Below are 40723 nucleotides of genomic sequence, written 5' to 3'. Positions count from 1 at the left end.
ACCACCGCGAAGCCGCGTCCGGCCTCGCCGGCGCGGGCGGCCTCGATGGTGGCGTTGAGCGCGAGCAGGTTGGTCTGGCCGGCGATCGCATTGATCAGCTCGACGACGTCGCCGATCCGCGCGGCGGCCTTGGCGAGCTCGGCGACGTTGTCGTTGGTCTTGCGCGCCTGCGCCAGCGCCTCGTTGGCGATGCGCGCGGAGTCCTGCACCTGGCGGCTGATCTCGTTGACCGATGAGCTCATCTCCTCGGCAGCCGCGGCGACCGAGTGCACGTTGGTCGAGGCTTCCTCGGACGCCTGGGTGACGACGGTGGCGAGCTCCAGCGAGCGGCCGGCGGTCGTCGTCAGCGACGAGGCCGAACGCTCCAGATCGGCCGACGCCGACGACACGATGCCGACGACCTCGCCGATCGCCATCTCGAACTCGCGCGTGAAGCGCTCGACACGCTGGCCGCGCTCGATCTTGGCCTGCGCGTCGGCCGCGGCCGCCTGCTCGGCGCGCTTCTTCTCCAGCAGCGCCTCCTTGAAGGTCTGCAGCGAGCCGGTCATCGCGGCGATCTCGTCGTCGCGATCGATCACCGGAATCGCCACGTCGTCATGGCCGGCCGCCATCTCGCCGATCAGGCCGGTCAGGGTCACGATCGGGTTGATCACGCGGCGGCGCAGCAGCAGGGTGACGAACACGAGAATGCCGGCGAGCGCCGCGACCACCGCCGTCGCCAGCGCGAGCATCAGATAGGCAGCATCGCGCGCCGCGACGGCGCGGTCGCGCGCCTCGGCGATCGCGGCGTCGCGCACGACGAAGAACTTCTGCACGGCCGGGACGACCGCCTCGGCCAGGCTGTCGGCGGTGAGTGTGTAGTTGAGATCGCCGAGCCCGGCTGCGAGGTCCTTGTCGATGATCGGAACGGCGCGCCCGAAATAGGCGTCACGGGCCTCCTTGAACGCCGCGAGCAGCCGCTCCGGATTGCCGAGCTGGTCGATGCCGGCATCCAGGCGCTCGCGGTCGGCTTCGGTGCGGCCCTGGGCGCGGTCCATTGCCGCCTTCTCGGCCGGAGCGACGGCGCGGCGGGCGCTGAGCGCCGGCGACAGCGCGGCAGCCCGGCCGCCGGCGGTCACGCGCAGGTCCTGCGCGGTGCGGGCGACGTCGAGCAGCGTCGTCAGCGACGCGTCGGCATTGGCGACGCGGTTCTGCAGCTGGTTCAGGATCGGCTCGATCGCCAGGGCGACCTGGGTGACCCCGGGGAGAAAGCTCTTAATGACGGCCGGATCGCGCGCGTTCAGCGGCGCGGTCAGCGTGGGGTCCACCTTGGCGAGGATCTCGTTCAGCTTGGACGAGGCCTGGTCCAGGCTGCGTGTGATCGCCTCGCTGTTGGAGACGTTCGCCAGCTGCGCGCGCGCCCTGGCGAAGGATGCCTCGGCCGATTGCCTGATCTTGCGCACGCCTTCGAGCTGCGCGGGCGTCGCGGGCGAATCCTGGAATATGGGCGTGATGTAGGGGGCGCGATGGCCGACCACGTCCTGCGCGTAGAGCAGCACGGCGCCGAACGCCTCGACCGTCTTGATCGCCTCGGCCTTGTTGCTGACAGCCCTGACCTGCTCGATCACGACTTGAGCAGAAGGGAGGACGGCCAAAGCCGTCACCGACAGCATGGAAATTGCGAAAAGTCGGCCGATCTTCATTATTGCCCCCGGATTGCGCGGGCTCACGCTAGGTTCCGTATGATTAAGGTTGCGCTTAATTCGACCCCCGTAGTTCCACGGAGACGTCGCGCGCCCTCGATCGGAGACACGGCACCGGACCGGACATCCCGCCCCGCTCGAAGAATGTCCTGACGCGCGGCGACGACTTGGGGTTGAGGCCAGCTCGGGAAATTTTGGACGGCCCTACAGATCGAAATTCGTCGGCAGCATCACGACGTCGCGGATGGTCATGCCGCGCGGACGGGTCAGCATGAACATGATCACCTCGGCGACCTCCGAGGGCTCCAGCAGGCTGCCGGACTCGCGCGCCTCCTTCAGCTTCTCGGCCGGCCAGTCGGCGATCAGCGCGGTGACCACCGGGCCGGGCGAGATCGCGCCGACGCGGATGCCGTGCTTGAACACCTGGCGCCGCACCGTCTGCACGAAGCAGTCGATTGCCCATTTCGACGACGCATAGACCGGCTCCCACGGCGTCGGGTAATGCGCCGCGAGCGAGCTGGTCACGATGATGTCGCCCGACCCGCGCGCGATCATGTGCGGGAGAACGTCGCGCACATTCTTCATGACGACATTGACGTTGAGGTTCAGCATGCGGTCGATCGCGTCGGTCCTGGCGTCGACGAGATCGCCGCCGAGATAGCTGCCGGCATTGGCGTGGAGGATGTCGAGCCGTCCGGCCGCATCGAGGACGCGCGGCAGAAGGGTGGCGCAATCAGCGGGATCGAGCAGGTCGATCACGACGGGGATCACGGCGTCGCCTTGGGTCTCGCGCAGCTTCGCCAGCGCCGCGGCGTCGCGATCGATCATGACGACGCGCGCGCCGGCCGCCAGCATCGCCGCGCTGCTGGCCAGGCCGATGCCCGACGCCGCGCCGGTGACCACCGCCACCTTGCCTTCGAGTTCCCTGCCCATCGTCTCCTCCTTGTCCGGCCAGACTACAGCAAACCGCGCCGCGTTGCCGCACTCCGTTGGACCCATCGCGATCCCCACGCGTTGCATCCCGGCCGCCAGCATCACCCATGAAGAGCCCGATGGAGACGATCGAAGCCTATCTCGCCCGCAAGCATCAGGAGCTGCAGCTCCTGAATTGCTGCCTGCGGAGACCGCATGCGCTGCCGGCGCCGCGCTCGGTGATGGAGGTCATCCGGCGCAAGTTTCAGCTCACGGCCGCGCTGAAGGCCGAGCACGCGCTCAGCGACTGGACCGCGACAGAGACGGCCTGGGCGGATGCGGACGATCATCGCGCCGGCCCGTTCGCCTTCAGCTACGACTATCAGCGCGCCGATCTCGACGTGCGCGGGCCGTCGTTCTACGCGGCGGGCGAGAGCCGCCATGACACCATCTACACCATCTCCGGCATGGCGGCGATCGCGGCACTGCTGCTGGCGACGCGGCCCGTTCTCGGCACGGCGGACCTCTTGATGCTGCCGGGCTCCTATGGCGAGACGCAGGAGCTGGTCGCGGCGCATGCGCGGCATCTGCGCCCGGTGACGCTGACCCGCGACCTGGCCGCCGCGCTGGCGCAGCGCTCGCCCGCGCCGCGGCTGCTGCTGATCGATTCCAGCGCGACCGCGCCGCGCTTCGAAGCCGTGCTGGGTTGCGACCGCCCGGCGATCGATCTCCTGATCTTCGACACCACCTGCTTTGCCAACGGCTCCGGCCGCATTCGCCGCGTGCTGGCCTGGACGCGGCGCTGGGACGTGCCGGTCGTGATGGTGCGCAGCCACACCAAGCTCGACTCGCTCGGCGCTGAATATGGCCGGCTCGGCTCGGTCGCTTTCGCCGATTGGAGCAAGGCCGGCGCCGCGGGCCGCATTGTGCTTCGGGCGCTGCCGGACGAGACGCGCAACGCCGTCAGGCTGCTCGGCGGCGCGGCGCTGCCGGCGCATTTCCCGCCTTACGTCGGCCTGCCGGCCTATCGCGAGCTGACCGCGCGACGCGTGGCCGCCATCCTGCGCAACAGCCGGCGGGCGCGGCGCCACTTCGCGACCACGCTGCGCGGCCTGACCGCGGAGCTCGACTTCGCGCACGGCCTCTACGTCACGCTCGCCGGTCGCGCGCCGCTCGACGAGGCCACCGCCCGGCAAGCCGCAACCGCCATGAGTGATGATCTCCGGCGCGCCGGGCTGCCGATCCGCCACGCCGGCAGCTTCGGCTTCGATTTCGCTGCGACGGAATGGTTTCACGACGCCACCACGGATCGCTACAGCGTGCGCGTCGCCGTGCCTGATCTGCCGACCGCGATCTGGGACGAGCTGACGGAGGCCATCGCCGCGTGGTGGTCCGCACATCCCGGGCGATCCGCCGCGGCGTGAGCGCTGCGCCATGGCAGGCGCGTTGCTCCCTCAACGGCAGACGATTTCGATGTCACACGCGGCACGTCGTGCTCGGCGGTCTTGGCGCCACCGCACTCAGCGCCCTGGCACCGCGCCTCGCTTTGCCGCAAGGGATTTGAAGCAAGGGATTTGGAGCGACGCCTTCGCACCGCGCGCAAGCGGCTGGACCCGCTTCGCGAGGAGGACCGACAGCCCATCCCCTCACAGCCATCCGCGCCGGCGGAACTGCCAATACAGCACGCTGCACACGGTGGCGATGAAGCCCAGTACGGCATAGTAGCCGTATTGCCATTTCAGCTCCGGCATGTGCTCGAAGTTCATGCCGTAGATGCCGGCCACCGCCGTCGGCACGGCGAGGATGGCGGCCCACGCCGCCAGCCGCCGCGCGATGTCGGTCTGTTGCGCCTGGCCGGCCATCATGCTGGCCTCGAACACGAAGGCGAGGATCTCGCGCAGGGAATCCGCATCCTCCTCGGCGCGCTTGGCGTGGTCGAGCACGTCGCGAAACAACGGCGCCATCTCGGCATCGATCGCGACGTTGTCGACATGCTCGAGCCGCTTGCAGACGTCGACCACGGGGCCGACGGCGCGGCGCAGCCGCAGCAGGTCGCGCCGCAGGCGATACAGCCGGTCGACCTCGTGGCGCGCCAGCGGCCGCTGCAGCACCACCTCCTCCAGCGTCTCGACCTCCGCCATGATGCTCTCGGTCACCGGCCGGTAGTTGTCGACGATGAAGTCGAGGATCGCATAGAGGATGTAGTCCTCGCCCTTGGCGAGCGAGCCCGGGCAGCTCTCGCAGCGCTCGCGCACCGCGCCATAGGAGGTCGAGGCGCCGTGGCGCACCGAGACCACGAAGCCGGGGCCGACGAAGATGTGGGTCTCGCCGAACACGATGTGCTCCTTGACGAGCTGCGCGGTGCGGGCGACGACGAACAGCGCATCGCCGTAGCGCTCGACCTTGGGCTGCTGATGCGCCTTCGACGCATCCTCGATCGCGAGCTCGTGCAGGCCGAACTGGTCCGCCACGCGCTGCAGGAGCGCCGCGTCGGGCTCGTGCAGCCCGATCCACACCACGTGGCCGGGCCGCTTGCTCCAGGCGCCGGCGTCCTCGATCTGAATGTCGGCGACGCGGCGGCCATTGGCATAGGCACCGGCTGCGACCACGCCCAGTTCCCGTGGCTCACCGCGGGGCTGAAGGACTGGCGCATCGGCCGGTGTCTGCACCGTGACGTGACGCATGGTTGGATCTCCGCTCTCCAGCCCGACTTTCGATGCGAGGAGTCGCCTGGTCAAGCGTCGCATCAGGTCACGCCGGTCGGGCCGTCGAGCAATTGCCTGACGCGGCGGACCAGATCGGTGCGGCGGTACGGCTTGTTGATGATCTCGAACTCGCCGATGTTGGCGTCGGCGCGCTCGACCGCGGCATCGGAATAGCCGGTCGTCAGGAGCACCTTCAATTTCGGCTGGCGCTTGCGCGCCTCGCGCGCCAGCACGGTGCCGTTCATGCCGCCGGGCATCACGAGATCGGTGAACAGCAGATCGAAGCGGACCTCCGAATCCAGCAGCTCGAGCGCGGCATGCGCATTGGCCGCGACCTCGGTGCGATAGCCGAAATCCTCCAGGATCGAGCGCGCCAGCTCGGCGACTTCATGGCGGTCCTCGACGATCAGGATGCGTTCGCTGCCGGTGCGGTCCATCGCCATCTGCGGCCGGATCGACGGCGCAGCGATCGCCTGCTCGGTCGCCGGAAACAGCAGCTGCACAGTCGTGCCCTGCCCGACCTCGCTGTAGATATAGGTGCTGCCGCCGGACTGGCGGGTGAAGCCGTAGACCATGGCGAGGCCGAGCCCGGTGCCCTTGCCCTCCTCCTTGGTGGTGAAGAACGGCTCGGCGACCCGCGCGAGAATGTGGTGCGGAATGCCGACGCCGTCGTCGGACACTTTCAGCGCGACATAGCGCCCGCCCTTGGGCACGCCGAACTGCACGATGTCCTCCTCCGCGATCTCCTTGTTCTCGGTGCGGATGGTCAACGTGCCGCCATGCGGCATCGCATCGCGTGCGTTGACGAACAGATTGAGCAGCGCGACCTCCGCCTGGGTCTGGTCGACGCGGCTGTTCCACAGGCCGGGCTGCGCCTTGACGACGATGCGCACGCTGTCACCGAGCGTGTGGCGCGCCATCTGCACCATGGTCTCGATCATGTTGTTGAGGTTGATCGGCCGGCTGTCGAGCCGCTGCTTGCGCGCGAACGACAGCAGCTGCTGGGTGAGGGTCGCGGCGCGGTTGGCGGCCGAGCGGATGTTCTCGACGGCGCGGCGGTGCCGCGGGGCAAGTTCGCTGACGGCGCCCTGCAGCGTCTCGGTGTAGCCGATGATGACCTGCAGGATGTTGTTGAAGTCGTGCGCGATGCCGCCGGTGAGCTGGCCGATCGCCTCCATCTTCTGCGACTGCACCAGCGCGCTCTCGGCATCGCGCCGGCGCGACACGTCGAGCTGCGAGCCGAAATAATACACCAGCTCGCCGTCGCGGTTGTAGACCGGGCTGACGAACAGCGCATTCCAGAACGCCGCACCGTTCTTGCGATAATTGAGGATCTCCACCGCAATGTCCTGGCGGTTGGCGATCGCGGTGCGGATCGCCGCGATGGTGTCGCGGTCGGTGTCCGGCCCCTGCAGGAAACGGCAATTGGCTCCGACGATCTCGGACAGCGCGTAGCCGGTCATCTCCAGGAACGCCCGGTTGGCGAACAGGATCGGATTGTCAGGCTGGCGCGGATCGGTGACGATCATCGGCATCCGCGTGGTCTCGACGGCCGCGAAGAAGATGTCGTGGCGCTCAGACGACAGATCGGATGCATCGCCGCTGTCGACAATCGCGCGATCGCGCTGCGGCCCGTGTTCCAACATGCTTCCTTGCTCCGCCTTCCATCGCCATGACATGCAGGGTCGCGCCGGCACCGGCGTGAGTTGTGCAACGCCTCCTTCGATATGCCGCTGGATGGGATCGGGTTCCCGCAGGCCTGCTTGCGCGCGGAATAACGGACACAGGACTCACGAAAATGCGACGCGGCGGCGCGGGAACGAATCCGGCGGATACGGAAATACCCGCGCCGAGGGGCCGCGGCCTACGTCACCGGGCAAAACAACCACGTCGACGGCGGGCTGGTGCGCAGCCGGTGAGGCGGTGCATCGCCGTCAGAACATCTCGAAATATTCGCGCTGCTCCCAGTCGGAGACCTCCGCCTGGAAGCGCTCGAGCTCGGCGTTCTTGATGAAGGTGTAGTAGTCAACGAAGGTCGAACCGAACGCCTGGCGGAAGAACGCGTCATCCTTCAGCGCATCGACGGCCTCGCGCAGCGATTTCGGCAGCAGGCTCGCCTTGGTCTCATAGGGCACATCGGCCGACGGTCCCGGCTCGAGCTTGCGGTCGATGCCGTCGAGGCCGGCTGCGATCTGCGACGCCATGTAGAGATAGGGATTGGCGGCGGGCTCGCCGATGCGGTTCTCCAGGCGCGTGGCGCGATCGCCGGGGCCGCCGAGCACGCGGATCATGACGCCTCTGTTGTCGCGGCCCCAGATGGCACGGTCCGGCGCCAGCGAATAGGCGCGGTAGCGCCGGTAGCCGTTGATCGTCGGCGTCGAAAACAGCGCCGAGGCGCGCGCATGCGCGAGCAGACCCGCCATGTAGTGGCGGCCGAGCGCGGACAGACCTTCGGCATCCTCCGTCATGAAGGCGTTGCCGCCGTCGCGCGCCACCAGCGACTGGTGCAGATGCCAGCCCGACGACATCACGTTGGGGATGCGCGGCCGGCACATGAAGGTGGCGTGATAGCCGTGGCGCTGGCAGATCTGCTTCACGGCGCTGCGGAACAGCACCATCGTATCTGCGGGCGCGAGCCCGAGCGCCGGCTGCAGCACGAATTCGCACTGGCTCGGGCCATATTCGAGCTCGATCGAGCGCAATGGCAGGCCGAGCGCGACGAGATTGGCCCTGATGATCTCGAGCGCCGGCTCCATCTGATCGAAGCGCTGCTCGGTGAGATATTGATAGCCCTGGGTCAGCAGGCTGACCGTCGGCGGCACGCCGGGCTGACCGGGCGAGCCGGCATCACCGGGCGCGAGCCTGGGATCCTCGACCTTGAAGATGTGGCACTCGACCTCGAGGCCGGCCATGAACTGATAGCCACGCTGTTCGAGCGTCGCCAATGCCGACCGGTAGAGATTGCGCGTGGCGAACGGGACCGGCGCACCGTTGGCGAAGTACAGATCACAGAGCACCCAGCCGGTGCCGGACGCCCAGGGCAGGACGCGGAACGTGGTGGGATCGGCGACCATCAGTGCATCGCTGCCGCCCTGCATCTCGGCCATGCCGAAGCCACCGCCGGCGGTGAACACCGGAAACACGGTGCGATGCGAGGTGTCCTTGGCGAGCAGGGTCGTCGTGATCGAGCAGCCGTCCTCGAGCGAGGACAACGCAGCATCGACAGTCAGCGTCTTGCCGCGCAGGATGCCGTGCTGGTCCGGGAACGAGAAGCGGATGGTGGTGAGGCCGTGCTCCTCGGCGAGGCGGCGCATGCGCACTGCGGCCTCGGCCTGCTCGGCGGTCCACAACTGATGCTTGGCGACGAAACTCAACGATGGCTCCTGATGAGGATGACTGATTGCGCAATCGAGTCCGCGGCGGTGCGGCTGGCTCGGTCCCGACCTCTCCTCGCCTGCGGCCAAGTCACCGCATGTAGAGATCGGAGTTTAGCACCCGTCTGTCTCCACGTCGTCATGGCCGGGCTTGTCCCACGGCTGTCCGGTTCAGCTTCCGCATATTGCGAGGCTCAACTGTTGTGGGTTTTTGGCAAGTTGGGGTGGCCCCGTGAGCAATTGATCGATGGGGCGGCGATGCATGAGGTTGGTGCGGACCAATCTGGCAAAGACCAAGGGGCTTTGGATTGCCTTCTGAAGGTCTTGCGCGAGGCGAAGCAAGAGGAAGGCGATCAGGGCAACGGCGATCTGGATACGAACGGCGTTCTCAGAAGTCCCGAGGAACCTGGTGATCTTGAGGGTCTGCTTGACCCAACGAAAGAACAACTCGATGGCCCAGCGGCGACGATAGAGGTCGGCGATCTCTTGAGCGCTGGCATCGAGGTCGTTCGACAGGATGCGCAGGATCTTTCCCGTTTCCAAGGTGACGCGCACTTCGCGCACCGCAGTCTGCATTGGATTGCGGCGGCTGTAGGCTTGGCGTTGTGGAAGGAAGCCGATGCGGTCGGAGAGGATGTTGCCATCCGCGATGACAGGCAACTCCTCCACGACCCGCAGCGGCGTATTGGATTTGAACCGGGTCACGATTCGACAACCGGCGGCGTCCAGTTGAGCCCACCAAGCATATTCATAATAGCCGAGATCGAAGACGTAGGTTGCTCCCGGCTCGATGGGCATCTGATGCGCTGCAGTATTGTCGTTGACGTTGGCTCCGCTGATTGCCGCATAAATCGGCCGGTCGGCGTCGGCATCATAGATCACATGCACCTTGGCACCGCAGACACCGGTAGAGAACCGTGCCCAGCCAGCGCTGGCTTCTGTCAGCCGTACGCTGGTCGAATCAATCAAATACGTCGTCTCGGCAAGCTTGCGGCGTAACCGGCGATGGGCCTGCTTCATCATGATGGCCAACAGGGCGGCAAACATCTCCGCAGGCCGATTCATATTGGCGTCCGCGAAAGTCGAGCGGCGGACAGGGCCCCCACCCAGGTGATAAAGCCGCGCGGTGTGGCTCGACAGCCCGGTGACAATCTCACGCAGACTGGAAGCCCCCGAAAGCTGACCGTACAGCAGCGCCACAAATTGGTCTTTGGTGGAAAGCCGTCGAATCCGCGCGTCCGTGCCATGCTCGTCCACAAGCGCCTCGAAGCGATGCCAGGGGACCAACTTCAGAATGTCTCGGAATACTGTATTCTGATGCGGCATGGCGGGACCTTCCTGGTGTGTCTCGAACATTTGGCGATGCTCAAGACCGCAGAAGAATCCACGCCATGCACCATGTCCAGTCTGTCTGAACCGGACAGCCGTGGGCTTGTCCCGGCCATCCACGTCGTTCGGCATCCTGAGGACGGCGTGGATGCCCGGGACGAGCCCGGGCATGACGGAGTGAATAATTGACAAGGCTGCTCGTCGCGACGGCCCCCAATCAAATGCCCGCTCACGCCAGCCATCACTCCGCAGCGCTCAGATGCGGCGCGAGACGCACGATATCGGCCGGCACCGGCGGGGCCCAGGGGGCGTTGCGGCGGCGGCGGACGTCGACTTCCATCCAGTAGGTCTCCCAGCCGCGGGTCGGGCCGATGCCGTCCATCGTCGCCGGGCCCTGCACGCTGCGGGCCCCGGCGGCATCGAGGAACAGCATCGGCGGTTCGCCGCTCGCGACCTTCTCGATCTGCTCGCGCAGCAGCCGACGATATTGGATGATCGCCTTGTCGGATTGGCCCAGATGCTCGCGGGTGCGGTCCTGGATCCGGCCCATCGACTCCACCGCCCACTGGTCGTGCACGTTGATGTCGTTGCCCATGCCGGTGTAGGTCGCGGTCGCCTGCTCCCGTGGATCGAAGCCGTAATCGTTGCTCTTGTTCTTGCGCGACCGATAGTCCGGCAGCTCATAGAGCTCGAGCCGCTGCGCCCGCATCTTCGCCCGATCCACCGGCGCGCCATAGCTGGTGAAGATCGCGTACCAGTAGCAGGTCTCGTCGTCGACCGGCACGTGCCACTGCGTGATCGTCATCTCCGTGCTCATCGGAATCACGAAGGCATGCGGGAACAGCTGATTGGTGACACGGACATGGGTGCGTTCGGCATCGATCTCACGCAGTGCGATGATGCGCAGGCCGTATTCGGTACGCTCGACATTGATGATCGGACGATCGTACTCGCGCAGCACCTTGGTCATCGGCAGCTCGCTGTCGGCGGAGGCACCGCGGAACTGCTTGCCATAAGCGGTCGACGTATCCTCGTCCTCGAAGAAGCGGTGCAGGAACGAGGCATGCGCGGGGTCGATGCCGACCTCCAGCGCCTGCAGCCAATTGCACTCGATCAGGCCCTTGAAGGCGAAGGTGTAGGCGTCGGGCGCGGTGAAGCAGTCGAGATCGGGAAACGCCGGGGCTGCACCATCGCCGAGCCAGGCCCAGAGGATGCCTCCCTTCTCGATCACGGGATAGGCGCGCTGCTTGACGTTCTTGCACAACGGCGAGCCGGCCGGTTCGGCCGGCGTCTCCCGACAATTGCCGTCAGCGTCGAACAGCCAGCCATGGAAGGCGCAACGCAACCCGCCGTTCTCCAGCCGTCCGAAGGCGAGATCTGCGCCGCGATGCGGACAATCGCGATCAAGTAGTCCGTAGCGGCCCTGCGCATCCTTGAAGAGCACGAAGTCCTGACCGAGCAGCTTCACCGCGCGCACCGGGCGCTCGCCCGCGAGCTCATCGACCAGTGCGGCCGGCTGCCAGTACATCCTCATTAGTTTACCGGCGGGCGCGCCGGGTCCGACGCGCGTGATCAGGTCGTTCTGCTCCTGGCTCATCATGATGGCCGTCTCTCCTGTTCCGTCGCAAGTCGGGCGTTGAGCGTCACGCGATCATCTAATAATGTTCGCTAGACGAACACATGTTCGCCCAGATTAGATTCGCTTTAAGTGGGGAGAAGCGCAAGTGAAAAAGCTACAACCGAAGCCGAGGGGCCAACGGACTGCAGCTTCACTGCGGCCGAAAACAACAACAGCGGATCATGTCAGGCCGATGCCGAAACTGAAGCGCACTGATGAGGAGAAGAAGCAGGCTCGGGGCGACGGTCCCGAGTTCGTGGAAGCGCTCGATCGCGGCCTGCGGGTGATACAAGCCTTCAGCCGCGAGGGCCGGCCGATGACGCTGAGCAAGGCGGCGGAACTCACCGGCCTCGCCCGCGCCACGGTGCGACGGATTCTGCTGACCCTGAAAGCCTCCGGCTTCGTCCATGGGGACGACCGGCTGTTCTCGCTGACGCCGCGCGTGCTGCTGCTGGCCTCCAGCTATCTCGCCTCCAACCAGGTCAACAGCGTGATGCAGCCGTTGATGGACAGCACGGCCGGCGAGGCCCGCGAGGTCTGCTCTCTCGCCGTCCTCGACGGCGACCAGGTCGTGTTCATCGCGCGCGCGACGCCGGCGCGCATGTTCTCCACCGGCCTCGAGATCGGCTATCGGCTGCCGGCGTTCTGCACGTCGGTCGGCCGCGTGTTGCTGAGCCGGATGCCGGACGATCAGTTGCGCCAGGCCGTCGAGCGCATGACGCTGACCGAGATGACGCCGCAGACGATCACCGACAAGGACGCGTTGATCGCGTCGGTCACGGCCGTTCGGGACGACGGCTATTCGCTCGTCGACGGCGAGGCGGAGGAGGGTTTCCGCTCGATTTCCGTGCCGATTCGCCGCTATGACGGCGGCATCATCGCCGCCGCCAACATCGGCGGCCACGTCGATCGCATCGGCGTCGACGAGATGAAGGAGCGCTTCCTGCCGCTGCTGAAGAAGCTCGCCGCCACGGCGCAGCCACTGCTCGTCTGATCCTTCGACAAGAGGCACCGGGCTCGGCTGCAGCCGTGCCGGCTCGTGCTCGCGCATTGGGCCACAGCACCTTAAGCTTCGCATCGACCTCGCTGCCGCGAGTGCCACTGTTTCATCCGGCAGCGACGTCGCCGGACGCGTCCTCGCTGCTGCCGAGCGAGCAGTCGTCTCTCGTTCCATCAACAGCGTCGGCCCGCGCTGCTCCGGCAAGAGCTAGACTTCGCGCGGATATGTTTCCTCCGGGTGCGACGATCGCTCCGATGTCATCGCCGACAGCCCGGTGCTATCAATTCATCGCCGCGACGGAACGAGAGCGCCGGGCGTCAACAGCCACGTGAAGTTACCAGCCGCTCGAACTAATCGTTGTGGTCGCAGGCCTTGCGACGCCGGGCCCCACGCCCATTACGTGATATTATCGTGACGCCCGACCTCGTTTGCCACGATTGACGATCCATCCAGGTATCATCGCGCTGCATGCGATGGTGGCATGATCCGGAGCGGAAGTAGTTAGACCCCTTCCTCGCGCGCGAATTGCGGACGACGCCACCAGATTGCCGCGAATGACGCCGTAATCACGAAAGCCAGAGGCGCCGCGGCCCAAGCAGCATCGCGTGCGCCCCGATCACAGCGATCATCCGGCTGGCCATCCACTGTCGCGAAGAGGCGCAGGATGAGCCAGGACAAGGCTGGGGACGAGGTCGTCGCCCTGGGACGCCGGGCGCGAGCCGCAGCACATCGTTGGACATTGGCCGCCTCTCGCGCGTAAATGGCATTCCGGGCGGACGACACCCGGACATGCAGGTGAACGCCGTTTCCGGGGGGAAGACCCATGACTGATGCGCTGCCGCTCGTGCTGGTGCCTGGCCTGATCTCGTCGCCCCGCATCTATGCGCCGGTGATCCCGGCGCTGTGGCGGCTCGGGCCGGTGATGGTGGCGAACCACGTCCGCGACGACAGCATGGCCGCGATCGCGCGCCGCATCCTCTCCGAGGCGCCGCCGCGCTTCGCGCTCGCGGGACATTCGATGGGCGGCTACATCGCGCTCGAGATCATGCGCCAGGCGCCGGAGCGCGTGGGTCGGCTGGCGCTGATCAACACCCAGGCGCGGCCCGACACGCCGGAGGCGAGCGCCCGCCGCCGCACCATGATCACCCGCGCCAAGGAGGGCGACTACCACGGCGTTGTCGACGAGCTGTTCTCCGGCTTCGTCCATCCGTCGCGCCAGGATGATCCGCGGCTGCGCCAGCTCGTGCACGACATGGCCGAGGAGGTCGGCGTCATCGGCTTCATCCGACAGTTGACGGCGATCATGTCGCGCCCGGATTCGCGGCCGACCTTGACCGCGATCCGCTGTCCGACCCTGGTGCTGACCAGCGACACCGACAACACCATCCCGAACAGCCTGTCGAAGGAGATGGCCGACGGCATCGACGGCAGCTGGCTGGTGGTGCTCGAGAATTGCGGCCACCTGCCGCAACCCGAGCAGCCGGAGGAGACGGCGCAGGCGCTGATGGAGTGGCTGCGGGGATAGCTTCACCAGTGGAGGCCTGCCGGCTAGCGGGCCGTCAGCTGGCCATTGAAAGCTGCGAAGATATCTCGAACTTTCGACGCGCGCTCCTGATCATCATCATCCCACAGGCCGAGGTCCAGCACCATGCGGCCATTCTGATCGGCACGCCTCACGCCCCCGCTCTTGAGCGCATCGAGTTGGATCGCCGCCGATCGGCTGTCCGGGCACACGAGAACGATAAAGGGAATCGGAAGCTCCGCGACCTTGAAGGCCGCGACCGTCTGCACCTCCGAATGTCGGAAGCTATGCCGTACGGCGTAGGGCGAGACCTTGATGCCATTCCGCTCAAAATGGTCGGCAAGCGCGACGATCTCGGCAGGGATCGGATCGATCGGTCGGATGAAGCTGCGATAGGCCCACTCACCCGAATAGGCCAGCGCGACGAGCAAAATAAGGACGATGGTGGCTCGCATCATCGGCTTCTGACGAGAGCCATCAACGTTGCACCTTCAGCCCATCCACGAACACATCCAGCAGCCGCAGCACGCTCTGCTGCCAGCCGGTCTGGTCGTGCATGTAGCACATGCCGATCAGCGCGCGCAGGACGTCGTCGGCGCTGATGTCGCCGCGAATCTCGCCGGCGTCGACGGCGCGGGCGAGCAGCGCGCCGATCGAGCGGGTGAGATGGCCGTGCGAATAGGCGGCGAGCTCGGAGTTCGCGGTCATGACGATCGCGAGCGCCGCCATCATGCCCTTCTTGGTGGCGACGAACTGCACCGTCGAGCGCAGCCAGCGCCGGAGCGCCTCGACCGCCGACGGCTCGGTCTTGAGCTCTTCCGCCAGCTCGGCGAGCTGCTCGACCTCGCGCCGGTACACCGCCTCGAACAGATCCTCGCGGGTGGGGAAATGGCGATACAGCGTGCCGATGCCGACGCCGGCCTGGCGCGCCACCGCTTCCAGGCTCGCCTCGGCGCCGCCGACGCTGAACACCGCCTTGGCCGCCTCCAGCACACGCTCGCGATTGCGCTGCGCGTCCGCGCGCGGCTTGCGATGGCGGTCTTGTGGTTTCGTCTCCATCTCACCAGCTCTTGATGACGGACCGTTCATGTCCTCTTGCTAAACGGAGGAACCCTCCGTATAAATAGACCTGCCACCCGGGACAGCCAACCTTCCTCAGCTCGTCGTCCCGCGGTCGCTGGATCTGGACGGACCACCGCCCGTAAGGCGGTGCCCGCTGCGATCCGATTAGGCCATCGCTTCGATCGGAACAACGCATGAATTGGACTGTCAGACTCACCGTCAACGGTGAGCCGCGAACCCTTGCGCTCGACGACCCCCGCGTCACGCTGCTGGACCTGCTGCGCGAGCGCCTCCATCTCACCGGCACCAAGAAAGGCTGCGACCGCGGCCAGTGCGGCGCCTGCACCGTCCTGATCGACGGGCGCCGTATCAACGCCTGCCTGACGCTCGCGCTCAGCCTCGACGGCGCCGCCGTCACCACCATCGAGGGGCTCGCCAACGGAGACCAGCTGCACCCGGTGCAGGAGGCCTTCATCGCCCACGACGCCCTGCAATGCGGCTTCTGCACGCCCGGCCAAATCATGAGCGCGGTCGGCCTCATCAACGAAGGCCAGGCCGGGAGCGATCCGGAGCGCGTGCGCGAAGGCATGAGCGGCAATCTGTGCCGCTGCAGCGCCTATGTCGGCATCGTCGAGGCCGTGCTCGACGCCCAGGCGACGCTCACCGAGGACAAGGAGCGCGCGGCATGAACCGGTTCGACTACGTGAAGCCGTCGACGGTCGCGGAGGCGATCGCAGCGGCCAGCGCGCCCGGCGCGGCCTATCTCGCTTCGGGCACCAACCTGCTCGACCTGATGAAGGGCAATGTCGTGCGGCCGGCGCGGCTGGTCGACATCTCCCAGATCAAGGAGCTGACGCGCATCGAGACGTCAGGCAATGGCGACGTCCGGATCGGCGCGCTGGTGCGCAATGCGGACCTTGCCCATGACGCAGCCTTCGCGCGCGACTTCCCGGCGGTCGCCGAGGCGCTGCTGTCGGGCGCGTCGGCGCAGCTGCGCAATGCGGCCAGCGTCGGCGGCAATCTGCTGCAGCGGACACGCTGCGCCTATTTCTACGACACGGCGTCCGCCTGCAACAAGCGCACGCCGGGCGCAGGCTGCGACGCGCGCGGCGGCGACACCCATCAGCACGCCGTGCTCGGCTGGAGCGAGGCCTGCATCGCCACCAATCCCTCGGACTTCTGCGTGCCGCTCGCCGCGCTCGATGCGATCGTCGAGATCGAAGGCGGCTCCGGCCGGCGCGAGGTCGCGCTGGAGGCGCTGCATCTGCTGCCCGGCACCACGCCGGAGCGCGAGAGCGTGCTCGCGCCGGGCGAGATGATCGTCGCGGTCCGGCTGCCCGCGACCGCGCGCGCGTTCGCCGGGCATGCACGCTATCTGAAGGTGCGCGAGCGCAATTCCTACGCCTTCGCCGTCGTCTCCGCCGCGGCCGGTCTCGTGATCGAGAACGGCACCATCACGCACGCACGTCTGGCGCTCGGCGGCGTCGCCGCCAAGCCGTGGCGCGCCCACCAGGCCGAAGCGCTGCTCACGGGCCAGCCGGCCACGCCGCACACATTCCAGCACGCTGCCGAGATCGCGCTGCGCGATGCAAAGCCATCCGGTGACAACGCCCACAAGATCCCGCTCGCGCGCAGCCTGATCATGCGCGCGCTGGCCGCCGCAGCCGAGGGCACGCCGTCGCGCGTGCCGGCGCTGCCGGCCTCTCCCTTCTCCGCCGTTCCAGGAGCACTTCATGACGCCTGAGCTCAATCCCTCCCGCGATCCCGCCCATGTCAGACACGGCTCCAACGTCGGCCAGCCGCTGTCCCGCGTCGATGGCCGCGCCAAGGTCACCGGCACCGCGCGCTACGCCGCCGACAACAATCCGCCCGGCCTGCTCTATGCCGTGCTCGCGGTCTCCAGCATCGCGCGCGGCCGTGTCGTCGCGCTCGATGTCGAAGCCGCCAAGGCGCATCCCGGCGTCGTCGAGGTGATGACCTCCGCCAACCGGCCGCCGCTGCATGCCGATCCCGACGGCAAGCCGAACCCGTTCGCGTTCCGCTTCGAGGCGCTGCAGAACGACCGTGTGCGCTACGCCAACCAGCCGATCGCGCTGGTCATTGCCGAAAGCCTGGAAGCCGCGACCGAGGGCGCCGCGCTGCTGTCGCCGCGCTACGAGGCCGAGCCGGCCCGCATCGGTCTCGATGCCGCTGACGCCTATGTGCCGCCTGTCGTCGGCATGGGGTTTCCCGCCGAGAGCCATCACGGCGATATCGAGGCCGCGCTGGCGGGCAGCGACAAGCAGATCACCGCGATCTACGAGACTCCGCCGCATTATCACAACGCGATGGAGCCGCACGCGATCGTCGCCGAGTGGCAGGGCGACAGGCTCATCATCGACACACCGACCCAGGGCCTGGTGATGATGCGCGGCCGCCTGGCCGAGCTGTTCGGCATCGCGCCGGACAACATCCTGATCCGCAGCCCCTATCTCGGCGGCGGCTTCGGCGGCAAGGGCCTGATGGCCGGCCCGCAGGTGCTCGGCATCCTCGCCGCGAAGATGGTCGGCCGGCCGGTGAAGCTGGTGGCGCGCCGCGAGCAGCTCTACGGCCCGTTCGGCCATCGCTCGCCGACCCGGCAGACGCTGCAGCTCGGCGCCAGCAACACCGGACAATTGTCGGCGATCCGTCACCACGCGAGGATCGCAACCTCGAGCTTCGAGGACTTCTATGAAGCCGCGGCGCATGTGACGCACACGCTGTACGCCGCGCCGGCGATCGCGACGACCTACGACGCGGTACGCATGGACACCGGCACGCCGCTGTTCGTGCGCGCCCCCGGCATCGCGCCGGGATCGATCGCGCTGGAGAGCGCGGTCGACGAGATGGCCGAAGCCTGCGGCCTCGATCCGCTGGCATTTCGCGTCAAGAACTACGCCGAGGTCGAGCCGGCCACCGGCAAGCCGTTCTCGTCGAAGGCGCTGCGCGAGTGCTACACGCAAGGCGCGGAGAAGTTCGGCTGGTGGGATCGGCCGCTGAAGCCGCGGATGATGCGCGACAGAGACGGCTTCCTGGTCGGCTGGGGCATGGGCACCGCGACGTTCCATGCGCTGATGTTTGCAGGCCAGGCCCGCGCGGTGATCCGGCGCGACGGCACCGGCGTGGTCGAGAGCGGCGCGCACGACATGGGCCAGGGCGCCTGGACCGCGTTCGCGCAGGTCGCGGCGGATTCTCTCGCGCTCGAGCTCGATCAGGTGACGTTCAAGGCCGGCACCTCCGACCTGCCGGATGCCGGCATCGCCGGCGGCTCGGCACATACCGCGACCGTCGGCACGGCGATCCACAATGCCGGCGCCGCCGTCATCGCCAGGCTCGCGGAGCTCGCGACCTCCGATCAGCATTCGCCGCTGTTCGGCGCCGGCAATGCCGGCGTGATCGCGCGCAACGGCCGGCTGCTCCGGCGCGACGACGAGGGCCGCGGCGAGAGCTATGCCGACATCCTCGCACGCGCCGGCCTCGACGAGGTCGAGGGCTCCGGCAGCGGCATGCCCGACCCTGCCGCCAACGAGCAATACGCGATGCATTCACATGGCGCGGTCTTCGCGGAGGTGAAGGTCGATCCCGATCTCGGCCAGGCCCGGGTGACTCGCATGGTCGGCGCATTCGCGGCAGGGCGGATCATCAACCCGAAGCTGGTGAAGAGCCAGCTCGTCGGCGGCATGATCTGGGGCATCTCGCTGGCGCTGCACGAGGAGGCGGTCACCGACCGCCGCACCGGCCGCATCATGAACGCCAATCTCGGCGAGTATCATGTGCCGGTGAGCGCCGACGTGCCGGCGATCGAGGCGTTCACGGTCGAGGAGCACGATCCGTTCGTCAATCCGCTCGGCATCAAGGGCGTCGGCGAGATCGGCATCACCGGCTCGGCCGGCGCAGTCGCCAATGCGGTGGCGCATGCGACCGGCATCCGCATCAGGCGGTTTCCGGTGCGGATCAGCGATCTGGTCTCGCGTCAATGACGTGAGCGCGGCAACGAAACCCGTTCGAAGCAATGCCTCCGTTCTCCTGACCGAGAGCGGAGGCCAGCGACCTCGCTCCGTTTACGCCGCTTGCCGCGCAAAGGTCCGCCTGAACCACGCCAGGAACGCCTCGCGGTTCTGGCCGGCGCCGAACTCGACATGCAGCGCGTCCTTGTCGCGGGCGCGGACCCGATAGGGCACGCGGCCATCGAAGCCGCTGAACTCCATGACGCCGCGATCGCCGATGCCCGGCTCGGGGTCGAACCGGAACCAGGCGCCGCCCTCGGAAATATCCACCAGATCGGCTTTCACCACGCCCTTGCGATCGTCGACGACCTTGATCGGCAGGGTCGACTTCATCCGCGGCGACTGCCGGCGGTCGGCTTCGGCGGTCGCGGTCCTCACAGCCTTCACCAGCGTGGCGCGGAGCGAGGTCAGGCCCGTCGCCACCGAGCCGATGGCGCTGCGCACCTCGGCGGCCCGATCGTTGACCATGCCGGCATCCCTGCCGACATTGCCGATCTTGGACGACACGTCGCGCGCCGCGCTGGCCGATGACTGGACCGAGCGGCTGATCTCCTGGGTCGCCGCGTGTTGCTCCTCCATCGCCGCAGCGATCGAGGCCGCGACCTCGTCGATCTCGGAAATCTGGCTGCCGATGCCTTCGACGACGTCGACGGTGGCCTGCGTGGTGGTTTGTACCTCGCCGATCAGGCGCGAGATCTCCTCGGTCGATTTGGCGGTCTGATCCGACAGCGACTTGACCTCGGCCGCAACCACGGCAAAGCCGCGGCCGGCATCGCCGGCGCGCGCGGCCTCGATGGTGGCATTGAGCGCCAAGAGGTTGGTCTGCTCGGCAATGCCGCCGATCAGGTTGGAGACCTCGGCGATCTTGTCCACGGCCGTCGACAAGGAGAGCATCGTGTTCTTGGCCTTCTCACGCCCGGTCACCGCCGATTTGGTGATCGTGCTGGCGCGCGCCACCTGGCTCGAGATCTCGCGGATCGCCGAGCTCAGTTGCTCGGCTGCCGACGAGACCGTCTGGGCATTGGAGAGCGACTGCTCCGAGGCGGCGGCCACCGATTGCGCATCGGTCGACAGCTCCTCGGCCAGTTTCGAGAGGCCTGCGGCCACGGCCTCGACCTGGCGCGATGCGCCGGCCGCGGCTTCGACGGACGTCTCGGTCTCGCGCTCGATCACGTCGGCCATGTCGAGCATGGCGCGCTTCTTGTGCTCCTCGGCGGCCGAGCGATCGCGCTCCTGCCTGTCGCGCAGGCTCGCGTTCTCGAGCGCGTTGGTCTTGAAGATGCTCAGCGCGCCCGCCATCGCGCCGATCTCGTCGCCGCGTTCGGAATAGGAGATATCGGCCGACAGATCGCCCTCGGCGATCCGCCGCATCAGGCCGGTCATGCGCGACAGAGGACGGACGACGCCGAGCACCAGACCCGACATGCCGGCGACGACCAGGGCCAGAACGATGCCTGATACGCTCCACACGATGATGGAGATGCTGCGGTCCTGGGTCGCCGCCGTCGCCTCCATGTCCGAATTGAACTTGTTCGCCTTGTCGACCAGCGTGTCGATCACCGCGCGGTGGGCGGCGTAGGCGTCGGCCAGCCGGGCATAGGCGGCATCGGCCTTCGCCATGTCGCCGGAGCGCAGCGCCGGGATCAACTCGGCTTCCAGGGCCTGCCAGAATTTCCGGACCTCGCCGTCCGATCGTTCGACCAGCAGCGATTTCAGATCAGGCTGCAGCGCCGAGCCGGTCCAGAACGTCTTGCGATCCTCATAGTCCTTCTTCAGTTGCGCCAGCTTCGTGACATGCGTGTCTAGATCTTTCGGCGTCCGGAGTGCGAGGGTCGCCTCGAGATAGGCCTCGAGCACATATTCAGGCGGCGGCAGGATGTCGGCCACCAGATCATTGCCGAGCTTGATCTTGTCGTAGAGCGGCCCGCCGACCTTGAGCTCGCGCAGCGCAAAGGCGCTGGTCAGCACGACCGCACCGAAGCCGAGTGCGAGCACGAGGCCGAAAGCCGCAATGAACGTGGAAATGGAGAGACGCATCTTCATGGCGGCGGCACATTTCGCTGGAGCGTGGACTGCACCCGCCGTCGTCCCGCCGGAGCCCTCTCCGTTCGCTTGCATGGAGATGGTCCGTCCGGAACGACCGGCATCGAGTCGTTAATTTGATCAGCGTGCACAACCTTTTCTCAGGGAAGGTAAATTTCCGCCCCCGTAGAAATGCGGTGCAGCCCGTTCGGCCGGGGATACAGGCGCTCCTCCCACTCTGACCTGGCGCAAGGCGGCGGGAGGTGGATCTGCGAACATTCAAGCGTCGTTGCTGCAGGAGCCACCAGGAGCCACCATGTCGAAACCCATCCCGGACAAGGCCGAGATCGCGCTCGAATATCCCGACAAGTTCTATGCCGGCACGTTCGAGCATTCCTCGCGGTTCGAAGCCCATCTCGAATCATCCGGCCTGGCATTGACCCTGGAGCGGCCCGGCCCCGAGGACGTCCGAAAATCGATCCGCATGCATCTGCACTTTGGACTGCTCGCCGGGATTCTTCGCGAGCTCGCCGCCGGCATCGCTTCGATGCCCAAGGACGACATCGTTCATCGCGAGCAGCTGCGCGACGCAGTCGCGGATCTGCATCGAGCCCTTAACGCGCCTTAACCGGTTGTGCCGCGACGGCACAGCAAGGCGCGGCGTTAACTCCCGGTTCAGCCTTCGTTAGTGCATTGCTAACTACGCCAGAACCTTTGCCCGGAGAAAGTCGGGTTGGAAGCCGGTGTGCTGCGCGAGTGACAGCATTTTACTCAAAAGCGATCTATCTCCGATCCATCGACGGCGCGCGACGCGCGAGCCTTGTTAGTTGAGTATCGGAGACCCGCCATGAAGAAGATCCTGTTCGCAACCGTTGCAGTCGCCGCGCTGGCTTCGGCCCAGTCCGCTTTCGCCGCCGATCTCGGCGCCCGGACCTACCCCTACGCCACCAAGGCGCCGCCGGCCTACGCCGCTCCGATCTACAACTGGACCGGCTTCTATCTCGGCGCCCATCTCGGCGGCGCGTTCTCCAGCGACAACAATTTCTCCGGCCTCGCCACTGGCAACAACTCCAACGGCCGCTTCCTGGGCGGCGTGCAGGTCGGCGCCGACTGGCAGTTCGCCCCGACCTGGGTGATCGGCGCGGAAGGCCAGTACAGCTGGCTGAGCGGCAGCGTCGGAGCAGCATTCCCGGGCGGCTACGCCTACACCAACAGCCAGCGCGGCCTCGGCTCGATCACCGGCCGCTTCGGCTACACCTGGGGTCCGGGCCTGCTCTACGTGAAGGGCGGCTATGCCTATTCCGACAACAACGAGAAGGTGACGTTCGCCGGAACGCCGGTCGGCTTCGCGACCAGCGGCGACCACCGCAACGGCTGGACCGTCGGCGCCGGCCTCGAATACATGTTCGCGCCCAACTGGTCGGCCAAGGCCGAGTATCAGTACTACAATTTCGGCAGCGCCACCTTCACGGCGCCCGCCGCGCTGGTCCCGACCGGCAGCTTCACCACCGACGACCACACCTTCAAGGCTGGCGTGAACTACCGCTTCAACTGGGGCGCTCCGCTCGCGGCCCGCTACTGATCCGCAGGCGTCAAATAACAACAAACGACGGGAAGGCCGGCAGCGATGCCGGCCTTTTCTGTCATAGGTTATCGAAAGCGCGGCCGAACAATCCCTTCCATCCCGTTAAATGCCGCGCGGTGAAATGCGAAAATCCGCGAAAATTCGGCACGCCCTGAGTAGTTTCCCTGATTTGTTAACCGCCGGCCCCGATACTGCCTGCAAGCAACAGCTACAAATAGTGCATATTGGGGGACACCAGAGATGGCGATTCGGTTCAGCTTCAGCAGGATGCTCGGGGCGCTGCGACCCAGGTGGGGCGTCCGCGGCAGCCTGTTCGCAGCCTTCGCGGTGATCGCCGGCATGGCGATCGCGATCAGCGTCGCTGCGGGACTGATGCTGCGCCACGTCGGCGGCGCCATGGTCGAGCTCTCGGGCCGCGACATTCCGCGCCTGACCTCGAGCCTGCAACTGCTGGCGCAGAGCTCCAGCTTGGCGAGCCTCGGCCCGGCGCTGCTGCAGTCCCAGAGCGAGGACGCGCTCAACGATCGCCTGAAGAGGATGCAGGAGATCCAGAAGACCACGCAGGAGCGGCTGAGCGAGATCAGCGCGCTCGGCGCCGCGAAAAGCGTGGTGGCGCCGCTCGCCGAGACCATCAAGAACATCAACGAGGCCAATCAGAGCCTGGTGTCGGCGGCGCGCGAGCGGCTCGACGTCGCAGCCCTTCACAACAAGCAGTATGACGCCCTGCGCAAGGCGCAGGCGGACTTCACCGCCGCCGCCAACGAGCCGATGCTGGACGCGCAGACGCAGCTCAACGCCGTGCTCGGCGCGGCCGAGGTGTCGGCGGACGACGCGACGGCCGCCGCCCGCTTCGTCGAGCAGCTCGGCAACGTGATCGCATCCGGCAACCTGCTGGTGGCGCAGATGGCCGCCGCGCTCTCGGCCAACGACAGCGACACGCTGGAGACGATCGAGCGGCAGTTCAAGGAGGCGCTGGCGCAGCTCAAATCCAATCTCGAACTGCTGCCGACCGGCCGCAGCACCAAGGCGATCCACGACGCCGCGCTGAAGCTCGCCGCGCTCGGCGAGGGCAAGACCCGCGTGTTCAAGACCCGCGAGAAGGAGCTCGACGCCAACGACTACGGCCAGACCGTGCTGGAGGAGACGCGCAAGCTGAATGTCGGCCTCGACATCAGCGTGCAGCAGCTCGTCGAAGGCGTTCGCAAGTCGACCGAAGGTGCCACCTCCACGGCGGGCCGCGACATCGAGCTGGCGACGCTCGGCATGGTCGGCGCCGGCGCAGCCACGCTGCTCGGCTCGGTGCTGTTCGTCTGGCTCTATGTCGGCGGCAACATCCTGCGCCGCATCAAGCGGCTGCAGCAGGCGATGCAGACGCTGTCGAGCGGCGATCTCGACACCGAGATCGCGGCCTCGAAGCAGCGCGACGAGATCGGCGCGATGGTCGACACCCTACAGGTGTTCCGCGAAAACATGGTCCGTGCCCGCACCCTGGCCGCCGAGCAGGACCGCGAGAATGCCGCCAAGGCCGAGCGCGCCGCGCGCATGGAGGCCCAGATCGCCACGTTCGAGGCGACGGTGCGCAGCGCCCTCGGCACGCTGCAGAACTCCGCCACGGCCATGCAGGCGACCGCACAGAGCATGTCGCAGACCGCCGACCAGTCCAACTCGCTGGTCAATGCGGTCGCGGCGGCTGCCGAGGAGACTTCGGTCAACGTCCAGACCGTGTCGGCCGGCACCGAGCAATTGTCGTCGTCGATCGCGGAGATCAGCCGCCAGGTCGTGACCTCGGCCCAGATCGCCAAGAAGGCGGTCGAGGAAGCCGGCGCCACCGACTCGACGATGCAGGGGCTCGCCGACAATGCGAGCCGCGTCAGCGTCGTCGTCGACCTGATCCAGGCGATCGCCTCGCAGACCAACCTGCTCGCCCTCAACGCCACCATCGAGGCGGCGCGCGCCGGCGAGGCCGGGCGCGGCTTCGCGGTGGTCGCGCAGGAGGTGAAGAGCCTGGCGAGCCAGACCGCCAAGGCCACCGACGAGATCCGTTCGCAGATCGCGAGCATGCAGCAGGTCGCCTCGTCGGCCGTGTCGGCGATACGCAACATCGGCGGGACCATCGCCGAGATTGACAACGTCACCACCGCGATCGCCGCCGCCGTGGAGCAGCAGGGAACGGCGACGCACGAGATCGCCCGCAACATCCAGCAGGCGGCCTCCGGCACCACCGAGGTCTCCAACAACATCACCGGCGTCTCCAGCGCCTCGGCCCAGGCCGGCACCTCCGCCAACGAGGTGCTCAGCGCCTCGGAGGCGCTGCGCCGCGAGGCGGAGACGCTGCGCGCGGAGGTCGACGCGTTCCTGACCAACATCAGGGCGGCGTAGTCGATATCGGGCCTCGCCCCTCGAGACGCCGGCCTGCGGCCGGCTCCTCAGGGTGAGGAGGCGCAGGTCGCTTTGCGGCCAACCGGGCGTGGGATCGAAGCGCCGACCCTCAACCCTCATGGTGAGGAGGCGCGCAGCGCCGTCTCGAACCATGAGGCCCGGCCTGCCGCGTCCCGGAATGCCGTCCAGCCATGCCGCTTCCATCGCGTTTTTCGGCTGGCGCTCGCCCGCGGCGGCCGTTAATCGATGAGGCATGACCAAGACAGACACCGTTCCCTCCTCCGCCGAAGCCCTGCGCTATCCCTGGGAGCAGCATCCCGGTGAGGACCAGGTCGTCGAGGTCGCGCCCGGCGTGCTGTGGCTGCGCCTGAAGCTGCCGTTCCGCCTCAACCATGTGAACATCTATCTGCTCGCCGACGGCGATGGTTGGGTCGCGGTGGACTCCGGCTTCGGCAACGAGGAGTCGATCGCCGCCTGGACGCGGCTGCTCGATGGCCCGCTGAAGCACGTGAAGATCACCCGGCTGATTGTCACGCATTCGCATCCCGACCATGTCGGGCTCGCCGGCTGGATCGTCGAGCGCTTCGCCTGCCCGCTGGTGATGTCGCAGGTCGAGTACCTGCAGTCGGTCTATCACCAGAACCGCGGCACCGAGGAGCGCCGCAATGCGCAGCGGCTGTTCTTCCGCCGCCACGGCATGGACGAAACGTTGACCGACAAGCTGCTCGGCCGCGGCCAGGAATATCTGCAGCGCGTCTCGGTGCTGCCGGCCTCCTACCGCCGCATCTCCCATGGCGACGAGATCCAGATCGGCAGCCGGCGCTTCAAGGTCATCACCGGCGGCGGTCACGCGCTCGACCAGGTCATGCTGTATTGCGCCGCCGACAAGCTGTTCCTGTCCGCGGACCAGGTGCTGAGCAAGATCTCGCCCAATGTCAGCGTCTGGGCGGTCGAGCCGGACCAGAACTCGCTCGGCGAATATCTGGCGTCGCTGGCGAGCCTCACCACCACCCTGCCCTATGACGTGCTGGTGCTGCCCGGCCACGGCGTGCCGTTCTACGGGCTGAAGACGCGCATCAAGCAGCTCGCCGACCACCACGAGGAGCGCTGCCGGATGATCGCGGACGCCTGCCGCGACGAGCCGAAAACCTCGGCGCAGCTCGTGCCGGTCGTGTTCCACAAGCACGTGCTCGATGCGCATCAGATGGGCTTCGCCGCCGGCGAGCTGATCGCGCATGTCAACTACATGCTGGTCGAGGGCCGCCTGACCGCCGGCGACGCCGACGGCGTGCTGCATTATCGCACCACCTGAGGCTGCGGGGCCGCAACGCCGCCGCGTCGCCGCAATCCTGGCGCCGTTCAGCCGGGATCAGCTCCCCCTTGGACAAATCGCCCAATTCCCGCCGTGGGATTCCGGCTCGACAGCCGCTCTGGAAACGCTCTAAGAAGACCTCACGCCACGCATGCCGCGAGGTTTTCGCTTCAGGTGCTGCACTGCAGCGCGCCAGTTCGGGTTTCGTGATGGACTACAGCCAGTACTTCAGTGCCGCCCTCGGTCGCCTGCATGATGAGCGTCGCTACCGTGTCTTCGCCGATCTCGAACGCATCGCCGGCCGGTTCCCGCATGCGACCTGGCACTCGCCGAGCGGACCGCGCAATGTCGTGATCTGGTGCTCCAACGACTATCTCGGCATGGGCCAGCACCCCAGGGTGGTCGGCGCGATGGTCGAGACCGCGACCCGCGTCGGCACCGGCGCCGGCGGCACCCGCAACATCGCCGGAACCCATCATCCCCTGGTGCAGCTGGAAGCCGAGCTCGCCGACCTCCACGGCAAGGAAGCGGCGCTGCTGTTCACGTCAGGCTATGTCTCCAACCAGACCGGCATCGCGACGCTCGCCAAGCTGATCCCGGATTGCCTGATCCTGTCGGACGCGCTGAACCACAATTCGATGATCGAGGGCGTGCGCCAGTCCGGCTGCGAGCGCCAGATCTGGCGCCACAACGATCTCGCCCATCTCGAGCAGCTGCTGATCGCCGCGGGCCCGAACCGGCCGAAGCTGATCGCCTGCGAGAGCCTGTATTCGATGGACGGCGACGTCGCACCGCTGGCTGAGATCTGCGATCTCGCCGAGCGCTACAACGCGATGACCTATGTCGACGAGGTGCATGCGGTCGGCATGTACGGCCCGCGCGGCGGCGGCATCGCCGAGCGCGACGGCGTCATGCACCGCATCGACATCCTCGAAGGCACGCTGGCCAAGGCGTTCGGCTGCCTCGGCGGCTACATCGCCGCCAAGGGCGAGATCATCGATGCCGTGCGCTCCTACGCGCCGGGCTTCATCTTCACGACCGCGCTGCCGCCGCCAATCTGCTCGGCCGCCACGGCTGCGATCAAGCACCTGAAATCGTCGAGCTGGGAGCGTGAACGCCACCAGGACCGCGCCGCGCGGGTGAAGGCGGTCCTCCACGCCGCCGGCCTGCCGGTGATGACCAACGACACCCACATCGTGCCGCTGTTCGTCGGCGATCCCGAGAAGTGCAAGCAGGCCTCCGACCTGCTGCTGGAAGAGCACGGCATCTACATCCAGCCGATCAACTACCCCACGGTCGCCAAGGGCACCGAGCGCCTGCGCATCACGCCCTCGCCCTACCACGACGACGGCCTGATCGACCGCCTGGCCGAGGCCCTGCTGCAGGTCTGGGAACGCCTGGGACTCGCGCTGCACGAGAAGCCGCTGGCGGCGGAGTAGTTATTCGATTTGCTGTGGTGAGCCCGCGCACGTTCCCGCGACGGCGGTGCGCTCCCCTCCCCCTTGCGGGGAGGGGAGCAGACCGGCCGGGCCGCGAGGACGTCGGCTCTCATCGACTGGGGCGGTGAACGAAGGTGAGACGGACCACGCCGGCGCTGCGGGAAGCAAGACCGATCGCGCTTAAGGACGCCCTCGTCATTCCCCGCGCGCCGGAGGGATAGCTATCGCCCCGCCTCCCCCAAAGCGCTAAACTCGCGGCCAATTCCCGGGGCGGAGCGATCGAGGAGTTCGCGTAAACACCATGCTGCACGACTGGGGCGTGATCCTGGCCGCGTTCGGCTATATCGGGTTCCTGTTCCTGGTCGCCAGCCGCGGCAACCGGGCCGGTGAACGGCGGCCGTCACCGCTGGCCGGGCTGATCTACCCGCTGTCGCTCGCCATCTACTGCACGTCCTGGACCTTCTTCGGCTCGGTCGGCTTCGCCTCGCGCAACAGCGTCGACTTCCTCGCGATCTATCTCGGGCCGATCCTGATGGTCGGCGCCTGCACGCCGCTGCTGCGCCGAGTCATCCGCCTTGCCAAGTCGCAGAACATCACCTCGGTCGCCGACCTGATCGGCGCCCGCTACGGCAAGAGCCAGGCGGTGGCGGCGACCGTGGCGCTGATCGCGATCATCGGCTCGGTGCCCTACATCGCGCTGCAGCTCAAGGCGGTGGCATCGTCGCTCGAGACCATCATGGTCGACGACCGCGCCTTCGCCCATATCCCGATCGTCGGCGACATGGCGCTGATGGTGACCTTGGCGATGGCGATCTTCGCGGTGCTGTTCGGCACCCGCCAGACCGACGCCACCGAGCACCAGCACGGCCTGATGCTGGCGGTCGCGACCGAATCGATCATCAAGCTGGTCGCCTTCATCGCCGCCGGCGCCTTCGTCACCTTCGTTATGTTCTCGCCGGTCGAGCTGATCGAGCGTGCGATGAAATCGCCGGAGGCCGAGCGCGCGCTGGAATACGTGCCGGGCATCGGCAGCTTCCTGACCATGACCCTGCTGTCGTTCTGCGCCGCGATGCTGCTGCCGCGCCAGTTCCATGTCAGCGTGGTCGAGAACGCCGACGATGCCGAGGTGTCGCGCGCGCGCTGGCTGTTTCCGCTCTATCTCGTCGCGATCAATCTGTTCGTGATCCCGATCGCGCTCGCCGGCCTCATCACCTTCCCGTTCGGCGCCGTCGACAGCGACATGTATGTGCTGGCGCTGCCGATCGAGGCCAATTCGCAATGGCTGTCGGTGCTGGTCTTCGTCGGCGGATTGTCGGCGGCGACCGCGATGGTGATCGTCGAATGCGTCGCGCTGTCGATCATGGTCTGCAACGACATCGTCGTGCCGCTGGTGCTGCAGCGCCAGCAGGAGCAGCGCGAGATCGGCCGCGACTTCGCCGGCTTCCTGCTCGGCACCCGCCGCATCGCGATCTTCGCCATCATGGTGATGGCCTATTTCTACTATCGCGCGCTCGGTAACACCCAGCTCGCCGCGATCGGCCTGCTGTCGTTCGCCGCCATCGCGCAGCTCGCGCCGAGCTTCTTCGGCGGCCTGTTCTGGCGGCGCGCGACCGCGCGCGGCGCGATGGGCGGCATGCTGGTCGGCTTCGCCGTCTGGCTCTACACGCTGTTCATCCCGAGCTTCCTCGACACCTCGACCGCGGGCATCCTGTTTCTTCAGCACGGCCCGTTCGGGCTCGAGGCGCTCAGGCCGCAGGCGCTGCTCGGCACCGACCTGCCGCCGCTGCTGCATGGCGTGCTGTGGAGCCTGTCGCTCAATCTGCTGACCTACATCGTGCTGTCGCTGGCGCGGCAGCCGTCGTCGATCGAGCTGTTGCAGGCCGACATCTTCGTGCCGGCCGAGCTGACGCCGAGCGCGCCGAGCTTCCGCCGCTGGCGCTCGACCGTGACGGTGCAGGACATCCAGAGCACGGTCGGCCAATATCTCGGCCCCGGCCGCGCCCGCGCCTCGTTCGAGGCCTTCGCCGCCCAGCGCAACCTGCCGCTCGATCCGGCCGCGCCGGCCGATTTCGAGCTGCTGCGCCATGCCGAGCATCTGATCGCCTCCTCGATCGGCGCGGCGTCGTCGCGCCTGGTGATGTCGCTGCTCCTGCGCAAGCGCACGGTGTCGGCCAAGGCCGCGCTCAAGCTGCTCGACGATTCCCATGCCGCGCTGCATTTCAACCGCGAGATCCTGCAGACCGCGCTGAACCATGTGCGTCAGGGCATCGCGGTGTTCGACGCCGATCTGCAATTGATCTGCTCCAACGGCCAGTTCGTCGACCTGCTCGGGCTGCCGCCGGATCTGGTGCAGATCGGCAGCCCGCTGAAGGAAATCCTCGAATTCATGAGCACGATCGGCGCGCCCACCTATGAGGACGGCGAGGCGCTGCTGGCGCGCCGGCTCGCCGCCTACACCACCGAGGGCGAGCCTTATCTGGAACGCCTCGCCGACCGCCACATGGTGATCGAGGTCCGCACCAACCGCATGCCGGGTGGCGGCCTCGTCATCACCTTCACCGACGTCACGCCCTCGTTCGAGGCCGCCGAGGCACTGGAGCGCGCCAATGCGACGCTGGAAAAACGCGTCCGCGACCGCACCGAGGAGCTGACGCGGCTGAACTCGGAGCTGGCGCTGGCCAAGAGCGCCGCCGAGGACGCCAACATCTCCAAGACGCGCTTCCTTGCGGCGGCCAGCCACGACATCCTGCAGCCGCTGAACGCGGCGCGGCTCTACGTGACGAGCCTCGTCGAGCGGCAGACGGCCGGCGAGGATTCGCGCCTGGTCGAGAACATCGACGACTCGCTGGAAGCGATCGAGGAGATCCTCGGCGCGCTGCTCGACATCTCCCGGCTCGATGCCGGCGCGATGACGCCCTCGGTGTCGAGCTTCAAGATGGCCGATTTGATGCGCTCGCTGGAGATCGAGTTCGCGCCCGCCGCGCGCGCCAAGGGTCTGGAGCTGGTGTTCGTGCCGTCGTCGCTGCCGGTCGAGTCCGACCGCCTGCTGCTGCGCCGGCTGCTGCAGAACTTCATCTCCAACGCCATCAAGTACACGCCCAAGGGCCGCGTGCTGGTCGGCTGCCGCCGCCACGGCCAGTCGCTGCAGATCGGCGTCTACGATACCGGCGTCGGCATCCCCCCGGTGAAGCGCGGCGAGATCTTCAAGGAATTTCACCGCCTCGAGCAGGGCGCGCGGATCGCCCGCGGCCTCGGCCTGGGGCTGTCGATCGTCGAGCGCATCGCCCGCGTGCTCAATCACGGCATCGCGCTGGACTCGCGGCCCGGCCGCGGCTCGGTGTTCTCGGTCACGGTGCCGATTGCGAAAGCGATCAACCACACCGCCGCCGTCACCAGCGCGACGCCGCTGGCGACGACGCCGATTGCCGGCGCGCTGATCGTCTGCATCGAGAACGATCCGGCGATCCTCGACGGCATGAAGACCCTGCTGACGGCGTGGGACGCCGAGGTGATCGCCGTGCCTGATCCGGAGTCCGCGATGGAGGCGATCGCGGCGCGCGACGGCGCCGTCACCGGCCTGCTCGTCGACTACCATCTCGACCGCGGCAACGGCATCGCCGCCATCCGCGACATCCGCCGCCGCTTCAACGAGGCACTGCCCGCGATCCTGATCACCGCCGACCGCAGCCCCCACGTCCGCGCCGCTGCCCGCGACGACAACGTCGCCGTGCTCAACAAGCCGCTGAAGCCGGCGTCGCTGCGGGCGTTGTTGGGACAGTGGCGGATCCAGCAGATGGTGGCGGCGGAGTAGGAACGCCGGCCGGCGAAACGGCCGCTCGGGCTACCGCACCTCCCGCGGTGGGCGCCCCGACACCCGGCTGAACACACGCGAGAACGCCGCGGCGCTGTCGTAGCCGACCTGCGAAGCGACGCTCTTGACGGACTTGCCCTTGGCAAGCAGCTGCCGCGCCAGCGTCATGCGCCAAGCCGTCAGATAGTCGATCGGCGTTCGGCCGACGCGCGCCCGGAACAGATCGGCGAAGCGCGTGCGCGACATGCCGGCGATATCGGCGAGATCCTCGAGGCTCCACGCCCGGCCCGGCGCGTCATGGATCGCGGTCAGCGCCTTCGCCAGGCGCGGGTCAGCGAGCCCGGCGAGCACGCCGCTCTCGACCGCGCCGCTGGCGACGACGTCGCGGACGATCAGGATCAGCAGATAGTCGAACAGCCGGTCCAGCGCCGCCTGCCGACCGCCGCCATCGGCAAACCCCTCGGCGACCAGCAGGTCGCAGACCGGCGTGAGCGTCGGATGCCCGGCGAGCGGCAGCACCACGAGCTCGGGCAGTCCCTCACCGATCGGATTGCCCTCGGCGCCGCCGAGCTCGACGGTCGCGCAAACGAGATCGGCACCACGCTCGGGATCGACGACGAAGCGATGCGTCCGTCCGCGCGGAAAGAACATCAGGGTCGGCTCGTGCAGTTTCAAGTCGTCTGCGCCCGGCTGGGTCAGGGTCAGCACGCCGGCCTTGAACAGGTGCAGATGGCCCTCCGGTCCGAATTCCACGGTGTTGCAAAGGTTGCCGGAGAAGAAGGTCCGAGCCCGCGGCGTGACATGGGCAAACAGCGCGGCAAAAGGGTCCATGGGACGATCTGCAATGTTTCTGGCACCTAAAGCCACACATAGTCCGGCATGGAGGGGGCGTGCAAGCCCGCACCTCACACCAAGGATGTTCCCATGCCCCGCATTGCTCCCGTCGACACCGTCAGCGCCGATGCCGGCGTCGTCGCCACGCTGTCCGCCGTGAAGGCCAAGATCGGCATGACGCCGAACCTGTTCTCGACGCTCGCGCAGTCGGGCGCCGCGCTGAACGGCTACATCGCCTTCTCCGATGCACTCGCCAAGGGCGCGCTCACCGCGAGGCAACGCGAGATCGTCGCGCTCGCGGTCGCCCAGGCCAATGGCTGCGAATATTGTCTCTCGGCCCATTCGCTGATGGGCAAGGGCGCTGGCCTCAGCCCGGACGGCCTCCGCAAGGCTCGCGAAGGCACCGCTGATGACGCCATCGACGCAGCCGTCGCCCGCCTCGCGCGCCGCGTCGTCGACACCAAGGGACAGGTCGCCGACGCCGACCTCGCCACGGCGCGCGCGGCGGGTCTCGACGACGGCCGGCTGATCGAGATCATCGCGAACGTCGCGATCAACGTGCTGACGAACTACGTCAACAACGCCGCGCACACCGACATCGACTTCCCGAAGGTCGCGCTCACCCTGCAGACGGCTGGGTAAGGAAGCCTCCCAGACGATCCATGCCGTCGCGCACTGCATCTGACAGCGTCTGTTGACGGAGCATCCTCGAACATGGCGCGGCGGCCGGGCGCAAACCCCGGCCGCTGTCGCTTGCGAGGGTCGCAGAACATCCTTTGAGGCAAGAACTAAGGTTCTCCCCTCGCGCCCATCCGCTCCACGAGATAGTCCACGAACACGCGGACGCGCGCGGGCATGTTGGGACCGCCGACGAACACGGCGTGGAAGACTTCCCTGTCGCCGGGATTGAACGCCTCGAGCAGCGGCACCAGCCGTCCCTCTGCGATCGCGTTGCCGAGGCTGAAATCGCCGACGCGGGCGATGCCGACGCCATCGAGCGCGAGCTGGCTGAGCGTGTCGCCGCTGTTGGCTTCGACGGCGCCGCGCAGCTTCAGCGCATAGTTGACGCCGTCGCGGCGGAACGGCCACACCGGCTCGGCGCGGCGGAAGCTGAAGTTCAGGCAGTTGTGGTTGGTGAGGTCTTCCGGAGTCTGCGGCACGCCCCAGCGCGCCAGATAGTCCGGCGAGGCGACGATGGTGCGGCCATTGGCGCCGAGGCGCCGCGCGGTGAGCGCGCTGTCGGCCAGCGGACCGCCGCGAATGGCGACGTCGGCCTGGCCCGCCGCCACATCGACGAGGCCGTCGCTGAGATTGATGTCGACGAGGATGTTCGGATAGCGCCGCACGAACTCGCCGAGCAACGGCACGATGCAGATGCGGCCGTGCGACAGCGCGGCGCTGACCCGGATGCGCCCGCGCGGCGCGCCCTGATCCGCGATCGCCTGCTCGGCCTCGTCGAGATCGGCGAGAATGCGGCGGGCGGCCGCGAGATAGGCCAGGCCCTCGGCGGTCAGCGTGAGCACGCGCGTGGACCGCAGCAGCAGCCGCGCGCCGAGCCGCGCCTCGATGCGGTCGAGCGTGCGGCTGACGGCCGACGGCGTCAGCCCGAGGCCCCGGCCCGCGGCCGAGAAGCTGCCGCTGTCGGCGACCGCGCAGAACACCTCGAGATCCCGGGCGCGGTCCGCGCTGGCCAGTACCATCTTTGCGTCCAGATCAAAAATCCTTGGCGTCACTACCCTCTAATACCGCGATTGGGGTTCGTCTAGCTTTGCGTGCATCACCACGATGCAACCTACGGAGACCGTCATGACCCTGCCCCGCCTGCTGCGAAACACCGCCCTTGCCGCCACCGCACTCACGATGCTGACCAGCGCCGCCCTCGCCGACGCGACCGAGGCGCCGGGCCATTTCCCGAAGAGCTTCCGCATCCAGGAGATCCCGGCCAACGGCACCACGCTCCACGTCCGCGTCGGCGGCACAGGACCCGCGGTGGTGCTGCTGCACGGCTATGGCGACACCGGCGACATGTGGGTGCCGCTCGCCGCCAAGCTCGCCGAGAACCACACCGTGATCGTGCCCGATTTGCGCGGCCTCGGCCTCTCCGCCCGCGCCGACAAGGGTTTCGAGAAGGCCAACCAGGCCGAGGACATCACCGGCGTCATGGACGCGCTGGGCGCGCGCACCGCCGAGGTCGTGGCGCACGACATCGGCAACATGGTCGCCTATGCGCTGGCAGCGCGGCATTCCGACCGCGTGACCAAGCTGGTGCTGATGGATGCGCCGGTGCCGGGCATCGGCCCGTGGGAGGAGATCCTCAAGAACCCGCTGCTGTGGCACTTCCGCTTCGGCGGCCCCGACATGGAGCGCCTGGTGGCGGGGCGCGAGCGCATCTATCTCGACCGCTTCTGGAACGAGTTCTCCGCCAACCCTGCGCATTTCCCGGAGGCCGCGCGCGTCCACTACGCGGAGCTCTATGCCGGGCCCGGGCGGATGCATGCCGGCTTCAGCCAGTTCGCCGCCTTCGATCAGGACGCCATCGACAACCGCGCCTGGCTCGCGGCGCATGGCAAGCTGACGATGCCGGTGCTGGCGATCGGCGGCGCGGCGTCCTTCGGCCCGACCATGGCGGTGGTGGCGCGGGCCGGCGCGAACAACGTGCAGGAGCAGGTCATCGAAGGCTCCGGCCATTGGCTGATGGAAGAGCAGCCCACCGCGACGGTCGCTGCGATCGACGCCTTCCTCAACGGGCAGCCGGCCGCCACGCCGTCGTCGCGCTGATCCTCGCGCAACTGATCCAACGCAGCAGAAGGCGCCGATCATGTCGACCCACGCTCTCGATGATGCGATCGGCGCGGCCAACGCCGCGCAAAAGCCTGCGGTCATCTTCATCCACGGCCTGTGGCTGAAGCCCAGCTCGTGGGACCGCTGGGCCGAGTTGTTCAACGCGGCAGGCTACGCCACGCTGGCGCCCGGCTGGCCGGCGGAGATGGGCGGCGCCGCAGCGCCCGAAACGATCGGCGAGGTGGCGGCGCACTTCGCCGCGATCGCGGGCGCGCTCGACCGGCGCCCCGCCGTGCTCGGCCATTCCTTCGGCGGCCTGATCGCGCAGATCCTCGCCGGCCGCGGGCTGTCGGCGGCGACGGTCGCGATCGATCCGGCGCCATTCCGCGGCGTGCTGCCGCTGCCCGTCTCGGCGCTGCGCTCCGCCTGGCCGGTCCTGCAGAACCCGCTCAATGCCAACCGCAACGTCAGTCTTACCCCCGAACAATTCCGCTACGCGTTTGCGAACTCCGTGCCGGAAGCCGAGAGCGACGCATTATACGAAACCTACCAGGCGCCTGCCCCGGGCCGACCGATCTTCCAGGCCGCGGCCGCCAACCTCAATCCCTGGACCGAGGCCCACGTCGACAGCGAGGCCGTCGAACGCGGCCCGCTGCTGATCATCTCCGGCGAGCACGACCACACCGTGCCGCCCTCGGTCGCCCGCGCCGCCTACGATCGGCAGAAGCGCAACCAGCACGCCGTCACCGAATTCGCCCAATTCCCGCAACGCGGCCACTCGCTGACAATCGACAGCGGCTGGCGCGAGGTGGCGGAAACGGCGCTGGGGTTTGTGGGGCGGTTTCTTTAGCGTTCGGCCACTCCGTACTTTAGCGGGGGTCCCACTCGACGACTACGATCTTGAGAGGGCCGGAGGAGGAACTGGCTCGAAAAACGGCGGGTTTGACCGAGTTGAAGCGAAGTCGGCGACCCAAACGCAGATCGCGGCAGTTGACACAGCCCATGGTTGAACCTTACCAGACAAAGCCTAGAAAGTTAGTTGATCCTAGATTTGAAATTTCCCGATTGGATTTGGTTTGGTGGGGCGATTTCTTTTCGTCTTGATTGTGCTTACGGGCACGCTCCTCAACGCGCAGTCACGCCCTATAGGGACTATCGGTCGGAGCGGCCCCCTTCCGCTTGCGTGCGACCAGAACATTATTGCGTTCGGAGGAAACATACGAATTACTCTTCCCGCGGCGACTGGCATCGAAGATGGATGCGATATCGTTCTCGTCAACGAAGAGTCCGAGGCCGGCAAGCTCTTGATCGACTTCCCACAAGACATCAACCCACGGCTTTATCCAAACCAGTCGGTCGGAATAACAAGCTACAAAGGTCGTTGGATTTCGACGCACAAGCCCGGTCGATACAAAGTTCCGAATGGAAGTTTGAAGATCCTCGTCGATAATGACGGCGATGATGGCAACGACGGCATCAGCAGGCCAGTGAAGTATCTCGCCACCGCCGTTCAGCTGATCCAGCAGGACCTCGACACCCGCCAATCGCTCGTAACGATCGCGCCGACCATCGGCCAAACCTTCAAAGATGACGCGGTTGCCATTAGTGGGCAGCCCCTGGGCAGCAATTTGATCGCGCTATCTCCGAACGGAAACGGAACGATAAAGCTGGTGCATGCAGCGACGTGCATTACGGCAGGCGACAATGGGGAGCTGTTTCTATGGGCGGATCAATTTGGGCCGCAGGGGCAGATCGAGATGCACTGCAATAGGGACAACAACCCGAATACACCGCAAATGCTCGCACACAACAACGGAGTTTTCGACGGCTCAGGAAAGCTCGTCTTTCACGGATCTGGCGACAAGGATATCGCTATTTCGTTTGACGGTCCAACGGCAGGCTCGTCCTTCAATGGCGGAATCCAAGTCGCCGGTCATTTCGATATCGTCTGGCGCATGGAGCAAGGCGGAGGGCGGTTTACGCTAGGCTGCAGCTCTCAAGGATGCGCCAGCATAGAGCCGATAGCGGACGAGTCGGGCGACATGCCGAGCATCAACCGATTGTTTATGGTCATCGGGAGCGAACAGCTACGTATCGGTAATTGCCCCAGGAGGGATGGCTATCGCAAGGTGGGCCCATCCATTGTCGGAGGCAACGGCCTGCTCGTGAAGTTCGGCTGCTTCATCCCGGGTACGCCCGACGGCGTGCCACTGATGACGCAGAACGGAAAAGTGTACGACTCAGCTTACTGACTACCCAAAGACCTCAAAATCAGGGGGGCTAGCTGTTGGCGCGCCAACCAGACCGAGGCGAATGGGCGGAGGTGAACCGTATCAGCCGTGATCAGCCCTTCGCGACGGTTATCACCGAGGAAAGCAAGGCACCCCTCTGCGCTACAGAACGCTTGCATTTCGTCCACGAAGTCGAAGGGCTCGTCGCGCTTCAGCTGCGATTGAAACTTTTTGGTGAACGACATCAACTCGTCATCGAGGTGACCCGGTATATACCGCGGGGTCGACTTCCAATACTCATCCAGAATGATCTTGTGCAGAAAGCGCTTCCAATGCGGTCGCTGACCAAGCACGAGCACCTTCTTGACGCCATACCCCTTCACCATCATCGAAAACTTGCGGATGTACTCGATGTCGAACGAGTTGTTCGATGAAAGCAACAGAACATCGGGCGGATCGATCGCAATCCGACGCAGCGCAAAGTAGTTAGCCATGTTGCAGTGGTGAGTCTCTATGATGTGCTCGATAATTGGACTGACTTGGCAGCCAGAACTGTGGATCAGCAACACCGACACATCTTTCGGAAGAACTTCATTGAGCCCGTAATATAGGTCCGCAGCATTGGAATCTCCGATAATGAGCACACTCTTGTCGGAGTGCCGCATATAGCAACTGGGATCGATGGCCTTTCTTGGCGCGAGCGTGGGGACCGGACTATCCCAGGCGTAAAAGTTACAGCGGTTCTGCATGATATCCTGAGCCTCGGCCTGGATCAGCGGCGACCCGCCATAAAAATACGCCGCATATTCACGCTTGTCCTCGTCGTTGATCCGGCCCGGGAAACCCTGCATCGCGACATCGAGGAGCCCAAATGCGCCGATGGCGATCATCGCCATTGCTAGCCCTGGCACCATCCAGACTCGCAGCTCGCCAGACCGGATGGGCTTCTCGAGAAACTGATAGGTGCCCCACGCAAGCCCGACTGACGCACCGACCAACAACGTGATGACGGCTTGCGGGGGCGGCGAGGCTCCATAGTGGATGCGCACAAAAGTCAGCAGCGGCCAGTGCCACAGATACAATGGATAGCTGATCAGACCGATCCAGACCATGACCGGATTTGAGAGGAGCACCCGGTTGAGCCAAGCTCCCGGCCCGGCGAGGATGACCAGGTAACTTCCGAGGACCGGCATTAGCGCCCACCAGCCTGGGAACTCCTGCCGGCGCGTGATCACGAGGACGGACGCAGCAATCAGCGCGATAGCCGCCACCGAAACAAAGTCGCGATAAATCTTCTTCTCGTTCCCCCCCCCCGCGCTCGAAGAGAACGGACGCTATGACCGTCGCGAGGCCATTTTCGACCCAGACCGCCGCCCGTGGCGTTGAAAATGCCAGATAGGCCAGAATGCTGCCCGTCGACAGCTCCCAGAAGCGGGCTCCCGGAGAATAGAATGCGGCGACGGGGTTCGATGGCGTAGCCTTGATGTTGTAGATAAATGAAGCTGCAAACATTGCGACAAAAACCGTGAACAGGTTCAGGCGCAGCCGCCAGGCAATCCAGATCAGCGCCGGCCACAGGAGATAGAACTGCTCCTCGATGCCAAGCGACCAGAGATGCAGAAGGATTTTGGTGTCTGCCGCGACGTCGAAATAGTTGGCTTCCTGCCACAGAGCAAAGTTGGAAACAAAGCCCGCGCCAGCGGCCACATGCTTACCGAGCAGACGGAAATCGTCTGGCAGTAGCAGAAGCGCGCCCGCTGCTAACGATGCGGTTAGCACGAGCGCGAGCGCGGGAAATATCCGTTTGATCCGCCGGGCGTAGAAGACCTGAAAGCTGAATGTGCCACTTTCCAGCCCGCCGAGAATAATTGATGTGATAAGGAAGCCCGATATCACGAAGAAGATGTCGACACCGACAAAGCCGCTTCGGAGCGTGCCAGGGAAGGCGTGAAAGGCGACCACGGAGAGAACGGCGACAGCTCTCAATCCGTCTATGTCTGGCCGGTAGAGAGGCCCATGGACGGCGTCCCTGGCGTGGCGCACCTCGGCTGGTGAATGCATAACGACCCGCTCTCTTCCGCACGCGCCCAAATACTTCCGGCGCGAGCAAACTCATTAATCTGCAATTTTTTGGCGATCAAACCCGAAATGGTGACGTAAGCTCAAACCCCGCTGACATTTTCATGTCCCCTTGTGCACCCAGTCCTGTGGACCTCGGTCAGTTATTCCTCCTCTACGTCTGCCTCCGTTGTCCCCAGCGACGGCCGTTTGCCGTCAGCCGATGCTCGGATCAAACCCACCAGCGCGTCTCGGCAGAGCCACCGGCTGCTCGCAGCTTGAGCGCGATCAAGGACCGCGCGCGTTCGCTGGCTCCAAGAGTCCTCGGAACTCCAGTCCTGTTCAGCTATCGATTCAGATCGACAAATTCACAGCCCGTCGAATCTTATTTCTTTTTCCCCGAAATCATGATACACGTCGCGCCATCCCGTGCCCGCCATGAGGGGCGCTTCGCGATCGTCACGAACGTGGGGCGCGGGATGCGGTGGGCGCGTCGGGTCGCAGCGGGCTTAGGTCTCGCGGACGAACGATCCGGTGCGCACGGTCAAGCCGTGTGGTCCTGGCATCCCGGTGCTGATGCCAAGTCCGTGACGACGATGTTGCGGATGACGGGGGCAAGAACGCCGGTCCCCGGGGAGAGCTCGGAGCAGCCGTCAAAACCATCGCGCAGGGAGGGCCGGGCGTGTTCGGCCAGACCTGTGGTGACTGCCGCCTGCTTTTTTTCTGCAGGCGGGCCACGGGCGCGGCCAGCGCCCGGCCTTCCCTGCGCCCTCTGCTTTCGAGAGGGCGAAAGATCAGCAAAGCTCGGACGCCGATGGCGCCGCGAGGCTGAGAAGGTGTGTCGCGAAAGGAGATCCGAAGTTGAACGCAGTCGTTCAATGCGTGACCACGGATGGTCCGACACGATCGGCCGACGCTGCGCACCGAGCCGGAGCGCAATCGTACAATCCTCATTGTCGTCATGGCCGGGCTTGTCCCACGGCTGTCCGGTTCAGACAGACTGGACATGGTGCATGGCGTGGATTCTTCTGCGGTCTTGAGC

At 66.5% G+C, this 40723-nt stretch carries 29 protein-coding genes and 1 pseudogene; 16 read left to right on the top strand and 14 right to left on the bottom strand.

All coding sequences use genetic code 11. The features are described 5' to 3' along the window. Together ACQR1F_RS31745 and ACQR1F_RS31740 are read right to left on the bottom strand one after the other, a co-directional pair. Positions 1–1682, bottom strand: a 1682-nt coding sequence (locus tag ACQR1F_RS31745) for a methyl-accepting chemotaxis protein (protein WP_434914527.1), incomplete at its 3' end; no start/stop codon positions are given. 204 nt (positions 1683–1886) lie between these two features. Continuing rightward, on the bottom strand, positions 1887–2615 hold the full coding sequence (locus tag ACQR1F_RS31740; protein ID WP_434914526.1) for an SDR family oxidoreductase: 729 nt from the start codon (positions 2613–2615) through the stop codon (positions 1887–1889). Between the two features lie 119 nt (positions 2616–2734). Between ACQR1F_RS31740 and ACQR1F_RS31735 the strand changes: the two genes are divergently transcribed. Beyond that, the gene (locus tag ACQR1F_RS31735; protein WP_434874807.1) at positions 2735–4018 is read left to right on the top strand and encodes a hypothetical protein; all 1284 of its coding nucleotides are present in this window, start codon (positions 2735–2737) and stop codon (positions 4016–4018) included. Positions 4019–4240: 222 nt separating this feature from the next. Here ACQR1F_RS31735 and ACQR1F_RS31730 read toward each other — a convergent pair whose 3' ends face one another. From ACQR1F_RS31730 to ACQR1F_RS31710, 5 genes are all read right to left on the bottom strand, one after another. Next, on the bottom strand, positions 4241–5278 hold the full coding sequence (locus ACQR1F_RS31730) for a magnesium and cobalt transport protein CorA (RefSeq protein WP_316218225.1): 1038 nt from the start codon (positions 5276–5278) through the stop codon (positions 4241–4243). A gap of 62 nt (positions 5279–5340) precedes the next feature. Beyond that, positions 5341–6945 (bottom strand): hybrid sensor histidine kinase/response regulator, encoded by a 1605-nt coding sequence (locus ACQR1F_RS31725; protein ID WP_315801498.1) that lies wholly within the window; start codon positions 6943–6945, stop codon positions 5341–5343. Positions 6946–7233: 288 nt separating this feature from the next. Further along, positions 7234–8673 carry a glutamine synthetase family protein gene (locus ACQR1F_RS31720; protein ID WP_315801499.1) on the bottom strand — a complete coding sequence of 480 codons (1440 nt, stop codon included), beginning with the start codon at positions 8671–8673 and terminating at the stop codon, positions 7234–7236. Positions 8674–8844: 171 nt separating this feature from the next. Further along, positions 8845–9999: an IS4 family transposase gene (locus ACQR1F_RS31715; protein WP_315800429.1), complete on the bottom strand. Its 1155-nt coding sequence runs from the start codon at positions 9997–9999 to the stop codon at positions 8845–8847. Between the two features lie 244 nt (positions 10000–10243). Further along, positions 10244–11602, bottom strand: a complete 1359-nt coding sequence (locus ACQR1F_RS31710; RefSeq protein ID WP_434914525.1) for a Rieske 2Fe-2S domain-containing protein — start codon at positions 11600–11602, stop codon at positions 10244–10246. A 211-nt stretch (positions 11603–11813) separates the two neighbouring features. Between ACQR1F_RS31710 and ACQR1F_RS31705 the strand changes: the two genes are divergently transcribed. Together ACQR1F_RS31705 and ACQR1F_RS31700 are read left to right on the top strand one after the other, a co-directional pair. Then, positions 11814–12614, top strand: a complete 801-nt coding sequence (locus tag ACQR1F_RS31705; RefSeq protein WP_315801501.1) for an IclR family transcriptional regulator domain-containing protein — start codon at positions 11814–11816, stop codon at positions 12612–12614. Positions 12615–13443: 829 nt separating this feature from the next. Then, positions 13444–14145, top strand: a complete 702-nt coding sequence (locus ACQR1F_RS31700; protein WP_316182227.1) for an alpha/beta fold hydrolase — start codon at positions 13444–13446, stop codon at positions 14143–14145. Positions 14146–14168: 23 nt separating this feature from the next. On the opposite strand, the gene ACQR1F_RS31695 is transcribed toward ACQR1F_RS31700, so the two are convergent. Both ACQR1F_RS31695 and ACQR1F_RS31690 read right to left on the bottom strand, forming a co-directional pair. Then, entirely contained in the window at positions 14169–14597 is a 429-nt protein-coding gene (locus tag ACQR1F_RS31695; RefSeq protein WP_434848188.1) for a hypothetical protein, read from the bottom strand. A 22-nt stretch (positions 14598–14619) separates the two neighbouring features. Beyond that, on the bottom strand, positions 14620–15201 hold the full coding sequence (locus tag ACQR1F_RS31690; RefSeq protein ID WP_434914523.1) for a TetR/AcrR family transcriptional regulator: 582 nt from the start codon (positions 15199–15201) through the stop codon (positions 14620–14622). Positions 15202–15398: 197 nt separating this feature from the next. Here ACQR1F_RS31690 and ACQR1F_RS31685 point away from each other — a divergent pair, with 197 nt between their 5' ends. The 3 genes from ACQR1F_RS31685 to ACQR1F_RS31675 are packed head-to-tail and all read left to right on the top strand — an operon-like array spanning position 15399 to position 19202. Beyond that, the gene (locus ACQR1F_RS31685) at positions 15399–15893 is read left to right on the top strand and encodes a (2Fe-2S)-binding protein (protein WP_434874802.1); all 495 of its coding nucleotides are present in this window, start codon (positions 15399–15401) and stop codon (positions 15891–15893) included. Further along, positions 15890–16948, top strand: coding sequence for an FAD binding domain-containing protein (locus ACQR1F_RS31680; RefSeq protein ID WP_434914522.1), 1059 nt, complete (start codon positions 15890–15892; stop codon positions 16946–16948). The genes ACQR1F_RS31685 and ACQR1F_RS31680 overlap by 4 nt, the downstream gene beginning before the upstream one ends. Continuing rightward, a complete protein-coding gene (locus tag ACQR1F_RS31675; protein WP_434914521.1) occupies positions 16938–19202 on the top strand; it encodes a xanthine dehydrogenase family protein molybdopterin-binding subunit in 2265 nt (754 codons plus the stop codon). Before ACQR1F_RS31680 ends, ACQR1F_RS31675 begins: the two co-directional genes overlap by 11 nt. A gap of 81 nt (positions 19203–19283) precedes the next feature. On the opposite strand, the gene ACQR1F_RS31670 is transcribed toward ACQR1F_RS31675, so the two are convergent. Beyond that, entirely contained in the window at positions 19284–21272 is a 1989-nt protein-coding gene (locus ACQR1F_RS31670) for a methyl-accepting chemotaxis protein (protein ID WP_434914520.1), read from the bottom strand. Between the two features lie 295 nt (positions 21273–21567). Between ACQR1F_RS31670 and ACQR1F_RS31665 the strand changes: the two genes are divergently transcribed. The 6 genes from ACQR1F_RS31665 to ACQR1F_RS31640 all read left to right on the top strand — a co-directional run bounded on the left by ACQR1F_RS31665 (position 21568) and on the right by ACQR1F_RS31640 (position 31777). Next, on the top strand, positions 21568–21879 hold the full coding sequence (locus ACQR1F_RS31665) for a hypothetical protein (RefSeq protein ID WP_315801510.1): 312 nt from the start codon (positions 21568–21570) through the stop codon (positions 21877–21879). 219 nt (positions 21880–22098) lie between these two features. After that, positions 22099–22833, top strand: coding sequence for a porin family protein (locus ACQR1F_RS31660; protein ID WP_315801511.1), 735 nt, complete (start codon positions 22099–22101; stop codon positions 22831–22833). 243 nt (positions 22834–23076) lie between these two features. Then, on the top strand, positions 23077–25215 hold the full coding sequence (locus ACQR1F_RS31655; RefSeq protein WP_434914519.1) for a methyl-accepting chemotaxis protein: 2139 nt from the start codon (positions 23077–23079) through the stop codon (positions 25213–25215). A 253-nt stretch (positions 25216–25468) separates the two neighbouring features. Next, a complete protein-coding gene (locus ACQR1F_RS31650; protein WP_434914518.1) occupies positions 25469–26527 on the top strand; it encodes an MBL fold metallo-hydrolase in 1059 nt (352 codons plus the stop codon). A 209-nt stretch (positions 26528–26736) separates the two neighbouring features. Further along, positions 26737–27966, top strand: a complete 1230-nt coding sequence (gene hemA / locus ACQR1F_RS31645) for a 5-aminolevulinate synthase (protein WP_316218207.1) — start codon at positions 26737–26739, stop codon at positions 27964–27966. 301 nt (positions 27967–28267) lie between these two features. Next, positions 28268–31777, top strand: a complete 3510-nt coding sequence (locus tag ACQR1F_RS31640) for a PAS domain-containing hybrid sensor histidine kinase/response regulator (protein ID WP_434908150.1) — start codon at positions 28268–28270, stop codon at positions 31775–31777. A gap of 30 nt (positions 31778–31807) precedes the next feature. Here ACQR1F_RS31640 and ACQR1F_RS31635 read toward each other — a convergent pair whose 3' ends face one another. Continuing rightward, entirely contained in the window at positions 31808–32608 is an 801-nt protein-coding gene (locus tag ACQR1F_RS31635) for an AraC family transcriptional regulator (protein WP_315801516.1), read from the bottom strand. A gap of 93 nt (positions 32609–32701) precedes the next feature. On the opposite strand from ACQR1F_RS31635, the gene ACQR1F_RS31630 reads away from it, so the two are divergent. After that, positions 32702–33253, top strand: a complete 552-nt coding sequence (locus tag ACQR1F_RS31630; protein WP_315801517.1) for a carboxymuconolactone decarboxylase family protein — start codon at positions 32702–32704, stop codon at positions 33251–33253. 146 nt (positions 33254–33399) lie between these two features. Here ACQR1F_RS31630 and ACQR1F_RS31625 read toward each other — a convergent pair whose 3' ends face one another. Continuing rightward, positions 33400–34311 (bottom strand): LysR family transcriptional regulator, encoded by a 912-nt coding sequence (locus ACQR1F_RS31625; RefSeq protein WP_434893195.1) that lies wholly within the window; start codon positions 34309–34311, stop codon positions 33400–33402. A 106-nt stretch (positions 34312–34417) separates the two neighbouring features. Between ACQR1F_RS31625 and ACQR1F_RS31620 the strand changes: the two genes are divergently transcribed. The 3 genes from ACQR1F_RS31620 to ACQR1F_RS31610 all read left to right on the top strand — a co-directional run bounded on the left by ACQR1F_RS31620 (position 34418) and on the right by ACQR1F_RS31610 (position 37644). After that, entirely contained in the window at positions 34418–35389 is a 972-nt protein-coding gene (locus ACQR1F_RS31620) for an alpha/beta fold hydrolase (RefSeq protein WP_434914517.1), read from the top strand. A gap of 40 nt (positions 35390–35429) precedes the next feature. Further along, complete coding sequence (locus ACQR1F_RS31615) at positions 35430–36242, top strand: alpha/beta hydrolase (RefSeq protein WP_434914516.1); 813 nt, start codon at positions 35430–35432, stop codon at positions 36240–36242. 229 nt (positions 36243–36471) lie between these two features. Then, entirely contained in the window at positions 36472–37644 is a 1173-nt protein-coding gene (locus tag ACQR1F_RS31610) for a hypothetical protein (RefSeq protein ID WP_316182206.1), read from the top strand. Here the strand turns inward: ACQR1F_RS31610 and ACQR1F_RS31605 are convergent. Continuing rightward, positions 37638–38894, bottom strand: a complete 1257-nt coding sequence (locus tag ACQR1F_RS31605) for an acyltransferase family protein (protein ID WP_434914515.1) — start codon at positions 38892–38894, stop codon at positions 37638–37640. The genes ACQR1F_RS31610 and ACQR1F_RS31605 overlap by 7 nt on opposite strands. A 148-nt stretch (positions 38895–39042) precedes the next feature. Continuing rightward, a pseudogene (locus ACQR1F_RS31600) lies at positions 39043–39684 on the bottom strand (acyltransferase family protein); the annotation flags it as partial. Positions 39685–40723 lie beyond the last annotated feature (1039 nt).

It is taken from the genome of Bradyrhizobium sp. HKCCYLS3013 (genome assembly GCF_051167615.1).
In the GTDB taxonomy this organism is placed as follows: domain Bacteria; phylum Pseudomonadota; class Alphaproteobacteria; order Rhizobiales; family Xanthobacteraceae; genus Bradyrhizobium.
The sequence above is the reverse complement of the archived record's forward strand: the minus strand, read 5'-3'. Positions and strand labels throughout refer to the sequence as shown.

Excerpts from the sequence above, each read along its gene's own strand:
- ACQR1F_RS31740 (WP_434914526.1), bottom strand. The coding sequence starts at position 2,615 with ATGGGCAGGGAACTCGAAGGCAAGGTGGCGGTGGTCACCGGCGCGGCG.
- ACQR1F_RS31735 (WP_434874807.1), top strand. The coding sequence starts at position 2,735 with ATGGAGACGATCGAAGCCTATCTCGCCCGCAAGCATCAGGAGCTGCAG.
- ACQR1F_RS31730 (WP_316218225.1), bottom strand. The coding sequence starts at position 5,278 with ATGCGTCACGTCACGGTGCAGACACCGGCCGATGCGCCAGTCCTTCAG.
- ACQR1F_RS31725 (WP_315801498.1), bottom strand. The coding sequence starts at position 6,945 with ATGTTGGAACACGGGCCGCAGCGCGATCGCGCGATTGTCGACAGCGGC.
- ACQR1F_RS31715 (WP_315800429.1), bottom strand. The coding sequence starts at position 9,999 with ATGCCGCATCAGAATACAGTATTCCGAGACATTCTGAAGTTGGTCCCC.
- ACQR1F_RS31710 (WP_434914525.1), bottom strand. The coding sequence starts at position 11,602 with ATGATGAGCCAGGAGCAGAACGACCTGATCACGCGCGTCGGACCCGGC.
- ACQR1F_RS31705 (WP_315801501.1), top strand. The coding sequence starts at position 11,814 with ATGCCGAAACTGAAGCGCACTGATGAGGAGAAGAAGCAGGCTCGGGGC.
- ACQR1F_RS31700 (WP_316182227.1), top strand. The coding sequence starts at position 13,444 with ATGACTGATGCGCTGCCGCTCGTGCTGGTGCCTGGCCTGATCTCGTCG.
- ACQR1F_RS31695 (WP_434848188.1), bottom strand. The coding sequence starts at position 14,597 with ATGCGAGCCACCATCGTCCTTATTTTGCTCGTCGCGCTGGCCTATTCG.
- ACQR1F_RS31690 (WP_434914523.1), bottom strand. The coding sequence starts at position 15,201 with ATGGAGACGAAACCACAAGACCGCCATCGCAAGCCGCGCGCGGACGCG.
- ACQR1F_RS31685 (WP_434874802.1), top strand. The coding sequence starts at position 15,399 with ATGAATTGGACTGTCAGACTCACCGTCAACGGTGAGCCGCGAACCCTT.
- ACQR1F_RS31680 (WP_434914522.1), top strand. The coding sequence starts at position 15,890 with ATGAACCGGTTCGACTACGTGAAGCCGTCGACGGTCGCGGAGGCGATC.
- ACQR1F_RS31675 (WP_434914521.1), top strand. The coding sequence starts at position 16,938 with ATGACGCCTGAGCTCAATCCCTCCCGCGATCCCGCCCATGTCAGACAC.
- ACQR1F_RS31670 (WP_434914520.1), bottom strand. The coding sequence starts at position 21,272 with ATGAAGATGCGTCTCTCCATTTCCACGTTCATTGCGGCTTTCGGCCTC.
- ACQR1F_RS31665 (WP_315801510.1), top strand. The coding sequence starts at position 21,568 with ATGTCGAAACCCATCCCGGACAAGGCCGAGATCGCGCTCGAATATCCC.
- ACQR1F_RS31660 (WP_315801511.1), top strand. The coding sequence starts at position 22,099 with ATGAAGAAGATCCTGTTCGCAACCGTTGCAGTCGCCGCGCTGGCTTCG.
- ACQR1F_RS31655 (WP_434914519.1), top strand. The coding sequence starts at position 23,077 with ATGGCGATTCGGTTCAGCTTCAGCAGGATGCTCGGGGCGCTGCGACCC.
- ACQR1F_RS31650 (WP_434914518.1), top strand. The coding sequence starts at position 25,469 with ATGACCAAGACAGACACCGTTCCCTCCTCCGCCGAAGCCCTGCGCTAT.
- hemA (WP_316218207.1), top strand. The coding sequence starts at position 26,737 with ATGGACTACAGCCAGTACTTCAGTGCCGCCCTCGGTCGCCTGCATGAT.
- ACQR1F_RS31640 (WP_434908150.1), top strand. The coding sequence starts at position 28,268 with ATGCTGCACGACTGGGGCGTGATCCTGGCCGCGTTCGGCTATATCGGG.
- ACQR1F_RS31635 (WP_315801516.1), bottom strand. The coding sequence starts at position 32,608 with ATGGACCCTTTTGCCGCGCTGTTTGCCCATGTCACGCCGCGGGCTCGG.
- ACQR1F_RS31630 (WP_315801517.1), top strand. The coding sequence starts at position 32,702 with ATGCCCCGCATTGCTCCCGTCGACACCGTCAGCGCCGATGCCGGCGTC.
- ACQR1F_RS31625 (WP_434893195.1), bottom strand. The coding sequence starts at position 34,311 with ATGGTACTGGCCAGCGCGGACCGCGCCCGGGATCTCGAGGTGTTCTGC.
- ACQR1F_RS31620 (WP_434914517.1), top strand. The coding sequence starts at position 34,418 with ATGACCCTGCCCCGCCTGCTGCGAAACACCGCCCTTGCCGCCACCGCA.
- ACQR1F_RS31615 (WP_434914516.1), top strand. The coding sequence starts at position 35,430 with ATGTCGACCCACGCTCTCGATGATGCGATCGGCGCGGCCAACGCCGCG.